This window comes from Gloeotrichia echinulata CP02, from assembly GCA_038087035.1.
GTDB classification, from domain to species: Bacteria; Cyanobacteriota; Cyanobacteriia; order Cyanobacteriales; family Nostocaceae; genus Gloeotrichia; species Gloeotrichia echinulata.
In genome coordinates this window covers 2,924,468-2,982,138 of record CP051187.1, presented here as the reverse complement: position 1 = coordinate 2,982,138, position 57,671 = coordinate 2,924,468, and the positions used below count along the sequence as shown (strand labels likewise).

The 57,671-nt window shown below is 40.9% G+C and carries 46 protein-coding genes and 2 pseudogenes (2 of these 48 running past the window's edge); 28 read left to right on the top strand and 20 right to left on the bottom strand.

All coding sequences use genetic code 11. From position 1 onward, the window contains the following. The 9 genes from HEQ19_13215 to HEQ19_13175 all read right to left on the bottom strand — a co-directional run. Positions 1 to 273 carry the 5' portion of a hypothetical protein gene (locus HEQ19_13215; protein ID WYM00340.1) on the bottom strand. 87 nt of this gene lie to the left of the window's left edge, so only the first 273 of its 360 coding nucleotides appear in the window; it begins with the start codon at positions 271 to 273; its stop codon lies off the left edge, out of view. An 82-nt stretch (positions 274 to 355) separates the two neighbouring features. Continuing rightward, positions 356 to 742, bottom strand: a complete 387-nt coding sequence (locus tag HEQ19_13210) for a hypothetical protein (protein ID WYM00339.1) — start codon at positions 740 to 742, stop codon at positions 356 to 358. A gap of 153 nt (positions 743 to 895) precedes the next feature. Then, entirely contained in the window at positions 896 to 2,446 is a 1,551-nt protein-coding gene (gene bchB / locus HEQ19_13205; GenBank protein WYM00338.1) for a ferredoxin:protochlorophyllide reductase (ATP-dependent) subunit B, read from the bottom strand. Between the two features lie 523 nt (positions 2,447 to 2,969). Then, positions 2,970 to 3,494 (bottom strand): tetratricopeptide repeat protein, encoded by a 525-nt coding sequence (locus HEQ19_13200; protein ID WYM00337.1) that lies wholly within the window; start codon positions 3,492 to 3,494, stop codon positions 2,970 to 2,972. A 190-nt stretch (positions 3,495 to 3,684) separates the two neighbouring features. Then, complete coding sequence (locus HEQ19_13195; GenBank protein ID WYM00336.1) at positions 3,685 to 4,494, bottom strand: transporter substrate-binding domain-containing protein; 810 nt, start codon at positions 4,492 to 4,494, stop codon at positions 3,685 to 3,687. A gap of 12 nt (positions 4,495 to 4,506) precedes the next feature. Further along, positions 4,507 to 4,863 carry a 50S ribosomal protein L20 gene (rplT, locus tag HEQ19_13190; GenBank protein ID WYM00335.1) on the bottom strand — a complete coding sequence of 119 codons (357 nt, stop codon included), beginning with the start codon at positions 4,861 to 4,863 and terminating at the stop codon, positions 4,507 to 4,509. A 31-nt stretch (positions 4,864 to 4,894) separates the two neighbouring features. Then, positions 4,895 to 5,092 (bottom strand): 50S ribosomal protein L35, encoded by a 198-nt coding sequence (gene rpmI / locus HEQ19_13185; GenBank protein ID WYM00334.1) that lies wholly within the window; start codon positions 5,090 to 5,092, stop codon positions 4,895 to 4,897. Between the two features lie 48 nt (positions 5,093 to 5,140). Further along, positions 5,141 to 5,779 (bottom strand): DUF4351 domain-containing protein, encoded by a 639-nt coding sequence (locus tag HEQ19_13180; GenBank protein WYM00333.2) that lies wholly within the window; start codon positions 5,777 to 5,779, stop codon positions 5,141 to 5,143. A 73-nt stretch (positions 5,780 to 5,852) separates the two neighbouring features. Continuing rightward, complete coding sequence (locus tag HEQ19_13175) at positions 5,853 to 6,020, bottom strand: hypothetical protein (protein WYM00332.1); 168 nt, start codon at positions 6,018 to 6,020, stop codon at positions 5,853 to 5,855. A 63-nt stretch (positions 6,021 to 6,083) separates the two neighbouring features. Between HEQ19_13175 and HEQ19_13170 the strand changes: the two genes are divergently transcribed. The 3 genes from HEQ19_13170 (at position 6,084) to HEQ19_13160 (ending at position 10,681) form a co-directional block, all read left to right on the top strand. Further along, complete coding sequence (locus HEQ19_13170) at positions 6,084 to 7,307, top strand: transposase (GenBank protein ID WYM00331.1); 1,224 nt, start codon at positions 6,084 to 6,086, stop codon at positions 7,305 to 7,307. A 155-nt stretch (positions 7,308 to 7,462) separates the two neighbouring features. Then, the gene (locus tag HEQ19_13165) at positions 7,463 to 9,451 is read left to right on the top strand and encodes a serine/threonine-protein kinase (GenBank protein WYM03389.1); all 1,989 of its coding nucleotides are present in this window, start codon (positions 7,463 to 7,465) and stop codon (positions 9,449 to 9,451) included. A gap of 483 nt (positions 9,452 to 9,934) precedes the next feature. Beyond that, positions 9,935 to 10,681: a DUF561 domain-containing protein gene (locus HEQ19_13160; protein WYM00330.1), complete on the top strand. Its 747-nt coding sequence runs from the start codon at positions 9,935 to 9,937 to the stop codon at positions 10,679 to 10,681. Between the two features lie 233 nt (positions 10,682 to 10,914). Here HEQ19_13160 and HEQ19_13155 read toward each other — a convergent pair whose 3' ends face one another. Beyond that, positions 10,915 to 12,072: a DegT/DnrJ/EryC1/StrS aminotransferase family protein gene (locus HEQ19_13155; GenBank protein WYM00329.1), complete on the bottom strand. Its 1,158-nt coding sequence runs from the start codon at positions 12,070 to 12,072 to the stop codon at positions 10,915 to 10,917. Between the two features lie 215 nt (positions 12,073 to 12,287). Between HEQ19_13155 and fetB the strand changes: the two genes are divergently transcribed. Continuing rightward, positions 12,288 to 13,064: an iron export ABC transporter permease subunit FetB gene (fetB, locus tag HEQ19_13150; GenBank protein WYM00328.1), complete on the top strand. Its 777-nt coding sequence runs from the start codon at positions 12,288 to 12,290 to the stop codon at positions 13,062 to 13,064. A 585-nt stretch (positions 13,065 to 13,649) separates the two neighbouring features. On the opposite strand, the gene HEQ19_13145 is transcribed toward fetB, so the two are convergent. Beyond that, entirely contained in the window at positions 13,650 to 15,473 is a 1,824-nt protein-coding gene (locus HEQ19_13145) for a hypothetical protein (GenBank protein WYM00327.1), read from the bottom strand. A gap of 723 nt (positions 15,474 to 16,196) precedes the next feature. Here HEQ19_13145 and HEQ19_13140 point away from each other — a divergent pair. From HEQ19_13140 to HEQ19_13130, 3 genes are all read left to right on the top strand, one after another. Then, a complete protein-coding gene (locus HEQ19_13140) occupies positions 16,197 to 17,429 on the top strand; it encodes a succinate--CoA ligase subunit beta (protein ID WYM00326.1) in 1,233 nt (410 codons plus the stop codon). 165 nt (positions 17,430 to 17,594) lie between these two features. Next, entirely contained in the window at positions 17,595 to 18,476 is an 882-nt protein-coding gene (locus tag HEQ19_13135; GenBank protein WYM00325.1) for a CoA-binding protein, read from the top strand. Between the two features lie 125 nt (positions 18,477 to 18,601). After that, on the top strand, positions 18,602 to 19,297 hold the full coding sequence (locus HEQ19_13130; GenBank protein WYM00324.1) for a hypothetical protein: 696 nt from the start codon (positions 18,602 to 18,604) through the stop codon (positions 19,295 to 19,297). Here the strand turns inward: HEQ19_13130 and HEQ19_13125 are convergent. Both HEQ19_13125 and HEQ19_13120 read right to left on the bottom strand, forming a co-directional pair. Then, the gene (locus tag HEQ19_13125) at positions 19,242 to 21,089 is read right to left on the bottom strand and encodes a tetratricopeptide repeat protein (protein WYM00323.1); all 1,848 of its coding nucleotides are present in this window, start codon (positions 21,087 to 21,089) and stop codon (positions 19,242 to 19,244) included. The genes HEQ19_13130 and HEQ19_13125 overlap by 56 nt on opposite strands. A gap of 148 nt (positions 21,090 to 21,237) precedes the next feature. Continuing rightward, entirely contained in the window at positions 21,238 to 21,477 is a 240-nt protein-coding gene (locus HEQ19_13120) for a DUF4118 domain-containing protein (protein ID WYM00322.1), read from the bottom strand. A gap of 212 nt (positions 21,478 to 21,689) precedes the next feature. On the opposite strand from HEQ19_13120, the gene HEQ19_13115 reads away from it, so the two are divergent. The 6 genes and pseudogenes from HEQ19_13115 (at position 21,690) to HEQ19_13090 (ending at position 27,017) form a co-directional block, all read left to right on the top strand. After that, complete coding sequence (locus HEQ19_13115) at positions 21,690 to 22,025, top strand: hypothetical protein (GenBank protein ID WYM00321.1); 336 nt, start codon at positions 21,690 to 21,692, stop codon at positions 22,023 to 22,025. 108 nt (positions 22,026 to 22,133) lie between these two features. Continuing rightward, entirely contained in the window at positions 22,134 to 23,486 is a 1,353-nt protein-coding gene (locus HEQ19_13110; protein ID WYM00320.1) for a histidine phosphatase family protein, read from the top strand. Between the two features lie 41 nt (positions 23,487 to 23,527). Next, positions 23,528 to 24,787, top strand: coding sequence for a dihydroorotase (locus HEQ19_13105; GenBank protein WYM00319.1), 1,260 nt, complete (start codon positions 23,528 to 23,530; stop codon positions 24,785 to 24,787). Next, positions 24,781 to 25,026, top strand: coding sequence for a hypothetical protein (locus HEQ19_13100; GenBank protein WYL98111.2), 246 nt, complete (start codon positions 24,781 to 24,783; stop codon positions 25,024 to 25,026). Before HEQ19_13105 ends, HEQ19_13100 begins: the two co-directional genes overlap by 7 nt. Before the next feature lie 4 nt (positions 25,027 to 25,030). Then, complete coding sequence (locus HEQ19_13095) at positions 25,031 to 25,666, top strand: restriction endonuclease subunit R (GenBank protein WYM00318.1); 636 nt, start codon at positions 25,031 to 25,033, stop codon at positions 25,664 to 25,666. A gap of 1,141 nt (positions 25,667 to 26,807) precedes the next feature. Next, positions 26,808 to 27,017, top strand: a pseudogene (locus HEQ19_13090) (septal ring lytic transglycosylase RlpA family protein). Positions 27,018 to 27,153: 136 nt separating this feature from the next. On the opposite strand, the gene glgA reads toward HEQ19_13090, so the two are convergent. From glgA to HEQ19_13060, 6 genes and pseudogenes are all read right to left on the bottom strand, one after another. After that, positions 27,154 to 28,584 carry a glycogen synthase GlgA gene (glgA, locus tag HEQ19_13085; protein WYM00317.1) on the bottom strand — a complete coding sequence of 477 codons (1,431 nt, stop codon included), beginning with the start codon at positions 28,582 to 28,584 and terminating at the stop codon, positions 27,154 to 27,156. 176 nt (positions 28,585 to 28,760) lie between these two features. Then, positions 28,761 to 29,732, bottom strand: coding sequence for a hydroxymethylbilane synthase (gene hemC / locus HEQ19_13080; GenBank protein WYM00316.1), 972 nt, complete (start codon positions 29,730 to 29,732; stop codon positions 28,761 to 28,763). Between the two features lie 254 nt (positions 29,733 to 29,986). Continuing rightward, positions 29,987 to 30,187: pseudogene (locus HEQ19_13075) on the bottom strand (transposase). 219 nt (positions 30,188 to 30,406) lie between these two features. Continuing rightward, positions 30,407 to 30,868 carry an ABA4-like family protein gene (locus HEQ19_13070; protein ID WYM00315.1) on the bottom strand — a complete coding sequence of 154 codons (462 nt, stop codon included), beginning with the start codon at positions 30,866 to 30,868 and terminating at the stop codon, positions 30,407 to 30,409. 98 nt (positions 30,869 to 30,966) lie between these two features. Continuing rightward, positions 30,967 to 32,013: a cobalamin biosynthesis protein CobW gene (cobW, locus tag HEQ19_13065; GenBank protein WYM00314.1), complete on the bottom strand. Its 1,047-nt coding sequence runs from the start codon at positions 32,011 to 32,013 to the stop codon at positions 30,967 to 30,969. A 195-nt stretch (positions 32,014 to 32,208) separates the two neighbouring features. After that, positions 32,209 to 32,925, bottom strand: a complete 717-nt coding sequence (locus HEQ19_13060; GenBank protein ID WYM00313.1) for a heme oxygenase (biliverdin-producing) — start codon at positions 32,923 to 32,925, stop codon at positions 32,209 to 32,211. A gap of 353 nt (positions 32,926 to 33,278) precedes the next feature. On the opposite strand from HEQ19_13060, the gene HEQ19_13055 reads away from it, so the two are divergent. From HEQ19_13055 to HEQ19_13020, 8 genes are all read left to right on the top strand, one after another. Further along, entirely contained in the window at positions 33,279 to 33,872 is a 594-nt protein-coding gene (locus HEQ19_13055; GenBank protein ID WYM00312.1) for an IS607 family transposase, read from the top strand. A gap of 240 nt (positions 33,873 to 34,112) precedes the next feature. Then, on the top strand, positions 34,113 to 35,585 hold the full coding sequence (glmM, locus tag HEQ19_13050) for a phosphoglucosamine mutase (protein ID WYM00311.1): 1,473 nt from the start codon (positions 34,113 to 34,115) through the stop codon (positions 35,583 to 35,585). 103 nt (positions 35,586 to 35,688) lie between these two features. Next, complete coding sequence (hpsL, locus tag HEQ19_13045; protein ID WYM00310.1) at positions 35,689 to 37,332, top strand: hormogonium polysaccharide biosynthesis protein HpsL; 1,644 nt, start codon at positions 35,689 to 35,691, stop codon at positions 37,330 to 37,332. 185 nt (positions 37,333 to 37,517) lie between these two features. Next, positions 37,518 to 38,642: an acyltransferase gene (locus HEQ19_13040; protein ID WYM00309.1), complete on the top strand. Its 1,125-nt coding sequence runs from the start codon at positions 37,518 to 37,520 to the stop codon at positions 38,640 to 38,642. 58 nt (positions 38,643 to 38,700) lie between these two features. Then, positions 38,701 to 39,714, top strand: a complete 1,014-nt coding sequence (hpsN, locus tag HEQ19_13035) for a hormogonium polysaccharide biosynthesis glycosyltransferase HpsN (GenBank protein WYM00308.1) — start codon at positions 38,701 to 38,703, stop codon at positions 39,712 to 39,714. Positions 39,715 to 39,972: 258 nt separating this feature from the next. Next, a complete protein-coding gene (gene hpsO, locus HEQ19_13030; protein WYM00307.1) occupies positions 39,973 to 41,142 on the top strand; it encodes a hormogonium polysaccharide biosynthesis glycosyltransferase HpsO in 1,170 nt (389 codons plus the stop codon). 49 nt (positions 41,143 to 41,191) lie between these two features. Beyond that, a complete protein-coding gene (gene hpsP, locus HEQ19_13025) occupies positions 41,192 to 42,376 on the top strand; it encodes a hormogonium polysaccharide biosynthesis glycosyltransferase HpsP (protein WYM00306.1) in 1,185 nt (394 codons plus the stop codon). A gap of 231 nt (positions 42,377 to 42,607) precedes the next feature. After that, positions 42,608 to 43,246 carry a peroxiredoxin gene (locus tag HEQ19_13020; GenBank protein ID WYM00305.1) on the top strand — a complete coding sequence of 213 codons (639 nt, stop codon included), beginning with the start codon at positions 42,608 to 42,610 and terminating at the stop codon, positions 43,244 to 43,246. 580 nt (positions 43,247 to 43,826) lie between these two features. On the opposite strand, the gene HEQ19_13015 is transcribed toward HEQ19_13020, so the two are convergent. Next, a complete protein-coding gene (locus HEQ19_13015) occupies positions 43,827 to 46,835 on the bottom strand; it encodes a calcium-binding protein (protein WYM00304.1) in 3,009 nt (1,002 codons plus the stop codon). 683 nt (positions 46,836 to 47,518) lie between these two features. On the opposite strand from HEQ19_13015, the gene HEQ19_13010 reads away from it, so the two are divergent. The 7 genes from HEQ19_13010 to HEQ19_12980 all read left to right on the top strand — a co-directional run. Continuing rightward, positions 47,519 to 48,103, top strand: coding sequence for a Uma2 family endonuclease (locus HEQ19_13010; protein ID WYM00303.1), 585 nt, complete (start codon positions 47,519 to 47,521; stop codon positions 48,101 to 48,103). A 362-nt stretch (positions 48,104 to 48,465) separates the two neighbouring features. Then, positions 48,466 to 49,692 carry a hypothetical protein gene (locus HEQ19_13005; GenBank protein ID WYM00302.1) on the top strand — a complete coding sequence of 409 codons (1,227 nt, stop codon included), beginning with the start codon at positions 48,466 to 48,468 and terminating at the stop codon, positions 49,690 to 49,692. Positions 49,693 to 49,699: 7 nt separating this feature from the next. Beyond that, positions 49,700 to 51,826, top strand: a complete 2,127-nt coding sequence (locus tag HEQ19_13000; GenBank protein WYM00301.1) for a hypothetical protein — start codon at positions 49,700 to 49,702, stop codon at positions 51,824 to 51,826. A 35-nt stretch (positions 51,827 to 51,861) separates the two neighbouring features. Beyond that, complete coding sequence (locus HEQ19_12995; GenBank protein WYM00300.1) at positions 51,862 to 52,998, top strand: MoxR family ATPase; 1,137 nt, start codon at positions 51,862 to 51,864, stop codon at positions 52,996 to 52,998. Positions 52,999 to 53,190: 192 nt separating this feature from the next. After that, positions 53,191 to 55,779 carry a formylglycine-generating enzyme family protein gene (locus HEQ19_30965; GenBank protein WZI67203.1) on the top strand — a complete coding sequence of 863 codons (2,589 nt, stop codon included), beginning with the start codon at positions 53,191 to 53,193 and terminating at the stop codon, positions 55,777 to 55,779. Between the two features lie 142 nt (positions 55,780 to 55,921). Continuing rightward, positions 55,922 to 56,896: a cysteine synthase A gene (locus HEQ19_12985; protein ID WYM00299.1), complete on the top strand. Its 975-nt coding sequence runs from the start codon at positions 55,922 to 55,924 to the stop codon at positions 56,894 to 56,896. Between the two features lie 452 nt (positions 56,897 to 57,348). After that, positions 57,349 to 57,671, top strand: partial view of a phycobiliprotein lyase gene (locus HEQ19_12980; GenBank protein ID WYM00298.1) — the 5' portion only. Its footprint extends 310 nt past the window's final position; 323 of the gene's 633 nt are visible here — the first part of the coding sequence; its start codon is at positions 57,349 to 57,351; its stop codon lies off the right edge, out of view.

The window sequence follows — 57,671 nt, the reverse complement described above, 5'->3', positions numbered from 1 at the left end:
ATTACCTGCAAGTTCTTTGTGCAGTTGCTTCCACAAGCTAATACCTTCTGCTTCAAAAGCGGCTTCAGCTGCTTCATTGAGGAACCCTGGCGAGTTAGCGGGATCTTGCCAATTTAAGGTTGCATTATAAGCAGATGCCCATTTTTGCAAGCGGCTAATGGTTTCTTGACTTAGGGGTAGTTTTCCTGGATCGATGTTACCCACTTTATCAGCATCTGCCCACCATAAAGGGTCGCATCCATAATCAGCCATCAGTTTAATCTTTATTGCCATAGCTATTCAAGTTGAATTATCTGACATCTTGCACCTTCTCATTAAGGGTAGGGTGGGCACTGCCCACCCTATTCAAGTTGAATTATGGTAATGAGGCAGGATTGGCTCCGACTATATAACCATTATCACCTACAGTTACGGCTATGTATTGTGTTTTTCCATTGAAAATTATTTGATAGATTTCCCTAGGAGGTTCTATCGTGCCTTGATAACCAAGAAATGTTCCTTCTGTCACAGCAGCTATTACAGCATCTGGTATTTCGTTTTCAGAAATTCCGCGTCTGGCAAAATCCTCTCGGTGTTGCTCTAATATATGTGCTAATCCACTGCCTCTTCTACCAGCTTTTCCTTCTTCTAAAAATATGATTTTGCCATCATCCTGCTTGGCAATCCGCACAACTTTTTCTGGACTGTGCTTAATGCCAGCCTGACAGAGTGCCGCAAGTAATGCCGCTTTGTCATTATTCATATTTAATATATTTTTTTTAATAAAGACTTTTTATATTAATTATGATTATATTTCAAATTTAAATCTTTGTCAAACTTTCTATGTAGACAAAAAATTAGGGTAAAGAGCATACACAACTCTTCACCCCTGAATCTTTTCAACTAACCCACTAACCTACGCCCCGACGGCTTCCTTGGCGGCGTACAAAACCTCAGCGTTGATTTCTTTAAACCCACGTTCACGAGCAAATTTCTCGGTATTACGCTTGACTTTACCCCGCACAAATCCGGGAATTTTGTTCAATTCTGCTTGACCATCCTTAGTCCAATTCAGGTCAGATTCAGCGGAAATTCCTTTAGTAATTACTTCCTTGGTATCGTGTCCACCGAAGATTTCTAACAGGTGATCTTCCATTCCTAAAGTGAAGGAATTGTAGATTAAATCTGTGACTTGATTTGTACCTTCGTAACCCAAAAATGGTTTGTAACCAATGGGGAAGTTTTGCACGTGGATGGGTGCAGCAATGACGCCGCAAGGGATATCTAAACGCTTACCAACGTGGCGCTCCATTTGGGTGCCGAAGATGGCGGAGGGTTCAACGCGGGCGATCGCATCCCCAATTTCACCATGATCGTCTGTAATCAAGACTTCATCGCAATACTCGCTTACCTGTTCGCGGAACCAGTCTGCATCATATTTGCAATAAGTCCCAGCCCAAACTACGTGTATCCCCATTTCCCGTGAGAGAATTTTGGTCATGGCTGCGGCGTGGGTGTTGTCGCCAAAGACTACGGCTTTTTTACCTGTTAAGTTCTGACAGTCGATAGAACGGGAGAACCAAGCAGCCTGAGATACATGCAGGGTTTGCTCGTTGATGAAGTCTTCGTATTCAACTTCTGCGCCTCTTGTAGTGAGCGAAGTCGAACTATGGGCGTTAATTACCTGCTGAATTTTGCGGATACATCTTGCCGTTTCAACTACACCCATTGGCGTAATATCTACGTAAGGCGTGCCGAATTGTTCTTCTAGGTAACGGGCTGTGGTTAAGCCGAGTTCACGGTAAGGAACCAGGTTAAACCAGGCTTGGGGCATTTTTTTCAATTCGTTAACCGCAGCGCCTTCAGGAATTACCGTATTCACTTCAATTCCCAAGTCAGCCATCAACCGTTTGAGTTCGGTACAGTCGTGTTGGTGATGGAAGCCTAGGGTAGAAATACCAATGATGTTAACTGAGGGCTTGGCGGTTTTGCCTGCTGGCAATTCACCGCGCTTGCGGGCTTTGTCGATGTAAAATTGGACAATTTGATGCAGAGTGCGATCTGCTGCTTGCAGTTCGTTGTAGCGGTAGTGGTTCACATCCGCTAACATGACATCTCCTTTGGCTTCCAGTTGGGCGCGTTCGACAAAGTTGTGCAAATCTTCTTGGAGAATGCTGGAAGTGCAGGTGGGAGTTAAGACAATCAAATCTGGATGTTCTTCAGCGTCTTTGCGGGTGATGTTGTCTACCACCTTTTCTTGGGAACCACGGGCTAAAACGTTGCGGTCAACGACACTGGTTGTCACTGGCGTAAAGTTCCTCTCCCGCGATAGCATGGAGCGCATGACGTTAAAATAGTCATCGCCAAGCGGGGCGTGCATGATGGCGTGGACATTTTTAAATGAACTGGCGATTCGCAATGTGCCAATGTGGGCGGGGCCTGCATACATCCAGTAAGCCAATTTCATGACTGTGTTCTCCCTTTTCAACTGAAATTACACCAAGTCCCATAAAAGCTGGACTACAAGTGCTTGAGATTAAATCGATTCTGATTTTCGCAAAACTTGTAGCCCTAATGAAGTGTAGATTTGTGTGGGTTTTTCATAGCGGGCGAATGCTGAAACCCTTTTGCTGATTGGGATTGAGACTGTGATTTAAACAACAATTCTGTTGTTTATTTAAAATAAATCTTAATTTTTCAGCAAAATCTGTTATCAAAACAGCCAAAGGGGAATTTCACAGTAGTAGGGGCGCAAGGCCTTGCGCCCCTAAAAATACTCCCGAACCGCTGGAAGATTACCGTTCGCGGAGCGTCCCGTAGGGAAATAATTTTTAGCTCACGCAAAGGCGCAAAGGCGCAAAGAAGGAAAATTATAGGTAATCTTAGAGCGGGAAGGGAGTAAACATCTGGGGAAATGAGGTAAGGGCGCAAGGCGTTGCGCCCCTACAAATGTAGACATAATTTGGGATAATTTATTTTTTGTCAGTCCCTTACGCAGATACCAAGCGTCGCAAAGATTCAGCACGGCGTTTCGCAGTGGCATTATTTGGCGCAAATTTCAGTGCTTCTTCGTAACTTTCTAGTGCTTGAGGAGTTAACTTTTTCTTCTCGTAGGCGTGACCAAGATTATTCAGCGCCGTCACATAGTCTGGTTTACTTTTGATGGCTTCTTTATACTGACGAATTGCCAAGTCATATTGTTCTTGAGAAAAGTAAGCATAACCCAGCCCATTGTAAATTGGTGCGATATCTTCTTCGCCCTCTTCTTCGGCCGCCTTCAGAGCTTTTTGAAACAGCGATATTCCCTGAGTAAACAATTTTTTCTCGGAATAAATACTGCCCAATTCATAATATTCTTGAGCCGTCCCCTTTTCTTTAGCTAACTTTTTGTTCAACCTAGATAAGGCACTTTCACGCTTACGAGTTTTGAAAATTTGGCGAAAAACACTCACAACCGTAAAACTGAGCAACCCTACGAAAATTGAGAGATAAACAACTGGGAGACTATTATCCATTGTCTGCAAATACAACTATTAAAGGTTCTTCTTTATTATCAGCTTTTTGTCATTTGTCATTTGTCATTTGTCATTTGTCACTCCTAACTCCTAACTCCTCACTCCTAACTCCTAACTCCTCATTCCTCACTCCTCACTCCTCACTCCCAACTCCTCACTCCTCACTCCTCACTCCTCACTCTTGACTCAATTATGGTAAGCCCCAATATTGAATCCGTTGCTTGAGCCAACCTTCAGCAAGATAACGAGCGATCGCTTCGTTTACTTGTCGTCTTAAATCATCGTACTGCAATCCTTTGGGCATAACTACAGACAGGGGTTCTGTTGATAGTTGGGTTGGCAGTAACCGATATTGAGGATATTCTTGCACCCAACCGGTCAAAACACTAGCATCGGCGGCGAAGGCTGCGACTGTATTGCTTTCTATTTGCTTTTGTGCTTCTTGATAGGAATTTACTCCTACCAACTCGGCTTTAGGTAAAATATATTGCACTTGGGCGATAGTACTGGAATTATTTAGTACAGCAATTTTCCGCTTTGCCAAATCTCGCTGCTGCTGGACTTTGGTATCTTTAGCTACGAATACAGTACGATCAAAGTAGTAGGGAACACTTAAACTTACCAAACGAGCGCGGGACTCGGTTGCTGTTACCCTAGCTATGGCGAGATCTACTTTATGATTGAAGACTACAGACAGGCGATCGCGATTGGTTACGGGTTGCAATTTGACAGCATCTGCTTTCCCTAGCAAGTCAGATGCCAAATGCTTTGCTAAATCAATTTCCAAGCCTTGTAAATTACCGTTAGCATCTCTAAATCCCAAGGGACGTAAGTTATCTTTAACGGCGATATTTAAATAGCCCCGCTGTTGTATTTCTGGGATTTGGGCGGCTGATGCGATGTTTCCCATCCCCAGCCAACAGAAAATACACACAAATATCGCGGATAATAGCAGATGTAACCGACTATTTGCTTGCCATTTGTTACATCCGTTATTCATCCGTAATCACCTTTACCCTTTAGTTTGAGTTGCTAATTCAGCGACTTTGGCAAAGCTAGCTGGATCGAGAACTGCTAACTGTGCCAACATTTTGCGATTTAGTTGCACATCGGCTTTTTTCAGATTACCAATCAACTGGCTGTAACTCAAACCATGTTGGCGAGATGCAGCGTTGATGCGGGCGATCCACAGGCGGCGGAAATCGCGTTTCTTCTTTTTGCGATCGCGGTAAGCACTCCGTAGCGCCTTCATCACCTGTTGGTTGGCGGTTCTAAACAGGGTTGAGTGGGAACCGCGAAAACCTTTAGCCAGTTTGAGAATTTTATTGCGGCGTTTACGAGCTACGTTACCGCGTTTTACCCGAGTCATAACTTAATATTCCTGAATATTCCTGAAAAATTTACAAATATGGAAGCATCAAGCGCACATTATCCTCATCACGCTCATGTACAAGTGTTGTCTTGGACAGTCCACGTTTTTTGTTAGAGGTTTTGTGTTCTAGGAGGTGGTTTTTGAAAGCCTTGCGACGCACGATTTTACCTGAGCCGGTGGCACGGAATCGCTTCGCTGCTGCTTTACGGGTCTTGAGTTTAGGCATGGTCTAGCATTGATTCGACACAATCCCTCATTATATACTAAGCGCATCTTATTTTCCCTGCTGTTCCAACCAGATAATTAAGTCGCTCACCTGGGAAAAATCTAACAGCACCTCTGCTAAATCCTCCAATTGGGGACTAGATAATAATTGCAGTCGTTGAGCCAACTGGGGATCGATGATACCAAACCGACGAGTCAACTGGCGGATAATCAAAGCCAACTCGCCTTCCTTGATTCCTTCTTGGCGCCCTTCCTTGATTCCTTCTTGGCGACCTTCACGAAGAATTTGTTGATAAGTCACAGATTCGCGCATAATATCCGTTGTTAGCAATTGGTTAATTAAAGGTTCCTCAAACCGCAACCCAGCTAGGACAAATGTACAAGCGGCGATATTCTCAAGTTGTTCTATATTTTCAATCCTAGCTACTTGAGATGCAACTTGGGTTAAAAGATTGTTGGGAGCATCGCTAGCTGCTAGAGTAGCTAAAGGTAACAGTGCTGGATTAGCAAGTAATGGTGTTGGATCTTGCTCCCACATGCGAATGACTCGATATTGATGAGTGGTGTAGGCACTGGTGTAAGTGTCAACAAAGACAGCATCCGAGTTAGTCCGTTTGAGAAAAATCACTACTTGTTCAATGATTTTATCTGGGTATTGGGCTTGCAGTCGCACTAAATATTGCAGCATCCGAAATGGCATTGGGCGTCGGTAGTCTGGCAGGGTTTGAAACTGTAATCTAAATTCTGGACAAACCTACCCATTATTGCTCATTTTTGGGTAGGTTCTCTCTTGCCATGCGCTCTATAACATCACTAAGGCTTGATGCTTTCATGTCTATTTGCTTTTGCTCTAACCATTCAATAGCTGTTTGAGTCAAAGTCATCGTAAATCTTCTTTTTTCTTCTGCGTAAATTTTCTTTCTAGCCATGTTGTTATTTTTAAACTCCTCATATATAATATGAGTATAACAACATTTGAGAGGTCGAGTAAAATGCAATTAGTTGAAAAGCACATTATTAGCCGACAGCATAAGTTTTGGAAAGAATGTGATTACCTAGCTTTACAATCCAAGCATCTTTACAATGCTGCTACCTATATTCAACGTCAATACTTTTTTGAAACTAAAAAGTATTACAACTCAATTGATATTTACCACCAAACCAAGAATTTAGAAGCATACCGATATCTACCAACGAAGGTTAGTAAACAAATAGTGCGTAGAGTTTCAGAAGCTTGGAACAGTTGGTTGGCAGCGTTAAAAGATTGGTCAAAACATCAGGGTAAATATCTTGGTCAACCCAAAATGCCAGGATACAAACATAAAGAACGTGGCAGAAATGTTGTGATTTACCCAATAGATGCAATATCAAAACCAGCGTTAACTAAGGGTATTGTTAAACTTTCACAGTCAAACATTCAATTACCAACAAAGGCTAAAGATGTAGACCAAATAAGGATTGTACCTAAGCTAAATCATTATGTTATTGAAGTTGTTTACACAGTCAATGAGTCTGTTAAGTCAACAGGTAAGTACAGTGCTGGTGTAGACCTTGGCTTAAATAATTTGATGGCTGCAACTTCCAATCATCCCGGTGTCAAGCCGTTATTGATTAATGGTAGACCATTGAAAAGTATTAACCAATTCTTCAATAAAAGAGTGCGATTAGCGCAATCAATAGAAGCTTGGAGACAGGTTAAAGAATTAAATAGCAAGCGTGATAGAAGGATTGATAACTATCTCCATACTGTTAGCCGTAGGGTGATCGATTGGTGTCAGTTAAATGATATCGGTCAATTAATTATTGGCAATAATTCAGGATGGAAACAAGATATTAATATTGGCAAAAAGAACAATCAACAATTTACCAAAATACCTCACGCTAAATTAATAAATCTACTAACTTATAAAACCAATTTAGCTGGTATTGATGTTGTAATTACTGAAGAAAGCTACACTTCAAAAGCCAGTGCATTAGACGGTGATAAATTACCTGTTTACAAAGAAAAATCAGATAATAAACCCGTTTTTAGTGGCAAGCGTATTCAAAGAGGTTTATACAAAACTTCCAGTGGTAAAACAATTAATGCTGATACCAATGGAAGCTTAAATATAGCCAGGAAAGTAATCCCAAACTTTATGAATGGGCTAGAGGGATTGCCGTTTATCCCTGTAGTTTTAGGACTTTGGACTAAAATTACAAACGTAGTTGTCTAGTATTGTCTATCCTTGGGTAGCTTTGTACAGATTCCTATGAGCGGTTAGCACTGTTGAGAATTGATGAGCAAAAATTCACAAAATAGCGATCAGGAATACGAATAAATGCACAGAAATTCTTTATTATGATTACAACTGCTGATAGATACCTCACTATGAGCTACTGCCTCAATCCCAGATGCAATAGGCCCCTCAATCCTGATGGCATAAATTTATGCCAAACTTGCGGTACAAAAATCACACCATTGTTAAGAAACCGTTACCATATTATTCAACCACTCGGAGGCGGAGGATTTGGCAGAACTTTTTTGGCAGAGGATCAAGACAAGCTCAAAGAGTACTGTGTAGTTAAGCAGCTAGCACCGCAAGTCCAAGGGAGTAAAGCCTTACGCAAGGCCACGGAGTTATTTCAAGAAGAAGCGCGGCGTTTGCAACAGCTAGGAGAACATCCCCAAATTCCCACTTTGTATGCTTACTTTGAGCAGGATCACTACCTGTATTTGGTGCAGCAGTTCATTCAAGGGCAAACTTTAGGACAGGAGTTAAAACAGCAGGGGACTTTCAGTGAAGAAAAGATTTGGGAAGTTTTAAGTGAATTATTACCCATTCTCCAGTTTGTCCACGAAAATCATGTAATTCATCGCGACATTAAGCCAGAAAATATTATCCGTCGCCAAAGCGATCACAAGTTAGTTTTGATTGATTTTGGTGTCGCCAAGCAGTTAACAGAAAATTCTTTAAATAATCAAGGTACGAGCATAGGTTCCTATGGCTATGCTCCAATTGAACAAATGAAGCTGCGCCAGGCATATCCAGCTAGTGACTTATTTAGTTTGGGTGTGACTTGCTTTTATTTATTAACATCAATTCACCCATCTGAACTTTGGACTGAACAAGGTTATGCCTGGGTAACAAACTGGCGGCAATATTTGCAGTCTCGAATAACTGTATCTTTAACACTAGAAAATGTCCTAGATAAGTTATTACAAAAAGATATTGAGACGCGCTATCAATCATGTAATGAAGTCCTCGTGGACTTGAATTTAAATTCACAATTAATACCACATTTACCCGCCAGAATACAAACAATACAATTCGCCACAGTACCACCATCAACAATGGGAGTACCTACCTTATTACCACCAACAATTCAGTTAAATACAAAACTTCTATTATGGCTTGATAAAACAAGAAATAAAAGTCTTTTAGCGGCATTAATACTGCTATCTGCATCAGGTTTAATCTGGTATCTAATTACATATATTTTTATTGATTCTCCAAACATAACTGGTCATTCAGGTGCGGTTAATTCTCTCGCATTCGATACTCAAGGTAATAGATTAGCCAGTGGTAGTGATGACAAAAGTGTCAAAATTTGGGACTTTTGGAATCGCCAGAAAATCCATACCGTGACTGGACATTCTGACTGGGTTTATGCTGTTGCTATCAGTCGTGATAGTAAAATCCTTGTCAGTGGCAGTAAGGATAAAACTATCAAAGTATGGAATTTCTATACTGGCAAGGAAATTCGGACACTAACTGGTCATAAATACTTTGTTAATTCTGTCGCGATCAGCCGCGATGGAGAGACTCTCGTCAGTGGTAGTTATGACAAAACTATTAAGGTTTGGAACTTAAAAACGGGACAGGAAATACGCACCCTTACAGGGCATTCAGGTGTGGTTTTATCCGTTGCTATTACCCCAGATGGTGAGACTATTGTCAGTGGTAGTAAGGACAAAACTATTAAAATTTGGAACTTGAAGACGGGACAAGAAATACGCACTATTTCGGCGCATTCAGGTGATGTTAATGCCGTTGCTATTAGCCAAGATGGAGAGATGCTAGCTAGTGCTAGCGATGATAGAACTGTCAAAGTTTGGAAACTCAAAAACGGCATGGAAATACGCACAATGACAGGACATACTGCTGATGTGAATTCTGTCGCATTCAGTCCAAATGGTAAATATATCGCTACTGGTAGTGATGATAAAACTGTCAAACTGTGGAATCTAATAACGGGAGGGGACAAGACTTTTACTGGCCATTCAACCGAGGTTTTTGCCGTGGCTTTCAGTCCCGATGGTAAAACTTTGGTTAGTGGTAGTGCAGACAAGACTATCAGAATTTGGCAATTACCGTAGGAATTTTGGCTTGATTTCTACCATCTAACAACTAAGGAGCTTGACTAAATAGCCAAATACTTTTCTAAAGTTACTCATAGTTATTCAGTGTGAGGATATTGACAGAGTTGTAACTTTCTGATAATTTTTCTTTAATGCCGAAAACCAAGGCCAAAAATTATCTGGTTTGTAAACCACAGTCGCTTTCATTACTAGCCAGCCTGTCAAAAGGTTGAACAGGATGCCATGATTCGTTAAATAGGTGAAAAATGTTGAAAAACGTCTAAAAGCTTCAAAACAATAATTGACAGGCAAAAAAAATAGGCTCGGCTAGAGCCGAATTTACGCTTGTGGACAAGAAGGAGCCGACTCCCTTGGTGGAAGCAAGAAGCAGACCCTCTAGAAATTACTTCTAGTTGAATGGCGAAGCTTAGATAAGTTTAGCCAAGTTTTGTATAGCAGCGGTAGAATATACCTTACTTTCGTAGCTACAAAAGACGAACAATGACAATGCATTCTTCACTCCAACGTGCATTTACTGCCCGCCGTGTCCTGAAAGTGATCAGCGGTTTGAATAACTTTGACGCCCATAGCGTTGCTGCTACCGTCAAAGCCGCTGAACTTGGCGGTGCTACTTTTGTTGATATCGCCGCCGATCCTGCTTTAGTTCAGTTGGTAAAAACATTGACTAAATTACCAATCTGTGTATCAGCAGTAGAACCAGAGAAATTTGTGTCAGCTGTAGCAGCTGGCGCCGATTTGATAGAAATTGGGAATTTTGATTCCTTCTACGTCCTTGGACGTAGATTTGAAGCGGAGGAAGTGCTAGCGCTAACTCACCAAACCCGTGCCCTGCTACCGGAAATTACCCTCTCGGTGACTGTTCCCCACATTCTGGAACTAGATCAACAAGTGCAACTGGCTGAAGAACTAGTCAAAGCTGGTGCAGACATGATTCAAACCGAAGGTGGCATCAGTAGCAAACCTGCTCACCCTGGCACCCTAGGATTAATTGAAAAAGCTGCCCCCACCTTAGCTGCAGCTTTTGAGATTTCCCGTGCAGTCTCCGTACCAGTATTATGTGCTTCCGGCATTTCTAGCGTGACCGCACCCCTAGCGATCGCCGCTGGTGCTGCTGGTGTTGGCGTCGGTTCTGCTATCAACCAACTCAACAGCGAAGTAGCAATGATTGCCGCTGTACGTAGTTTAGTCGAAGCCTTAGCAACTGCTAGCAATCGTGCGATCGCCTAGTTGGTAATCATGGGGATGAGGATGTTACCCCTCCCTCATCTCCCCCACTCCTTCATCCCTAGTCCCGCGATTTCAAAGTCTTATACAATACCACTAAAACGCTGACACATGTAGATTTAGCGTAGGGGCACGGCATTGCCGTGCCCCTACAGCTGGTATCATATCGTGTGGATTTAGGGGTATCTAAAAATTTATCCGGCTAAACAAATAGTTTGAAATCGCGGGACTAGCCCCTAGCCCCTAGCCCCTAGACTATCTTTGAACGCATCAATCACTTTGTCTTGCTGTTCTTGTGTCAATTCTGGGAACATGGGTAAGGATAAAACCTGATGGCTGGCTTGCTCTGCTAGTGGCAATTGTCCTGGCTGATATCCCAGACTTTCATAAATCGGTTGTAAATGTAAAGGGCGGGGATAGTAAACCATTGTACTTACGCCCTGTGCTTGTAATTGATTACGCAGTGAGTCCCGATATTGGCAACTAGAACCATTTCGCTCCTCAGCTTTGATGCGAATGGTGTATTGATTCCATACCCCAAGGCCCCCAGGTAATTCTTGAGGTGTGATAACACCAGGGATTTGACTGAGAAACAGGTCGTAATAAGCAGCGATCGCTCGTCGTCGTTCATTCCATTTATCCAGATAACGCAACTTAATCCCTAAAATAGCTGCTTGTATGGCATCCAAGCGGCTATTTACACCAATTTCTTCATGGATATAGCGGATTTTACTGCCGTGTTCTCGTAATACCCGCAATTTGGTAGCAATAGCTGGGTCATTAGTTGTAATTGCCCCGCCATCACCGCAACCACCCAGATTTTTGGTAGGGTAGAAACTAAAGCAACCAATATGCCCAATGCTGCCGACTATTTTACCACCCCAGCTTGCTCCTGTAGACTGAGCGCAATCTTCAATTACTGCCAAATTGTGAGTTTGGGCGATCGCCATCAACGCTGTCATATCCACAGGTTGTCCAAATAGGTGAACCGGGATAATCGCCTTGGTTTTGGCTGTAATTGCTGCTGCTACTTGCTGTAAATCAATATTAAATGTAGTCGCGTCTATATCAACGAAAATCGGCTTTGCACCCACAGCGCTGATAACTTCAGCTGTGGCGATAAAGGTAAACGGTGTGGTAATTACTTCATCACCTGCACCAATTTCTAAGGCTCGTAACGCTAAAAATAGCGCATCAGTACCTGAGTTACAAGCTACACATTCTGTTACACCATTATAGGCGGCAAACTGTTTTTCAAAGTCTTCAACCAACGGACCGCCAATATAACGACCAGAAGCCAGAACCTCTAAAACGGCTGTACTGACTTCTGCTTCGATACTGGTGTATTGTTGCTTGATATCAAAGGCAGGAACGGGATTTACACTTTGGATCATGAGTTTTCATTTTATCTGAACATACAAAGGATGCACGTTAACGGTCTATTTTCACTTATTGAATTGTTAATCAAGAAGGCCAAAAAAGACTGTCGTCTAGTATACGCATAGAAAATGTATATTACTTAAGCACTGCTGCCTGCGAGATTGTAGATTGAACAAGGGACATGGAGGAGTGGGGGATTAATGACAAATGACAAGGAGCTAAAAACCCAATGTCAGATCTGATCAAGTTGGATTTAGTTGATTTAGCCGCTGCTGTGGGATTGATGGCGATCGCCATTGGTTTATCTGCATGGGAAAAATTAGGACTAGAGTTAAACTTAGCCCTGGCTACGGGAAGGACTATTTTACAACTACTCGTACTGGGATACATTTTCGACTTCATCTTTGCTGTGGACAATCCTTGGGCAGTTGTGGCGATTTTAGCAGTAATGCTGACCATTGCCGCAATTGTTGCCCGAAACCGGATTAGCCAAAAAATTCCCTATGTTTTAGCGAGTGTGTGGGGGTCAATTTTAGTTAGTACGGCGCTGACACTGATTTACACCAACTTCCTGATTATTCAACCAGAGAGATGGTATGATCCCCGGTACGTAATTCCTCTAGCAGGAATAGTGATAGGTAATGCCATGAATGCAGCTGCGATCGCCGGGGAACGTCTTGTCAGCACCATGAACTCCCAGGGTTTAGAAATCGAAACCCACTTAAGTTTAGGCGCTACCCCCCAACAAGCTGTTATCCAGTACCGCAAAGACGCCATTAAAGCTGGATTGATTCCCACCCTCAATCAAATGATGCTGATCGGTATGGCTACACTACCAGCACTCACCAGCGGACAGTTACTAGGTGGAGTTAAACCCCTCGAAGCTGTATCCTACGAAATTTTGATTATGTTCATGGTTGCTTTTGCTAACTTGCTAACCACGCTCTTAGTTACTAGGAGATTGTGTCGTCAGTTTTTTAACTCCACCGCGCAGTTGGTGAGGTGAGGCTGCGTGTTATATTTTTTTCGTAGGGAATGTCAAAAGCGGAAAATACGGCAAATTATTCTGTAATAAATTACAATTTACAAGTCTCGATGCGAGAGAAGAGAACCCCAAGAGAGGGTACCCCCCAGATACAGGGTACTCCCGGAGGTGAATTGGGAGGTATCGGGAGGTGTGGCTCTTGCGTGTATAGCGTGCTTAATTATTAATGAAAGTCGATTAAATTGCTTTAATAACAAGGCTTATAGGCGTTTATGATTTGATTTTTAGTAACAGTAGCTCAAATACAAAAAATAATGGCTTTTATCGGAGCCAGGCAAGGGTTTCAAACTTATTTTTTAACAAATTCAGCACGCTAAGTACGGAAGAGCCGCGCTTACTGTTGATAAGTAGGCCCAATGGGCTAAAACATAAGAAATTAGGGACAATTGAGTAGCTGATACCAATTTGAAAAAAGAATGGGACAGATAGGGTAGGGGATCTAGGCTTTGCACCCCTACAGATTATCAATGTGTTGCCAAGATTTTTTGAATTGGTATGACTTGAAAATAAGACCCCACCCCTAACCCAATACTGCGTAGGTTTACCCTACTGTGCTGTAAGCGATCGCGTGTAAATTGGTTGTCCTTGAGAATCATAAACAGCTAGAGGTAAATTAGCATTATCACTAATTACTCCTAGAGCTTCTTGTAAGATTTGCAAATGATGGCTTCCGTCAATATTACTTGGGTTGGTCGGATTAGCATTAGGTAAGTTACTTTGCCGTGCTTGGTCATACTCAGGAGTTAACTGCACAGTAATTCCTTGACTATCTATGGTAAATGTGCAAATCCGAATTAGATTAGTACAAGTATTTGTCAAATCCCTATGGGTTTGTTGCAGACTATTAAAAACATCAAGTTTTTCTTGTGCTTGCTTGAGGGCAGCTGAATAGGGTTGAATTAGGGTCTGAGCCTGATTGTAGTACAGGCTATCACGGCTAATCTGTTTAATACGTTGCACAGCTTGACCCCAATATGTTACAGCCGCTTGCCATTGTTTTTTTTGCTCAAAGGCTTTGGCTTGCTTGGCTGTGGTCATAGCCTGTTGGTAAGTTTTGGCGCTTAATTGTTCTTGAGTAACGCGATTGCGTGCTATTGCCAGTTTCGGTTTATATTCTACTAACAAATTTTGAGCTTCTTGGTATCCTGAGCTAGTCTGGGGAATGACATTCAAGGCATTAATTACTACCTGCCAAGTAGATTTTACCTTTTGCCAGTCATTTAAGGATTTTGCCGTGGCTTCTTGCTTGGTGGCTGCATTAGCTACATCTTTGGCTGCGCTTAATTTTTTTAGCCATTTTTCGGCTGCGTGTACTTGCTGATTAGTCCCTTGTAATTTTATGCGGTAATACAGTAATTTTCCCTGCACTAACTTATAGACTTCGCTATTGGGGGCGATCGCTTCTAGTGGTGCGATGGTCTGTCGCCAGAGTTTTTGCCTGGCTTGTAATTCTTGTAAGCTATTTGCAGGTGTCTGAGTTTTCTGCACCGCCAAGGAGGCTGCTTGCAAAGCTTTGATTACCTGGTTAATTTTTTCTGCCTGTCGAGATAAACTGGCCTGGAGTTCCTCTCCTGGTTGGTGATGGGGCGACCAAGGGGGAATGGTTGTTAAAGCCAGGCTGGTTGTCTCTAGTTGTTCTTGCACTGCTAGCAATTCTTTTTCCGACTTAGCCTGACGCATCAGTTGTCTGGATTGGGTTTTTAACTGCTGGGCAGCTTGTATTTCTTTACACTCTGACAGCACACAAGGGCGAGTTGCTAAGTAAGCACCAATAGCCAACACCACAATTCCCGCCAAACCTACACCCAACACAATCGGTTTGAGTGGGCGTAATGACTTAACAGTCAACAAATCTGGCGTACCAGCTAAAGGGTCAAACCCTTGTTCTTGGGCTGTTTCATCGATAGACGCAGAATAGTTAAGCGGCGGAAAGGATATTTCTCCCTCATCTGGCTCATTTGGTCTATCATCTTGATAATTTTCCCTGACGCGGGAATTTAGATCCTGTGTGGTATGGAAGGATATTTCTTCCTCATCTGGGTTATCTAACCTAGCTTGATCATTTTCTCTGGTGCTGCAATTGAGATCCTGTTTAGCATAAGGGAGTTTCTCGCCAGAGATTCGCACAAAACATTGCACCCGCCCATAACCGGGGGTTGGTAGCATCTGCAGTGCTTCTTCGAGAACTTGAAAAATGATTTGGGTGTCCACCGTCACGGCAACTGAATGTTGAGTTAAAATCATTAACTCGTCATTGTTGAGGGCACACTTGACTTGCAAGAATTCACCAGAGGGAACTTCTGCTCGCAGTTGTTCGTGCAAAGTTTTGCCTAAAACCTGTAAATCTTGCTGTTTGACTGCTACTTTCATAGAGCGTTGTCGCTGAACTTCTATATTGTTTTTTTTATTTTCGCCAAAATCAAATTAAGGTCTTTTGTTTGTTGAATTGTAGATGCACAGTTCAACCAACCACAGCCTGAAAATCAGATTGACCAACTTTCTAACACAAATTCCGAGTTTTCAGCAAAAATCAACAATTTAAGTCACAGAATTTTTATATTACTAGATGTCACATTCCGCAATCTGACTGAAAGTAGAAATTACACATCGAAAAATGGGAATAATAATATTTTTGGGCATTTTCACTGCTGTGAACGCCACGATTAAATACCTTCCTGCTACCAAGCCTCATCTCAACCGTGGCAGTACCTTAGTTACAAACTTATCCTCAGCAGACAGGGATGGGGCATTGGGCATTGGGCATGGGGCATTGGTTAATTTTTCGGTCTCCATGCCCCATGCCCCATATCCCATGCCCTAGTCCTACAGTGTTATGTTAGTAGTTACTTAGGAGGATGGTAGTTGCTTTACAAGTTAGAAAAATTACTGATGTGATTAATCACGTATTGTTAATTACTGACAGTGAGTTGGCTGGATAAATTAATTTATCTACCCTACCAAATTCGATAAAATTGATCAGTGAAAAATAAATTTTTATAGTCGTGTAAAACTTGATTATGGAATCAAGGTGTTGCGAAAAAACAAAGACAGTACCAAAAAAAAGCTTTGGAAGTGTCAATAAAAGGTGTGTACATGGATTTATTGGAATACCAGGTTAAAGAATGGTTTGGGAAAATAGGCATTCCCGTATTGCCTTCCCAACGAATTGACCATCCCACAGATCTCAAACGGTTAAAAATTCGCTATCCGATTGTATTAAAATCTCAAGTCCATGCAGCAGAACGAGCAAAAGCTGGTGGAGTAAGGATTGTAGAAACAACCATCGATGCGATCGCCGCCGCGCAAAATATCTTTAATTTGCCGATTTGGGGTGAATTACCAGAGGTTTTGCTAGCAGAATCTAAGTATGATGTCAAGCAGGAATTTTATCTAGCGGTGGCTTTAGATACCGCTGTCTGCCGACCAGTCATTTTAGGTTGTCAAGAAGCCAACATAGACTGGGAATCAGCAGGAGAAAAAATGCAGTATGTTGTGGTTGAACAGGAATTTTCACCATTTTATGCCAGAAGACTGGCGTTGAAAATGGGTTTGCAAGGTACACTTATGCAGTCGATCAGCACTGTTGTCCAGAAAATGTACGAGTTATTTGTGCAAAAAGACCTAGACCTCGTAGAAATCAATCCCTTGGGTGTCAGTACCTCTGGTCAAGTGATGGCTCTTAATGGTAAAGTCAGAATTAATGAGCGGGCGATTGGTCGTCATCCAGAACTCGCCGAAATGGCGGCAAAACTGGTTCCATCTTATCCCAGTCAGAAACTTGACAATTTGGCCGACTGGGATGGGTTAGAAATGCCGGGTAAGATTGGCATTTTGGGCAATGGGACTGGTTCAGTAATGGCAACTTTAGATTTAGTGGCCAATGCTGGCGGTAAGCCTGGTATTTCTCTGAATTTGCGTCATAATTTGTTGACTGATACTACTCCTACTACCTTCTGCAATCGCCTAGATAAAAGTTTGCAAATTATGGCTACTGACAAAAGTATTCAGGTCATACTGATTAACCTCGTAGGTAGCATTCCCCAATCGGCACAATTTGCTCAAGTGATAGGCAAATTTCTGCAACAAGACAAAAACGAACTCAAATCACAGGTTGTACGGTCTAACGGTACTAACGGTAACAAAAGCCGTCGCGAAAACGGTTTTGTCCGCGTGGTTGTTCGTCTTGTTGGTTCTGAGTTCACCGCAGCTAAAAAATATTTAGCTTCACTCAAAACCAACGGCGATGGGCTGATAGTGGTAGAAAATTTAGATGAGGCGGTGGAAGAAGCAGTCCGTCTTAGCAAAACAATCGCTTACAAAAGGTAGATGATTGGGGATTGGGGATTGGGGATTGGGAATAAGGAAAATGATTTGGTCAATACAAGTGTTCTCGATTTTATGTAACAATAAAATCAGCGGACACTCAGCCTGTATCATCTTTATTCCCACTAGCTTCGAGCCTCTAGGTTTGTGAAATTATCGTTTTTTTTTATGAACTTAACGCCAGACAGCAAAGTGTTAATCCAAGGTTTCTGTGAATTTATATCAGCAACTCATATTGCTCAAATGAAAGCTTATGGCACAAATTTAGTTGCTGGTGTCAATCCAGGATTTGGTGGACAACAACTGTATGATCTCCCCGTATTCGATTTGGTTGAGGAGGTAGTCAGGGAATTTGGACCGATTGACACAACAATTATCTGTGTAAACCCCTACCAAGTGCTAGATGCAGCATTGGAAGCGATCGCATCTCATATCCGCCAGATTATTATCATTAGCGCTGGGGTGCCACCTTTGGATATGGTGCAATTACTTCGCAAAACAGAGTGCTGTGAAACTCTGGTGGTAGGGCCAAATAGTCCGGGGATCATTGTCCCAGGGAAAATTCTCTTGGGTACTCACCCTGCTGAATTTTATACCCCTGGTCAGGTGGGAATTGTCAGCCGCAGCACCACCCTCACCTACGAAGTCGCCTGGGAATTAACTAAAGCTGGTTTGGGGCAGTCAATTAGTGTGAGTATTGGTAGTGATGCGATTATCGGTTCGTCGTTTCTCCAATGGCTGCAAATTCTGGATGAGGATGAAACTACACAGGCGATCGTCCTAGTAGGTCAACCTGGTGGTGGTAGTGAAGAAGTCGCGGCGCGTTACATTGCTGAGGCCATTGATAAACCAGTAATTGCCTATATTGCAGGTACACATGCACCACCAGGCAAACATTGGCGTCAAACCGGCACTTTAGCAACCATTATCGGACGCGATCCTAATTTTGGTACAGCCCAAAATAAATTAACTGCTTTTAAACAAGCACAAGTTCCAGTAGCTGAACGTCCTTCGCAAATTCCCGAATTGGTAAGGAAGGGTATTACATAAACTACCTCTAATTCCATTTGATTTGCGTTCTCTCATAATGAGGAATGAGTAAGGAGTAAGGAGTAAGGAGTAAGGAGTAAGGAGTAAGGAGTAAGGAGTGGATTATTTTTTATTTTTCTTTCAACTTGTTGATTGAAGTTGTTTATATCTTAATAATTCTTTCATTACTCATTACTCCTTACTCATTACTCATTACTCATTTGTCATTACTCATTACTCATTACTCATTACTCATTACTCATTACTCATTACTCATTACTCATTACTCATTACTCATTACTCATTACTCATTACTCATTACTCATTACTCATTACTCATTACTCATTACTCATTACTCATTACTCATTACTCATTACTCATTACTCATTACTCATTACTCATTTGTCATTACTCATTACTCATTACTCATTACTCATTACTCATTACTCATTACTCATTACTCATTACTCATTACTCATTACTCATTACTCATTACTCATTACTCATTACTCATTACTCATTACTCATTACTCATTACTCATTACTCATTACTCATTACTCATTACTCATTACTCATTACTCATTACTCATTACTCATTACTCATTACTCATTTGTCATTACTCATTACTCATTACTCATTACTCATTACTCATTACTCATTACTCATTACTCATTACTCATTACTCATTACTCATTTGTCATTACTCATTACTCATTACTCATTACTCATTACTCATTACTCATTACTCATTCTTGGTAGCGATTGCTCAGTTAGATTTACTTTTTACCTATATTCTTCCAACAATTTGGGAAGATAATCATAGCCATCAACGCCAATAATGGCGATGAATTTAGGGCGATTTTGCTGTAACGCATTGCTAAAAGCTTCGTCCCCGATTTGATTTTGCAAAAGCTTGAGTAATTTCGCTGGTTTACGCCATTCTTCCGAAGCAATTTGATGCAATAAATACATTCCTAGGCTACCTGCATAAATTGCTCTGGTAAAATTTGCCAGACTATAATTTACCTCGGCTAGGTTAGCTAAATTTAACCCTTGCAAATACAAATCACCAGAAAGCTGTGCAGCTTGAAAGCCTGCTTCTAAATTTTTGATGGCGTTTTCTGGTTGTTTAATAATTTGGTAAGCAATACCAATACTGCTTAAACACAAAGCTTTACTTTGAACATCGCCTAATTTTTCTGATAAATTTAAACCTTGTTGCAGATAGTTAATTGCCATTTCATAGGTTTCAGGTTCTACGTCTGTTAGCTGTTGGGCTTGCATGACTTCGCTATAGCCTAAATTTACCAGTGCATTGGCTTCACCGGTGCGATCGCCTGCTTGGCGACTTAAAATTAATGCGCGTTGACTATGGTTTATGGCCTCAGCATAATTTTGCTCTTGGACGTAGGTCCGACTGAGGTGGTTAAGATTAGCAATTTCACAGGGGCGATCGCCTGCAAATCTTGCTATTTCTAATGCTTGCTGATGAAAATTGATTGAACGCCCATACTGTCCTAAAGCCCGCTGGGAATAACCTAAAAGTGTCAATATCCGCGCTTTTTCTTGGGTTCCCTCAACTCGGCGCAAAGGTTCATCTAAATAATCTAGCGCATTGCGTAAATAACTGCCAGAAAAAGAGGCGAAAATCCCGCCATAAAGCGGAAAATAGTCACGCTGGGCAAAATTTCGCAGAATTTGCAGCATGATTTGTGAAGCACCATTGCTGTAGATTTCCCCAATATTTTGAACCCCATTTTGAAAACCACTTGCTAACTGACTCCAAATTACAGCAAAGGTCAAGAAAGTGGAAATAGACAACTTTGAGCCGGCTTGGATATTATAAGTTTGTTGGTCGAACCAGTTAACTAATCCTCGTTGTAAATACTGTAAAATGAACGCTAATTCTACCCATTCACTGAGGGTAAAACTACGTTGCTGTTCAGCAAATTGAATTGCAGATTGTTCCATTGCTAAAGCGCGAAACAGTCCTTGGGGTAGCTCACCATTCACTTGTTTTGCCCAAGTTGCCCAAGGACCCCGTTCTCCTGGTACACCACCAAATCCTAGTTCCCGATTTTGCTCGTACATCCAGCTAACTAAGTGGTCTTTTAACCGCTGCCAAGACGCTAAACCATTGGTAATTCCAGTTGATATTTGCTGTAAATCAGAATCAGGTTGAGCAAATTGCTGTAAAGATTTTGACAATTGCTGTAACTGTTGGACAGTGAGCGGATACTTTTGATTGGGATCAGTAAAGCGTAAGAACGTGGCGAGACGCTCATCGCCAACAGCTGTGGTAATTTCTTTAACAGCATAGACAATCGCTTCCGTGGCTTTGTTGTTTTCTTGCCAGCGTTGCCATTGACTTTGAATTGTCTTAATTGCCCTTAAAATTCGGTTAGCCCTGGCTTTTTTGAGTTCATCCTGCTGATTGTCCACTTGTTGCTGAGTGGTATTCAGGCGATCGCTCAATGCTAACTCAAACACTTCCCCCGTACCAGGAGTCAACTCTTTCAGCAAGATTTGATACACCTGCTCAACAGAGCTAATCTTGCCCTTGAGGGTGGTTTCGACAATTTCATCGATTATAGCCAGGTAGCGATCGCGCAATGAAAGAGATTCTGACACTTTAGCTACTAGAGAACGTCACGTCAATTCTAATTCTAATGTGCAGAGTGAGGAGTTTTCCCCAATCCCCAATCCCCAATCCCCAATCCCCAATCCCCAATCCCCAATCCCCATTCAAATTCGTAATTATCCATTGTTTGAGAACATTCTATGCAATAATTGAGCGCCGAATTAGGAAAAAGTAGTTTATGGCTAGACTACATAAAGCAGTAGCAACCAGCCCTGATTTGATACCACCATACCAGGCACTAATTGCCACAGCAGCAAAAAATAGCAGGAAAATGGTTTGATTCAGCATTGGGTGTAGTAATAGCGTTAACAGCAATGCGCTAGCTACAGATAACACGGCTACAGTGTAAGGTACAATTCCAGGAAATATTCCTTTCAAGGCGGCTTCTCCTTTGCATCGGCTAGCTGACGATTAGCTAAACAGGGGATTCTTTTAACACTATTTTCACCTGTACAAATACACAACTAACAGTTAATTGCTATCAATCTACCTAAAGTAGTAAAAATTTATGGTTCGAGTCGGTAGGGGCGCAAGGCCTTGCGCCCCTACAGATAATCATCCATTGCTTTGTTCGTAGTTGCGCTTAGGGATTGGGGATTGCACTTCTGGTGCGGACGCTACGCGAACGGCTCCGCTCTGTTACCAGGGATTGGGGATTGGGGATTGCACTTCTGGTGCGGACGCTACGCGAACGGCTCCGCTCTGTTACCAGGGATTGGGGATTGGGGATTGCACTTCTGGTGCGGACGCTACGCGAACGGCTCCGCTCTGTTACCAGGGATTGGGGATTGCACTTCTGGTGCGGACGCTACGCGAACGGCTCCGCTCTGTTACCAGGGATTGGGGATTGCACTTCTGGTGCGGACGCTACGCGAACGGCTCCGCTCTGTTACCAGGGATTGGGGACGATAACAAATGACAAATGACAAATGACAAATGACAAATGACAATTGCTATACCAAATCCATCTAATAGACTATTCTGCAAATAGTGTGCAGTAGAATTAGTCCTTTAGATAGAGGAGGGTAAGACAGATGACTCGTGTCATCATAGTGCGCCACGGACAAAGCACCTATAACACCGAGAAACGTATCCAAGGACGCACTGATGCGTCAGAATTAACCGAAAAAGGTCGTAATGATGCCCAAAAAGTGGGCATAGCCCTGAGCAATATTTCCTTTAATGCAATTTACAACAGTCCGCTCAAACGCGCCAAACACACAGCAGATATCATCCGCAATGAGTTGGTTATATCGGACCGACAGTCTCCTGTCACCGAAATTTCTGATAAACTCATAGAAATAGACTTGCCTTTGTGGGCAGAAATGCTCAGTACTGAAGTAAAGGAAAAATTTGCCGAAGACTACCGCATCTGGAAAGAACAACCCGACGAGCTGCGAATGTTAGTTAATGATGCAGAGGGAAGCAGAGAACATTTTCCTGTATTAGCTTTGTATGCACAGGCGCGACAGTTTTGGCAAGAAATTTTGCCTCGCCATCAAGGCGAAACTATTTTGATCGTAGGGCATAACGGTATTAATCGCGCTCTGATTAGTACGGCGCTAGGTATTCCCCCAAGTCGCTACCATTCCATACAGCAGTCTAACTGTAACATTACTGTCCTCAACTTTTCTGGTAGCTTGGGGCAACCAGTCCAACTAGAATCGTTGAATCAGACGCAACACATGGGCGAATCTTTACCCACTTTGCGACCAAATCATCAAGGGGTACGATTATTGCTTGTCCGTCACGGGGAAACGGAATGGAATCGCCAAACCAGATTTCAAGGTCAAATTGACGTACCCCTCAACGATAATGGTAGACAACAGGCACAAAAAGCCGGGGAATTTCTCTGTGATGTCGCCTTTGACTTTGCTGTTAGTAGTTCCATGCTACGGCCCAAAGAAACAGCTGAGATAATTTTGGGGCACCATCCTAGTGTACAGTTGGAATTAGTTGACGGTTTAAGAGAAATCAGCCACGGACTCTGGGAAGGAAAATTAGAACCAGAAATCGAGCAAGAGTTTCCCGGAGAATTGCAAAAGTGGCGACAAGTACCAGCCGAAGTCCAAATGCCAGAAGGGGAAAATTTGCAACAAGTGTGGGAACGTAGTGTCACTGCTTGGCAATCAATTGTGCAAGCAGCATCAACAAATCAACTCAAAATTGGATTAGTAGTAGCTCACGACGCCACTAATAAAACCTTATTATGTCATATCCTTGGTTTATCACCAGAAAATTTCTGGAATTTCCGCCAAGGTAATGGTGCAGTCAGTGTTATCGATTACCCCTTTGGTCTCAATGGTTTGCCAGTATTACAAGCAATGAACATTACCAGTCACCTAAGTGGAGGTGTGCTAGATAAAACAGCAGCCGGCGCATTGTAGAAAAGTTAGGAGTTAGGAGTTAAGAAAAATAACAGACTTTTATGACTGAACTGTTGCAACAAGTACGGGTGATTGACCCAGTTTCGGGAACTGAGCAAATAGCTGATGTTTTAATTGTTGATGGTTATATCCAAGCCGTCGCTGTACAAATTGCTGATATCAGTTCTGATACTCAAATCATAGATGGTCGGGGGTTGGTTCTGGGACCTGGGTTGGTGGATTTGTATAGCCACTCCGGCGAACCGGGGTTTGAAGAACGAGAAACCCTCTCGTCTCTGTTACAAGCTGCTGCTGCTGGCGGCTTTACCAGAGTCACTATTTTACCAGATACATCTCCACCCATCGATAACCCGTCTCTTGTGGCACAGTTGCAAAAGAAGAGAGGTCGGGGGACTACTTTTCCCCATCTCAACTTCTGGGGTGCAATTACTTTAGATGTTGCTGGGAAGCAATTGACAGAATTGGCAGATTTAGCAGATGCTGGCGTTGTGGGTTTTACTGATGGTAGACCTTGGGAAAATTTGGGTCTGGTGCGGCGAGTTTTGGAATATGTGATACCTTTACGCAAACCGATAGCTTTTTGGCCTTGTGAGCGTCAATTGATGGCTAATGGGGTGATGCGAGAAGGTTCTGATGCGATTCGTCTGGGTTTACCCCCTATCCCTGTGAGTGCTGAAACTGCGGCGATCGCTGCTTTGATCGAATTGGTAGCCGCTACGGGTAATTCCTATGTGCATATTATGCGCGTCTCTACCGCTCGTAGTGTGGATTTAATCGCCACAGCCAAAGCGGCTGGTTTACCAATCACCGCCAGCACGACTTGGATGCATCTTTTACTTGACACAAAATCAATTAAGAGTTATAATACTAGCCTAAATTTAGCTCCACCATTAGGCAATGGCAGTGATGTAGCTGCGTTAAGACAAGGATTACGCACAGGTGTGATAGATGCGATCGCCGTTGACCATAACCCCTACACTTACGAAGAAAAAGTCCAGGCGTTTGCAGAAGCGCCTCCTGGAGCTATTGGTTTGGAGTTAGCATTGCCGCTGTTATGGCAGTATCTTGTAGAAACTGGGGAATTGACAGCTTTAGAATTATGGCGTGCTTTGAGTAGTCGTCCTGCAGAATGTTTAAAACAGAAGGTGAGTGCGATCGCTCCTGGTCAAAAAGCTGAACTCACTCTATTTGATCCACAAAAAAATTGGCAAGTCAACAGACAAAATCTTTATACTCTTTCGAGTAATACACCTTGGTTAGGACAGCAGATTTCGGGTAAGGTTTTACAAATTTGGTGTTAAGTATTTGTCATTTGTCATTTGTCATTGGTCATTACTCATTACTCATTACTCATTACTCATTACTCATTACTCATTACTCATTACTCATTACTCATTACTCATTACTCATTACTCATTACTCATTACTCATTACTCATTACTCATTACTCATTACTCATTACTCTTTGTCATTTGTCATTTGTCATTTGTCATTTGTCCCCAGTTCCCAATCCCCAATCCCCAATCCCCTAATTACCTAAGATTATGACAATTCTTAATGCTCGTAATTTATCGCTACAAGATTTACAGCGTCTTTTCGGCTTTCAAGAACAATACAGCGACTCGTTTACCCAATATTTATCTTTAGAACCACTTACAGAAACTCAACAGGAAGAAGTTGCAGAAATACGTAATGACTTTCGCCGTTATCTCTCAACTGGTAAAGTTTCCGAAGGACAGGTGAAGTTTCTTGTGCTTGCTCCTTTGCTGCGATTAGCTGGTTTTTATCGTTATCCTATCGAGATTATTTTAGAAGAGGATATAGCAGATATTGAAATTGAAGATGAAGATACAACAGTTAAAGGTAGGATGGATATCTTAGCTGTTACTAAAGCTAAAATCAACAAAAATAATGTTTATTTTTGGGTACTTTTGATTGAATCCAGAAATAGTCAAATTGATGTTTTAACAGGTTTACCCCAATTATTAACATACGCTCATAAAAGCTTAGAGCATCAGCAATCAGTTTGGGGTTTGACGACAAATGGTAGAAGTTATCAGTTTGTATATATGCAACAAGGTAATACCCCTATTTATCAATTGATGCCAGAATTAAATTTAATGGAATCTCTGCGTGCTGTTGAATTGTTACAAATACTCAAAGCTATTTGTCAGCTATAAGATAAAGAACCACCAAAAAATAAATTACCTAATATTTAACTACTCCCTTCCCGCTGGAAGATTACCGTTCGCGGAGCGTCCCGTAGGGAAATAATTTTTATCTCACGCAAAGGCGCAAAGGCGCATTCGCGCAGCGTCTCGCAGAGAAGAAGGAAAATTATAGGTAATCTTAGACCGAGAAGGGAGTAATGACGAGCAAAGCCTGTAGGGTTAATTTGCGCCGACTTATTTAGTATACATGCTCTTATGTAATACAGTAGTATTTAAAATACAAAACTTAAAAAAGCATGATTTGTAAAAATTTTGCCTATTGACTACGCATTGAAATGTGATACATTGACTAATGTCAATTGAATAAATCTGTGTACGCAATTCATTCAACCGCCTAGAGAATATCGCAAAAATTTGTGGGTTTTATAGGTAATAAATGCTTGAATTTGTGTTGCTTTATTTTTGCAATTGATAAAAAACTAATTCCGCTGGGCCCAATTACAGCATCTTCCTGTAAATAGACCATGCTTTTGGGGTGAAAAGCCTTACGCCCCTAAGAGGATCTGTGGTTATTGCGTGAAAATTGCTGTAAGAGTTCAAACTGTGTTTGTAGTTGCATAACAATTTTCTCTTGGGTATGGTTAATCTATTTCTGCGTTTGGGTTACTAACCTAAAACTCTCTGGACTTAGTTTCCAAGTTTGTGTTTGTCTGTTATAGCTACTAACAAAAAGTAAATGTAGACCGAGTTCGAGTTTTCGCAGAAGTGTGGCTGACTTTAGAGGTTTCAAATTCTAGGAATGCTGAAATCTCAGTTGTTCAATTACTTTTAATTCGGAAACATGAATCAAAGACATTTGTTGACTGTTATCACCCTATGTAGTGGTGTGTTGGGAATATCTTTAATTAGTCCAATTCTAATTAATTCTGAAGCAGCTTTAGCTTCTTCGCGCCAACAAAATGGTGATGTAGTCAAGGTGGGAGAATACCAATCTCCTATAGATGCGGTAGACTCTAATGATGTGATTTCTCCGACCGATATTAACGATTCGGTGAGTGCTAATCGCCAGAAGCGTATTGCGTATAAACGGGGAACAAGACAACGACGAAGATCCTCCCAGGGGATAGCTTCCTACTATGGTAGTCATAATTCATTGACTGCGGCTCATCGCTCTTTACCATTTGGTACAAGAGTACGTGTAACTAATGCTAACAATGGTCGTTCTGTGATTGTGCGAATTAATGACCGAGGCCCATTCATTCGTGGTCGAATTATTGATCTTTCTGTTGCTGCTGCTAGCAGGTTGGGAATGATTGGTAGTGGTATTGCGCCGGTCAGTCTGGAAGTTTTAGGAAGGTAATTTTTGTTGCGCCGCAATTGTGAAAATCTCCGTGAGGCTGGGTAATAACCAGCCTCACTTGAAAATAAGACCACACCCCTAACCCCTCCACCACGAGATGGAGGGGAATAGGAAGTTTTTTCAAGTTTCCTGATGCTTACTTAGGGGTTGCTGAAATTAGTTCTGGTTGTGGTGTTGGTTCTTCGTCTTCATCAGGTAAACCGTAAATGGATCTGTAAAGATTGACATACTGTTTAGCAGATCGATACCAACTAAAGTCCTCACTCATACCACGTTTTTGTAATTCTTGCCATTGGGGTTTGAAGCGGAAGCCTTCCCAAGCGCGGATCATACAGGTGAATAGGTCTAAGGGTTCATAGCGGTCAAAGCAATAGCCAGTACCACATACATTAATTGGGTCGTAGTGTGATACGGTGTCAACTAATCCACCTGTGCGGCGGACAATGGGTACGGAACCGTAACGCAAAGCCATCATTTGGCTAATACCGCAAGGTTCAAAACGACTCGGCATTAAAAAGGCGTCAGTACCAGCGTAGATGCGACGAGATAGGGCATCATTATACAGTAGGTAGGTTGCCATGCGTCCAGGATAGCGGGATGCTAATTGCCACATTTGAGTTTCATAGTAGCGATCGCCTGTTCCCAGCAAGACAAACTGAGCATCTGTATAAGCCATAAAGCGATCCAGGATTTGCAATACCAAATCCAAGCCTTTTTGCTCGACTAACCTTGTCACCATCCCAATTAAAAAGGCATTGGAATTAACTTCTAATCCCACTTCTTCTTGCAAGGCTATTTTATTAGCTTTGCGTTTATCTAGGGTATCAATACTAAAGGGTTGAGCGATATATTTATCATTTTCTGGCTCATATACTTCCGTATCGATACCGTTGACAATTCCAGATAACTTACCGCTGATAAAAGATAGCAACCCTTCTATTTTTTCACCGTAAGTAGGTGTTTTAATTTGCTCGGCATAAGTCGGCGAAACCGTATTTACCCTGTCAGCAAATTGCACTGCAGCCGCCATTGTGTTATGTCCTTGCATATACCAAGGACACCAAGTAATTTTATCTAAATACCAACGCCACGGCCCTTGATAAGCCAGGTTATGAATGGTAAATACGCTGGTAATATCTGGGTCTTGATTCATCCACACAGGAATCATCCCTGTGTGCCAATCGTGACAATGGACAATTTGTGGCTTCCAATAATTCCAGCAAAATTCTGCAGCACCATTAGCAAACAAGGTGAACCGCCAATCTTCATCATCTCCCGAATAAATGCGCCGGGGCGTAAAGGCGGGATGTCCAAACAGGTACAAGGGAACATCAGTACCAGGTAGAATACTTTCGTAAACAGCAAAATTCTGGAACATAGCATATCCCGACCAGATGGGATCTGAGGGAATTTGCATTTTATCTGGGAGAAAGCCGTAGTAAGGCAAGAATATCCGCACATCATGGCCCATTTTTCTCAATATTTTGGGTAATGCTCCCACAACATCACCCATTCCCCCGACTTTCGCAACGGGAGCCGCTTCTGCTGCTACAAATAGAATCCGCATGGTAGTTTTAGTTTCCCCGGTTCTGTCAATATGATTTTGCCATCATTTTTGATCTAATCACAGAACGTAGCGGGATGTGGGAAACTGCGTCAGATATCACAAATCTGTTGCTTATCACCAATTTATGAAATCTGGCGCACCCTGACTTGAAAATAACACCCCACCCCTAACCGAATTTAAGAACCCCGCTTAATTTCGGTAAAGATTTGCTCTAATATTTCTTGCGCTCCTTTTTGGCGTAAAATGGTTGCGAGTTCATTGCCTAGCTTTTCGGCGTCACTAGTTTTTCCGGTGACGGTATCTTGAACCAGATTTTGACCGTCTACGCTGGCAACTATCCCTGTCAATGTTAATTCGTGACCATTGATTTCTGTATTAACACCGATAGGAACTTGGCAACCGCCTTCGAGGTCGCGCAAGAAAGATCTTTCAGCCAGACAGCGATCGCGTGTTTGGGGATGTTCAATAGCTTTGAGTAGGGAGATCAATTCTATATCATCAGTACGGCATTCTATACCCAATGCGCCTTGACCAACGGCGTGGAGAGAAATTTCTTTGGGGATAATTTGGTGAATGCGATCGCCCATTCCCAAGCGTTCTAATCCTGCTACTGCCAAAATTAAAGCATCATACTCTCCATCATCCAGTTTCGCCATGCGTGTATTCAAATTTCCCCGCACATCTTTAAAGCTAAAATGGGGGAAATAATGGCGTAACTGTGCTAGTCTTCTGAGGGAAGATGTACCGATGACCGCACCCTCTGGTAAGGTATCGATTTGCTGGCCTCTGTGCTTTTCATGGAGTACCAGCGCATCTGCGGGATTTTCCCGTTCAGTAATTGCTGCCAATGTTAACCCAACTGGTAAATTAGTTGGCAGATCCTTGAGGGAATGAACCGCAAAGTCAATCTCGTTGTTGATCATCCCCAGTTCTAGCTCTTTGGTAAATAGTCCTTTATCACCAATTTTGGCTAACGCTACATCCAGGATTTTGTCGCCTTGGGTAGACATGGTGTGGACTTCAAAAGTAAGATCAGGAAAGCTTTTCTGGAGTTGCTCTTGTACCCAGTAGGTCTGAACCAGAGCGAGTTGGCTTTTACGAGAACCGATGCGAATCGTACGTGGGGGACTAGAAACAGATGAAGTCATAAAACAATATGTCAAACCAGGCGATAAATTCACTCTGAATCTAGACTACCGCAGTGAGTGACCCATCGGATTATAATTCGGTTGATCTGGCTAAAAACCAGATTCACTCTAGGGATTGGGGATTGGGGATTGGGGATTGGGGGCACAATGTGCGCTCCGACGCCTGAAAAGTGCGCTAAAAAAATATCGGATACCCTTAATGCTGGTGCAATTCCAGCCTTTGCTCATTACTGTGAAAGACGGTTCTTGCGTACTTAGCGTGCTAAATTAATATTATAATGCCAAGAAAGTAAAGCTCTAATTTCAAAATTGCGAAAATTTCTCAAACCAAATCCACTTCTTTTTATCAATTTTAATTTATTATTTATTCCTTCTACTACTCCATTAGTAGTTTTTCTTTCAAAATATCCTATTATCTCTCCAAACCATCGCTTAATTGTCTTAACACTTTTGGTTCTTGCGTACTTAACGTGCTAAATTTTTAATTACAGTCGATAACTTTGTTTTAAAATCAAGGCTTACAGGCGCTTATAGCCAAAATTTTAATCATCAGACCTAAAAGGCAGTAAATAATGGCTGTCATCTTATCCCAGCAAGGATTTCAAGCTTATTTTTCAACATATTTAGCACGCTAAGTACGCAAGAACCGATTTTTCGCCCCGTGGGGATTCAACTTACTCGACAGCTACTGTCGTCGCCTCAGATTGTTGAAATTTCGGGATAAATGTCGTAGCAATCCAGTAAGTCAAGATGTGAGACAGGACTCCTAAAGGACCTGCAAACAAACATAGGGACAGGGAATGAAATGTCCAAATGCCTGTTTTTTGCCCTTCCCAATAAATCCAGCGACCGGCAAGCAAATCCATCACCAAAAAATGAATCCAACCTGTTGCAGCAGCTGTTTCATTGGCAAAAAATCGAGCAATATCAGCTAATTGAGGGTTGGATAAAGCTTGGGCATTTTCAGGCGTAATGCTGCTGACAAACAAATATAAATACGCCCCAGCTAACGGTACAAAGGGTAGATATGATTCCATTACCCGCTTGGTCACTTTCCAATTTGGCAGGAAAATAATTAATGCCCAAAATGGTATTACGAACAAATTTGCAATGTTAAATAGTTGAGTAATTGTCATCGATCTAAATATAAAACTCGGTCTGATTTCCTAGATACTCTTGACACGGCAATGCCGTGCTGGCTATTTTAGCACTATTGGTCATTCGATACAATTAATTAATCACAAAAATTATCAACCATTGACTCGATTTCTGAGGCTTTCAAATCACGACCGATAAATACTAAGCGGGTTTGTCTGGCTTCTTCTGGTTGCCAAAGGCGATCGTAAAATTGATCAAATCTGGTGCCTACGCCTTGAATCACAAGACGCATGGGTTTATTCGGTACGGCGACAAAGCCTTTAATTCGGTAAATTTCTTGTTGGTTTACCAGTGCTTGCAACTGTTTTTGCAGCTTATCTGGGTCGAAGGCACGATCTAAAATGAGGTGGGTTGAGGTGATTTCGTCGTCGTGGTCGTGGTCTTCTTCGGTGTCGTGATGACTGGGACGGCTATCTAAATCGTCTTCGACTGCGGCTTGGAATCCTAATAAAATAGATGCATCGAGTTGACCGCGATCGCTCTCGACTATCTTCACCACTCTGGGCAATTCTTGTTTAATTAATTCCTCAACCTGTGCTTTGGTCTGGATATCTACTAAATCAGTTTTATTTAATACCACCAAATCTGCACAAGCTAGTTGGTCTTCAAATAGTTCTTGTAAGGGTGTTTCGTGTTCTAGGCTATCATCTGCTTGCCGTTGGATGGCGATCGCTTCTGGATTGCTGGCAAATGTTCCCGCTGCTACCGCTGCACAATCTACTACGGTAATTACTGCATCCACTGTTGCACCGGCGCGAATTTCTTGCCAGCGAAAGGCCTTGACTAGGGGTTTTGGTAAGGCTAACCCAGAGGTTTCAATCAATATACAGTCGATGCTATCTCGCCGTTTGAGTAACTGTTGCATCGTCGGTAAAAATTCTTCCTGGACGGTGCAACATAAGCAGCCGTTAGTTAATTCAAATATATTACTTCCTTCATTGCCATCTTCGGGGCAAATCTGACAGGATTTTAACAATTCGCCATCAATACCGAGTTCGCCAAATTCGTTGACTAAAACTGCAATGCGGCGTCCTTGGTTGTTTTGTAGCAAATGACGAATTAGGCTGGTTTTACCACTGCCTAAAAAGCCTGTGATAACAGTGACAGGAATTTTGGTAGCCATTGTTTAATTGAACTGGGGATTGGGGATTGGGGAAGAATGAATAAGAGGCTGTTTGCATTTTCTCTTATTGCTGCGCGATTGGGAATCAAAAACCCAAAAAAAGCATTAGGGGCAGCTTTACTGCGATCGCCTAATATACTTAGATGGCCCCAGCTAAGCTGCCCCAATAATTTGCGAAAATTAATTTGCGAAAATTCACTCAGCGGTGGCGAGTTCAGTGCTACCACGTGTCCGGCGACGTGTCAAGCTGTTGAACAGCATCTGACCAATGGCTTTGATCAAGTTTCCTTCCAATTCTTGAAACATTTTCATGTTGATCCCAAAGGCGGCGTTAGCTTCATCAACTATGCGATCGGCTGTAGCTTCATCAATGGGCATTTCATCCAAATTTTGACGATATTTGGCTTTGAATGCCTTCTCGTCGGTAATTTCGGCAAATTCATAGAAGGCTGTACCTTGCCCATCATTAAGATTCATCGCTGTTACAGCAATGTTTTTCAGAATTTGTCCTCCTGATAAGTCACCCAAGTAACGGGTGTAGGAATGGGCAATTAACAATTCCGGTTCTGTTGCAGATATTTCTCGGATACGCTGTACATAGGCTTCCCCCGCCGGCGATAATTTAACTTGCTCGCGCCAGTTAAAACCGTAGTGATAACTCAGGTCTTGCTCTAGGGTCTGCTTGCGGTTAAGCTCTGGAAAGTTAATTTTGGCAACAATCGGATGGTTACTGTGCTTTGCCATCTCCTCTTCCATCGCCGAGTAGATGAAATAGAAGTTGCCGACAAGCTTTCGGTAAGAATTTTTTTCTACCACCCCTTTTAAAAAGCACTTGACAAAACCAACGTTTTCTGCCATAGTGTGGGCTTTTTTCGTACCTACACGCAATTTGCTTGATAAATTGCTACTCATGCTAAATTTCTCTACTTTAAAAGGTCAACTGCCGGAGTATTGATTGACTAATGGCTAAAAAATGCCATTAAAAGGTTACATTAGAACTATTTGATGAGAATTTATATTAAAATTTCTTAAGCTGTCCACTGCACTTGGTTCTGTGGAGGCAAGGGTCAAGGGTCAAGAGTCAAGGGTCAACAGTAGTTACGAATGACCAATGACAAATAATCTTTACAATTTGTTGTAAAAGTTTAGGAATATTTTCACAGAGAAAATACTCAAAAAACAAATAGTAGCCCTATATTATAAAATATTCTTAAATGTATAGACATTGATAGTCATTAGAGTAATTGTATTGCTATAGTCATGACATGAAGTTAAGCGATTATGCTAAATATCAGGGCGTCAGCTATAAAACAGCGTGGAGATGGTGGAAATCTGGCAAGCTTCCACATCCAGCCAGACAAGTAGAATCAGGGACAGTTATTGTAGACTTTCAGCCAGAAGTGAAAAGTCTTGATCACAGAGAGCTAAGAGTTGCAATTTATGCAAGAGTTTCATCTAAAAAAAATAAAGATAATCTTGACAGACAAGCAGAGAAATTAACTCAATATGCAACTTTTAGAGGTTACTCTATTGTCAAAGTGGTGAAAGAAATTGGTAACGGATTAAATGATAATCGTGAAAAATTAAATGATTTACTGTCTTCAGATGGTTATGACATTTTGATTGTTGAGCATAGAGAAAGATTAGCCAGATTTGAAAGTCAGTGTATTGATGTGTTATTAAAACGATTAAACGTAAGGTTGGAAATAGTTAATGAGTCTGACAATGGCACAGATGAATTAATGGAAGATTTAATTATAATCATCAAAAGTTTTTCAGCAAGATTATATGGGCAGCGTAGGTCTAAACGGAAAATCGAAAAAATTATTGAGGAATTAAATAACAATGAAGACGCTTGAAAAACAGCTAAGTAAGTAGCCATTATGAACTGCTTACACCAGGAAACATGAAAATGGGCATGGGGCATAGGGCATGAAAAGGATTTCCTAGTGCCTAAGCCTTAATCCCCAATCCCCAATCCCCAGGAGAAATTTACATACTTAATTGCTCAAAAATTGCTCAAAAGGTATTAAGTCGTAATTGTTGAAGAAAGTATAAAGTGTTATTCTCCAGTTTGACTGTGTGGAGTGTTTAAACTTATGATTTCATCTATAACTCGGACTAATGGTACTATTCATGGTGGGTCGGCTTCCGAATCGGAGGGATTGGCAAAGCATCTTGAGCGTGATTTTACATATAGCCTCATAGCATTACCAGCAAGTCCGCTGTTTGGTACAGATGGTATTCGTGGACGAGTGGGAGAATTATTGAGCGCGCCTTTAGCGTTGCAAATAGGTTTTTGGGCGGGGATTGTTTTACGTACCCATGCTACTGTTCCAGGACCTGTGATTCTTGGACAGGATTCGAGAAACTCCAGTGATATGCTGGCAATGGCCTTGAGTGCTGGGTTAACAGCAGCAGGGATAGAGGTTTGGTATTTGGGGTTATGTCCTACTCCCTGCGTCGCCTATCTGACGAGTACCACTGATGCGATTGGCGGAGTAATGATTTCTGCTAGCCATAATCCCCCAGAGGACAATGGGATTAAAATTTTTGGTGGGAATGGTGGAAAGTTACCACAGACATTGCAGGCGGAAATTGAGGCGGGACTGCGTGGGAATAAATCACTTACTGGTGGCGTGAGTAATTGCGGACGCCATTATTTGCGTCATGATTTAATTAAGCATTATAGCGAAGGGTTGAAAACACCATTAGAGGGTGCGTTAGATATTCAGGGAATGAAGATTGTTTTGGATTTGGCTTGGGGGGCTGCAGTTGGGTTGGCGCCATCAGTATTTAGAGAAATGGGAGCAGAAGTTATTTGCTTGCATAATGAAGCAGATGGCGATCGCATCAATGTTAACTGTGGTTCAACTCACCTAGAAATTCTCCAAGCTGCAGTCAAGCAGCATCATGCTGACGCAGGTTTTGGCTTTGATGGCGATGCTGATCGCGTTTTAGCTGTAGACAATACAGGACGACCAGTCAATGGTGATTATATTCTCTATCTATGGGGACGCCATCTCCAACAACAGCAACAGCTACCAGACAACTTGATTGTTTCTACTGTCATGGCCAATTTAGGCTTTGAAAGGGCTTGGAAACAACAGGGTGGTAAATTGATTCGGACAGCCGTCGGCGACCAGTACGTCCAAGCCGAAATGCAACGCACTGGAGGAATGCTAGGTGGGGAACAATCAGGTCATATACTTTGCCGTCATTATGGCATTACCGGAGATGGTTTATTAACCGCCTTACATATAGCAGCCTTGGTGAAACAGGCGGGTGTATCCTTTGGCGAAATGATCGACCAAAGCTTTGGGACTTATCCCCAATTATTGCGGAACGTGCGAGTATTAGACCGCGAGCGCCGTTTGGGATGGCAAAATTGTGAAGCTGTACAACAAGCGATCGCCCTTGCAGAAGCAGCAATGGGTGATACTGGCAGAATTTTAGTCCGCGCCTCTGGCACAGAACCAGTTATCAGAGTTATGGTGGAAGCGGCTAACGCGGAACTTGCCAATCACTGGACAGATGAATTAGTGTCACAAGTCCAGCAACACCTAGCATAAAAAGTGCTGAAGTGCTGAGTGAAATCTACTCAAAACTCAGCAACGCCAGTCCGCTCAAGTCGCGAAACCCGCCCACGCGGCTGGCTCCTCAGGACTCATACTCATGCCGAAATTGAAGCAAAAATCCAAATCATCAAAAAAGCAAGCAAAACCAGAAACTCCCACCCTTAGCCTCCAAGAAAGATTAGCCCAAAAGCGTAAAGCCACCTTAGCAAGGAAAGAATTCACTAGCTTGCTGACTACCGCCACTTCAGGCGGTTTATTCTTGGGTATGATTTTGTTTGCTGTCGGTGGGATTAAGGCGGCGATTCCAGGTGTCTTGGCAATTCTCATGTTCTCGCTGTCTTATAAATATCCCCGTCAAGCGATGTTTGCTTTCATTATTTACGTGCCCTTTGGCGGGACTATTACTTATTACATTGGCAATAGCCCCGTACTCCAATTAGCTAAAGACGCTTTTTATATTCCAGCATTAATCGGGCTTTGGCAAACTTGTCGTAGGCAAGGGATACCTTTAATTCCTGTCAAATCCATTAAAACCCCACTGTTTATTTTATTGGGCTTGTGTTTACTAACGCTAGTGTTTATTAATGGTGGACAGCAACTAAATCCACCCAGCCAGGGACTCATGGAAGCAGCAGCCAAAGAAATACCTATAGGCATGGGTATTTTAGGACTGAAAGTATTTTTAGGCTATGTCCCTCTGATTGGTTGTGCTTACTATCTAATTCGCAATAAGCAGGATTTTCTATTCTTATCGCGCTTACAAATTGTCCTGATACTTATCTGCTGTGTACTAGGATTTGTTCAATACTTTTTTTTATTAACCGGGATATGTCAAGGTACAAGAGATGCTGTAGGAGGCGCTTTATTTAAAGCAACATTGGAAGCCAGATGCTATTTTGGTGGCGCCTTAGTTTATAGTCCTAGTCAGGGGATGATTCGCCTACCAGGAACCTTTGTTGCCCCTTGGCAATGGGCTTGGTTTTTAATTTCCAGCACCTTTTTTACCTTTGGCACTGGTTTTTCTGACCCTTCTATTATTTGGCGATTAATAAGTTTAGGTTCTTTGGCATCAGTCTTTGTCAATGCTGTAATTTCAGGACAGAGAATAGCCTTAGCCTTAGTACCCACCTGTTTCGTGATTTTATTATTTCTCACTGGTCAAATTGCCAACCTCAAACGGTTTATTCCCATCGGGGTGGGACTCGCCTTAATTCTGGGAATTGCAATGGTGAGTAACCCTGTTGTTGTGCAAGAGAGATTGGAGAGTTTTACAGGACGCTGGGAAGCTTCACCGCCACAGCAGTTTATTGTCGATCAATTTGAAGAGAACTGGAAAAATGTAGATGGACCGATAGGAAGTGGCTTAGGTAGAGCCACTAACTCTGCCCGTGCTTTGGGTTCAGGTAAACTAGTGGAAACCTACTACCCCAAAGTGCTTTATGAAGTCGGAATTTTGGGATTACTTGGGTTCATAGCGTTTGTCACCACCCTGACAATTACTGCCTTTAAAACATATCGTTCGATAAAAAACCGTAATTTCCGCAGTTACGGAGGGGCGTTGTGGGTGTTTATATTGTTTATTAGCTATAACACTTACTATTATCCTCTAGATGTTGATCCAGTGGCTGTATATTACTGGTTTTTTGCAGGAATTCTTTTCAAATTGCCAGTAATTGATAAACAAGAAAAGGAAAATATAGACCCAAATCAAAAAGATAAGAAAACAGGTCTCAAAGGCTGACAGAATAACGTAAATTTTAGACACAAATACAATAATTATGCGGACTCCAGGAGGGCATATACTTAATTGTGCATTAAGCTGGATTGATAGTTCAATCATCCTCTTATTGCCTAAGTGTGATATAGCAACCGCCATGAGCAAATTTATTGATATCAACCTACATCCAAATACCCATATTACGGTACATGAATACTCACACTCAAGCACAAAAGACCAGATTTCATTGGATTGATTGGTCAAAAGGTTTAGCAATTTTAGCAATTGTTATATTCCATTTTTTTCAAAATTATCCAGAACGAATTACCCTGATTTCTGTCTTAGATAGAAACACAGCTAAACTGGGATATGCTGCTGTCGATATATTCTTTGTTATCGCGGGTTTTACCACAAGTTATACCCTGGCGTCTAAATTTAAAAATAATCGGATAGAGTCAATAAAAATTAACTGGAAATCATGGATATCTAAAAGATTAATGAGAATATATCCAGCTTATTTTCTAGCTGTTATATGTAGTATTTTACTATATTATTTATTTTCTATTTTTCCGATAAAATCTCCTGTAAATTTTGTTTTATCTTGTCTAGGTATAGCTGGAATTAGATTACAAGCAATCAACCCTGGTTTTTGGTTCTTCACCGTAATTTTACAGGCTTATCTATTTACGCCTTTGATATTTTGGATTTGTCAAAACCAGCCTAAGAAAGTATTAATATTAGGAATTATTGGGGGGATTTTCAGTAAAATTATTGCATTTTATTTTTTGGTTATCAATGATAAATCAACTTACATAATTTTATTGCAAAACAATTTTTTATGTAGCTATTTATCTCAGCTATGTATTGGTATATATTGGGGGTTTATTTATGCTGAACATCAAAGGTTTAGAAAAATAGATTTTATCGTAGCAACTAGTATTTTTAGTATCGGTTTTGTTATTTATGCTGTTTTGGGTTTCACCAAGATAAACATTATATATATGCTAGGTTTCGATATGCTATTTACTCCTTTCTTCTTTTTGGGTATGCAATCATTATTAAACCGTCTAGAGCAAAGCGCAAAATTTGATTTATTTCTAGGTTGTCTTTCAATATTAGGAATATATTCTTATCAAATTTATCTCATCCATCAACCTTTGTATTTTGTTTTATTACCGATAATAAATCGCAATATTCAAATAAATGACTATTTAAAAATAGTGGTGACTTTCATGATGATAATCTTAATTTTGACAAGCTATGTATTTTTATTTACTAAATTAGAACAACTCGTGATAAAAAATCTGGGAGGTGTCATGACTAAGCAAAATTAAAGCTGGATGAAAAGCCCAAAAAAGTTAATGACTAAGAATCTAAAATAGTAGAATAATCATGAATACTTTGCCTTTAATTAGTGTCATAATCCCCACATATTGCCGAGAAGAAACACTGCAAGATAGTTTGGAAGATGTCCTGAAACAAGATTATCCAAACTTTGAAATTTTGGTAGTAGATCAAACCCCAAAACATCAACCAGAAATTCACACTTACCTAGAACAATTGGCAAAAGACGGTAAAATTAAATGGTTGCGTCTAGATTGGGCGAGTTTACCAGGGGCGCGTAATTATGGTGTGCGGCGATCAGAAGGAGAAATAATTTTATTTATTGATGATGATGTGAAATTAAATCCAGGATTTTTAGCAGCCCATGCAAAAAACTATTTGCAAAATCCAGAAGTAGGAGCTGTAGCTGGAAGAGTATTTGATCGAATGAAATTAGTTGATTCTGCTGAAGGAAGAACCCAAGGCGAGGGAAATTATAAAGTAATTGAATATCTTCCACCCCAAGCAATGGACCCTGGAATTGCTTGGTACTATATTGATTTAGTGCATACAATTAAACCCCAGCAAGTGCTAACAGCAAGGGGTTGTAATATGTCCTTTCGTCGCGAAATTTTCACCAAGCATGGACTGAGGTTTGATGAAAGATTTCGTGGTAGTGCAATCCGCGAAGAATCTGATTTTTGTTTGCGCGTAAGAAAAACAGGATATAAGATTTGGTATGACCCAGAAGCGGCTTTAGACCATTTAGGTGAAGAGACAGGAGGTTGTCATGATATTAGTATGCGATCGCTCAAATATCAACTCACCTTCTATCACAATCATTTCTTGCTGGGGCTAAAAAATCTCACCGTGACCCAAGCTTTACACCTATACGCCCGTTTGTTTGATTGTCACGTTTTAGGAAGACCACCTTGTCATAAAAGTGGTTCTCCCATCAAAATTTTGGCTCGCGGACTTTTTTATAGTTTAGGCTTTTTCAAAGCTGTAGGGACTGTGATTCAGTCAATTTGGAATGACGGTCAAATTTATAGCCACTTAGATAAACAAGTTGAAATTTTGTAACCCCCAATGGACACAGATAAATTATTTCAGTTCAAAAAATATTTGCAACACATCAATCATCTGTAAGGGCGCAAGGCCTTGCGCCCCCTACCCCATCTATCTGTCGCATTCTTTTTTCAAATCTGTGTTTATCTTTGGTTTATTTTAGAAAATTAAGGGGCGCAAGGCCTTGCGCCCCTACCCCATCTACCTGTCGCATTCTTTTTTCAAATCTGTGTTTATCTTTGGTTTATTTTAGAACAAGTATCAGAAAATTATATGAAAATTTTAGTCGCCAGCCATACTTATATTGTCGATTTAAACTGTGAAAAATTACGCGCATTATCTCAACTAGAACCAGGAATCGAAGTAACCGTTGTTGTCCCCAAACGCTGGAAACCTGGTGGTGTTCAAAACAAAATTATCGAAACTGAATACCGGGATGAAGGCGCATTTAAAATAGTTCCTATTTCTAATTTTAGCCAAAATCATCAGGGACTCCTCACATTTGGTGCCGATTTAGTCTCTTTATTGCAGAAGTTTCGCCCCCAAATTATCCAGGTAGAACAAGGTTCTAGAAGCTTGGCTTATACCCAAATGATAGCCTTGAATCAGTTATTAGGACTAAAAGCAAAAAATATATTTTTTACCTGGTGGAATCTCCCCTACGAACTGAAATTTCCCATCGCTGTATTAGAAAAATATAACCTCAATCAAAGCCACGGTATTATTTGCGGTAATCAGGATGGGACAGAAATATTACAGCAACGTGGTTATCAAGGTAAGATCAAAGTGATGCCACAATTAGGTGTAGATGAAAGCCTATTTACTCCTCAACATCAGCCAGAATTAGCAACTGAATTGGGGATAAATCCCGGTGAATTTGTAGTGGGATTTGTTGGCAGATTTGTGCAAGAAAAAGGTTTGTTAACCCTGTTACAGGCATTACTAAATTTATCAGACAAACCTTGGAAACTACTACTACTGGGACGTGGAGATTTGAAATCTGAATTACTCAAAATAGCAACAGAAAAAAATATTATAGAACGCATAATTATAGTAGAAAGTGTCCCCCATGATCAAGTTACAAAATATATTAATCTAATGAGTACCTTGGTACTACCTTCAGAAACAACTTACAAATTTAAAACATTAACTGCTATTGGCTGGAAAGAACAATTTGGGCATGTAATAATTGAAGCAATGGCTTGCCAAGTACCTGTGATAGGTTCCAACTCTGGTGAAATTCCCCATGTCATTGGTGATGCAGGTTTAGTCTTTCCCGAAGGCGATCCTCAAGCCCTTGCTAATTGTTTACTGCAATTAATAGAAAATCCAGAACTTACCCAAAATCTAGGTGAAATGGGTTATCAAAAAGCAATGGCTAAATATACAAATAAAGTTTTAGCAAAACAGCAACTGGAATTTTATCAACAACTAGTTAATTGATGTTATTAGTCATTTGTCATTTGTTAACTCCTAACTCCTAACTATCAAAATGAAAATTCTCCATATTGTCCCCTCAATATCTCTGATTTATGGTGGTCCTAGTCAAATGGTATTAGGACTAGCCCCTGCTTTGGTAAATCAAGGTGTAGAAGTTACAATTCTCACCACTGATAGTAATGGTGATATTGGTCAAAAGCCACTAGATGTGCCCTTAAATTGTCATGTAAAACAAGATGGCTATGAAATAATTTATTTTCATTGCGCCCCATTTCGGAGGTACAAATTTTCCCTTGATTTATTAAAGTGGCTAAAACGTTATGCAAAGGAATTTGACATCGCGCATATTCATGCTTTATTTTCTCCAGTAAGTAGTGCAGCTGCAATGGTGTGTCGTCAGCAAAAGCTACCTTATATTTTGCGTCCTTTAGGAACTCTTGACCCGGCTGATTTACGCAAAAAGAAGCGGTTAAAACAGCTTTATATTGCATTACTAGAACGTGGAAATATAGCTGCTGCATCAGCAATTCATTTTACCAGTGATCAAGAAGCCAAAATATCAGAACGTTTTGGTGTATTTACAAAAGATTTGGTGATTCCTTTGGGTGTTATCCCCCCTCAGTCACCCCTTCAACAGCAGGGAAGTTTAGTACGAAGTCAATTGGGAATTGCAGAAGGTGTACCTTTGATATTATTTATGTCGCGAATTGACCCAAAAAAGGGGTTAAATTTGTTGATTCCAGCATTAGAAAAGTTGTTGGACGATGGGTTAAAATTTCATTTTGTTTTGGCTGGAACCAATCCTCAAGACCCAGCTTATGAACAAAATATCAAATCTCAGATCAAAAATTCACCTTTGCGATCGCACACCACTATAACAGGCTTTGTCACGGGTGACGCCAAAGCTACTTTACTCCAAGCTGCTGATTTATTCGTCTTGCCTTCTTATTATGAAAATTTCGGTATTGCTGTAGCTGAGGCGATGGTAGCAGGTACACCTGTAGTAATTTCTGACCAGGTGCATATTTGTCATCAAGTGCGCGAGAGTCAGTCAGGTTGGGTAGGTGCCACTGATGTTACAGAACTTGTAGAGTTATTACAAGAGGCTTTGCAAAATCCTACAGAATGTCAACAACGGGGATTAAATGCCCAAGAATATGCATTGAAAAATTATAGCTGGAGTGCGATCGCTCGCCAAACCATCCAAGCTTATGAGAAAATATTGCTCAAGCATTAAAGGCATACGAATTACAGCCATTTTCAGGTAAATAGACCACGCTTTTGGGGCGCAAGGCCTTGCGCCCCTACGAAGATCTGTGGTTATTGGGTGAAAATTGCTGTAAGATAACTAAAATTAAAAACTGCTAAATTTTATTGCAAATCTCTTAATCCGATTGGCGAACCGGAGTTTTATGTCATGATGAAGTAGTAGAATAGAAAATGCCTTTCTAACTCCAGGGAATCTCAAATGACTCTCCGCCTAGGTGATACAGTACCAAATTTTACGCAAGCTTCGACACATGGCGACATAGATTTTTACGCATGGGCAGGTGACAGCTGGGTAGTGCTGTTTTCTCACCCTGCAGACTTTACACCTGTTTGCACAACTGAATTAGGCACAGTTGCAAAACTGAAACCAGAATTTGACAAGCGCAATGTTAAGGCGATCGCCCTCAGCGTTGACGATGTAGAATCCCACAAAGGATGGGTGGGAGATATCGAAGAGACTCAAAGCACCACTCTTAACTACCCAATTTTGGCAGATGGCGATCGTAAAGTTTCTGACCTTTATGATATGATCCACCCCAATGCTGCGGCAACCGTAACCGTGCGATCTGTGTTTGTTATTGACCCCAGTAAGAAACTCCGTCTCACTTTCACCTATCCCCCCAGCACTGGACGCAACTTTGATGAACTGTTGCGAGTAATTGATTCTCTGCAATTGACAGATAATTACAGCGTAGCAACACCAGCAGACTGGAAAGATGGGGAAGATGTCGTAATTGTCCCCTCGCTCAAAGATCCAGAAGTCCTTAAAGAAAAATTCCCCAAAGGTTATCAAGAAGTCAAACCCTACTTGCGCTTGACTCCTCAACCTAACAAGTAAGTCCCTAAGATTATTTCACCCAAAGACTCCCCAGGCGCAGAGAGTAAGATTTTGAGATAATTCACCAAAGCCAAAAATTGCTCTTACATCTCCTCTCTGCGACTCTGCGACTCCGCGTGAAATTACTTTTCAACTCTGTTCACGACTTACAGCAATTTTCATGCAATAACCACAGATCCTCTCCGGGGCGCAAGGCCTTGCGCCCCTACCGCGTTGACTATTTACCTGAAAACTGCTGTAAATAAACTACAGCAGTCGTGACGTACTCCACACACTCCCTTTCAGGTGAGTGTGGGCTTCTGTGCGACTCTTCTATCAAGACATTGACTGAGCTTTAAGACTGTGCTAACCACGGTTCTTTGGTTAAGCCAAACAATTAGCTTTTATTTTAATAGGCTGCTTTTCAGCATTTAATTGGATTACACCTACTTGTTAAAATTATATCAAATATTTTGTTCATTCCTCACCGACCAACATTTCTGATTTCGCTATGCTCAATTTCGCTCGTTGGTCAATTCGTCACTCACGCGCCATTCATCCCACGCTCATTCGAGTGAGCGTGGGGCTTCTGTCGGGAAAGCTAAACAATCACAAAATTGTTTTCGGTTAGTGACGGCACTCCAGATAGTTGTGCAAATTGTACCTGACTAAATCCATCAGCACTACCATCTTGATCAAAATACAGCGCACCTGTGGTGAAGTCATAGATAAATCGCTGATCGCTTGTCGTTGCCGATGCTCCTAGGGTAAACTGACTAGCAAAGAGCGAACCTGCTAATAACCCGCCACCAAAACCAGTAGCCGATACCTGAATGCTTTCATTAGTCGCGTCGAAGTCATAAAGACTATCAACACCTTCAGTGAAACTATTGAAGACAAAGGTATCATTACCGCCATATCCATAGATGATATCATTACCACTGCCACCTGTGAGAATATCATCGCTATTGCCACCAGAAAGGGTGTCATCTCCATTACCACCATTGAGGGTATTATTACCAGAGGCATCATTGGCACTGAGAGAATCATTACCATCACCACCATCAAGCAGGTTATTGCCACTGGAATAGTCCACAATTAAGGAATCATCACCAGCACCACCGTTGAGGGTGTTATTACCAAAGGTACTTTCGGCAGACAGAATATCATTACCATCGCCACCATCCAGTAGGTTATCGCCACTTGAATAGTCCACACCTAAGACATCATCACCAGCACCACCATTGAGGGTATTATTACCAGAGGCCTTGTCGGCAAAAAGAATATCATTGCCCTCGCCACCATCCAGTAAGTTATCGCCTGTTGAATAGTCTACAATTAACGAATCATCACCAGCACCACCACTTAGAGTGTTGTTACCTGCGGCTGAGACATAGACAGTTACATCTTGACCGGATATATAGTCGTAGTAGCTGTAGCTACCGTAGCCAGAAGCACTCAGAGAATCATTGCCATCGCCACCATCAAGCAGGTTATTACCTGTGGAATAGTCCATATTCAACGTATCGTTACCAGCGCCACCATTGAGGGTGTTATTGCCTGAAGTGGAGAAATAAACGGTTTCACCGAAAGACCAATCGTAGTAGCTACCGTAGCCAGAAGCACTCAGAGAATCATTACCATCGCCACCATCAAGGAGGTTATTGCCTGTTGAATAGTCTACAATTAATGAATCATCACCAGCACCACCATTGAGGGTATTATTACCTGATGTGTAGTAAGCGCGCTCTTCATCAAGGTAGTTTTGGTAGTATTCGTAGCCAGAGGCACTCAGAGAATCATTGCCATCGCCACCATCCAACAGGTTATCGCCCGTTGAAACGTTAACATTCAAGATATCGTCACCAGTACCACCATTGAGAGTGTTATTTCCTGAGTTAGAGTAAGTGAGATTACCATCATATCGGTCTGTGTTGTATATGCCAGAAGCACTCAGAGAATCATTGCCATCGCCACCAGAGAGCAAATTATTGCCTAATGAGTAGTTAGCACTCAAATTATCGTTACCATCGCCACCATCAAGGGTATTATTACCTGTTGAAAGGTAAGCATTCAAATTATCATTACCATCGCCACCATTGAGGGTGTTCTTACCGCTTGAAGAACTAGCATTCAAGATATCGTCACCAGAACCACCATCTAGGGTGTTATTACGGCTTGAAGAATTAGCACTTAAGATATCGTTACCATCACCACCAGAGAGCAAGTTGTTCCCTGATGAATAGTTAGCACTCAAATCATCGTTACCAGCGCCACCATCTAGGGTGTTATTTCCTGAACCCCCAAAAACCAGATAACTTCTGAAAACTGTTATGTAATAACCAGAGGCACTCAGAGAATCATTACCATCGCCCCCATCGAGTAAGTTATTCCCTGTTGAACCCTGAACATTCAAATTATCGTCCCCAGCACCACCGTTGAGGGTGTTATTCCCTGATGAGGGAAAAGCATACTGCTCCTCCTCATAATAACCAATAGAGGAGTCAGCATAGAAGTAGCCAGAGGAACTCAAAGAATCATTACCATCGCCACCATCAAGCAGGTTATTCCCTGTGGAATAGTCAATATTCAACGTATCGTCACCGGCACCACCGTTGAGGGTATTATTGCCGGATGAGGGATAACCATAATTATTATAGCTAAAGATGAGGCTGTAGTAAAACTCGCCAGAGGCGCTCAGAGAATCATTGCCATCGCCACCATCCAATAGGTTATTCCCTGTGGAATAATTAGCAGTCAAATTATCGTTACCAGCACCACCATTGAGGGTGTTGTTCCCTAATGAGGCATAACCATCGCTCTGATATTCGTATTTCTCCTCGTCGAAGTAGTTGTTGTAGTAGCCGGAAACTGTGATATTATCATCGTAGGCTGTACCTGTAACCTCTAAGCTCTCGATATTCTTGTAGCTAACTTGATTTGTGCCTGCGGTGAGCGAGCCTTGCTGATTAGTCGCATCGAAGGTCGAGGTGATTCCGGTGCTAGCATTGCTATAATCGACTGACAAGTAATCGTTACCTGCTCCTCCATCTACCGTTTGAGTCACTAAGGAAGAGGGGGGAGTGATTGGGGCGCCGATGTAGAACGAATCATCATCAGCACCACCGTTGAGGGTGTTTGTACCACTGACTGCATAAGCGTAAAAGTTATCAGCCCCACTTCCGCCGGAAAGTGTATTGTTGCCTGTAGAGTAACTAATATCAAGAGTGTCATTCCCTGCATCCCCACTGAGGCTATTATTGCCACTAGATGAAGAGGTATTTAGATAATCGTCCCCACTTCCACCCTTGACGGTGTTATTTCCACTCGAAAAAAAGGCGTTAAGATTATCAGCTTCCGAACCGCCTTCTAAAGTGTTATTCCCCGAAGAATAGGTAATATCTAAATTATCATTGCCACTGCCGCCCCTAAGAGTATTGTTTCCACCAGCAGAGGCTGCATTGAGAGTATCATTCCCTGAGCCACCATCTAGGATGTCGTTACCTCCGTTACCATAGAGGACATCATTTGCTCCTAAGCCTTTAATTACATCATCCCCAGTTGTGCCATTGAGGATATCATTAACGTTGGTTCCATTTATAATTGCCATAATTATTGCCTAAGTGAATTGACTGTGTACATGCCACATTCTGCACCATCAACTCACAGACAACGAATTTTGGAAGTTTGAAGATTTGGGGTTAAATACGGCACTTTCAAGCGCAGCCATCGCCTGCCAAGACTCCTCAATTCTGGTATAAAATAGCGCCTAAATTTTGGATGAAAATCCGAAAGTGCCGATTGTGATATCGGTGGTTGCAGAATGTTGGATGTAGTCACACTATAAAGTATATTTACCCAGGAAATACGTAATTCCAACTACAATTTTACATAAATTTATTTATGCGATCGCGACCCATCTAAAGGCAATACTGGTATGTTTTGGAAATCAAGTCGGCTGAAACCCTTGAAATATCGTTATCTATGATGCCCAAAAAGGGCTTACAGCAATTTTCACGCAATAACCACAGATCTTCGTAGGGGCGCAAGGCCTTGCGCCCCTACCCTGTGGTCTATTTACCTGAAAATGGCTGTAACCGAACAGTATTGCATCTAAAGGTTATGTTCAAAAGCCTAAAGCTACAAAATTTCCTTCACACGCAGATATTTGCTGGTACGATGACGCCCCAGAACCGCTACATGAGCGTATATTCGCCATATGCTTCATGGAATAGTCTCACCAAAAAAGCAGGTTGCGCGAGAATAAAAATAAGAGACAGTCGGGTAGGTATTATGTTTTCATCGCCTATTGTGTTACGAATTCCACCTTCAATGGATATGACAGACGAGCAGTTTTTTGAATTCTGTCAGGTCAATCGTGACTTACGCATTGAGAAGAACAGATTTGGAGAGATATCAATTATGCCGCCTACAGGTTCAGAAACAGGCAATCGTAACTTTAATGTAGCAGTACAGGTAGGAGTTTGGGCAGAAAAAAATGGTACGGGTATTTGCTTTGACTCCAGTACAGGATTTAAGCTATCAACTGGTGCAGATAGATCGCCGGATGTATCTTGGATGACACTGGAAAGGTGGAATGGTTTGTCTTTAGAACAACAGCAGAAATTTGCTCCCATCTGTCCAGATTTTGTCATAGAACTGAGATCACCTTCTGACAACCTGAAAACTTTGCAAGAAAAAATGGCAGAATATATGCGGGAGCCTGGAATACAGCTAGGCTGGCTAATTGACCGCAAAGAACGCAAAGTTTATATTTATCGTCCTGGTGTACCAGAGGAATGTTTGGAAAATCCGGCGACTATTAGCGACGAGTTAGTTTTACCTGGGTTTGTTCTGGATATGACCAAAGTTTGGTAAGTAGGTCGGCGCAAATAAACCGTACTGGCTTTGGTCGTCATTTGTCATTGTTCATCCTCCCAAAGAAGTAAGCTTGGCAAAAATCTGGTTTAATAAAAACAGCTACGTTGAGCAAACTGGCACGTCGAGGACAGATGTGGTTGTCAGTGCCTTAGCGATAGCTGACTGTAGGTATCGCTCAGTAAAATTGCTGTATTGAAAGTTTACTATATGTTTACTATATTACAGCGGTTTTCACCCAATAACCACAGATCTTCGTAGGGGCGCAAGGCCTTGCGCCCCTACCCTGTGGTCTATTTACCTGAAAATGGCTGTAAGTACAAGCTAGGGAAATATTTAATAGTTTCAATCAAAAATAAATTATGACAACCATAATATTTATTCATGGAATCTCAGTTAGAGAACCTGTACTTTCACAAACATTTACACAAATTAAAGGAAAACTTCTGGAAGAACTACCAAACTTAACAGTAGTTTCTTGTGCATGGGGGGATTCTCTAGGAGCTAAATTAAATGCCGATGGAGCTTCTATTCCCCTCTATGATTCTACTCGAAAGGATAATCAAGCAACTCAAGCTGATGAAAATATTATCCGTTGGCAGCAATTATATCAAGATCCTTTGTATGAATTGCGGTTGCTTTCGCTGAAAACACCAGAAAAACAGCCTTTTACTCCGCGTCAAGAAACGCCAAGCGAAAAACTAGATAATAAAGTAAAAAATTTTCAACCTTCAGATAATTTAAAAGCTGAATTACAAAAATGTGGAATTGCAGATATTTTTGCAGATGCTTGTAAAAATGTTGTTAATTCACTAGCGTATAAAGATGCTCTAAAAACTATTTCAGATAATACTTTAATAGAATATCGTAATGCGATCGCTAGAGCCATTATCGCTACATCAATTACTATTTGCGAAGAAAACAAAATATTTGCACCGATTTTGACAGATTCGACATTAAGAGATAACTTAATCAATTCTCTTAGTAGTCAAATTATAGATTCAGAGCGTGGTATTGGAGATTGGTTAAAAGAGCAAATTTTAAAATTGGGTAAACCACTAGCAACAAATCATCTCAAACGCAAAAGAGGAGTTATTTCAGATATAACCTATCCAGCAGTTGGTGATATATTACTTTATCAAGGACGTGGTATAAAAATTAGGGATTTAATTTATAAATATATTCAAGAAGCTGAACCTCCAGTGGTTTTACTTGCTCATAGTTTAGGAGGAATTGCTTGTGTTGATTTATTGGTTGAAAAAATAAAAATCTTGAATCAAGAAGAAGCAATAAAAAAAGTTAAATTATTAATAACCGTTGGTTCACAAGCTCCTTATTTTTATGAACTTAATGCCCTGCAAAGTTTAGAATTTAATAGTGATATTAATCAACGATTACCTGAAAAATTTCCTGAATGGCTAAATATTTATGATCTACAAGATTTTCTTAGTTATATTGGCGGAAATATTTTCCCTAGGGTACAAGATATCCTAGTAGATAATCAACAACCTTTTCCCCAATCTCATAGTGCTTATTGGAGTAATAAAGCTACATGGAAAGCAATTTTACCAAGAATTAGAGGATTATAAAAGCAAGATGAGTAATTCTGATCCTCAAAAAACTTATGCAGTAGTTGTTGGTATAGAAAAATATGATCCTGGTTCAAGTTGGGACTTACCTGGAGCGGCTGTAAATGCTTTAGATTTTGCAAAGTGGTTGCTTGATAGATGTGTTCCTCTTGATAATATTATGCTTTATATTTCTGAATTAGCTGAACCAGATAAACTAAAAAATAATCAGAACTTCAAATCTCTATGGGATAAAAGACAAAAAGCTACTCGTGAAAATATTTATAACGCAATTAATGAAAAAATTCCTGAAAAAAAACAAGAAGGTAATTTACTGTATATATATTGGGGTGGACATGGTATTAGCAATGGTTATGAAGATCGTCGGTTGTTCTATGACGATGGAAAACAAAATCTGAATTTACAATCTTTATTACAATCGTTAAAGTCAGATATTTTTGGAGAATTTAATCAACAAATATTGATAATTGATGCCTGTGCTGATTATAATGATCAAGCATCATTATTCCCCAAAGAGGAATATCCTAACACAACTCCTTTAATAAAAGAACGTCAACAGGTTATTTTATTTGCAACAAAAGAAGGATATAGAGCTAAAAATCTTGATGCTGAGAAAACAGGATTATTTTCTAAGGTGTTGTTAGAAAAGTTAAACAATATAAATATAATTTCTAAAGATCAATTATTGCTTCATGAAAATATAGAGCCAATAATACAAAAAATACAAGAAACTTTTAAGGAGAATTATCAAAATGAATCAATTCCTATTTTTGTGTCTCCTACATACGCATCTGGTAATCAACCAGGAAAATTATGGTTAACTAAATCAGCCAATGATTATAAAATTTTAGAACAGCAATGGGATAGGTTACGACAAATAATAGAAAATTATAATTGGGATATTATAAAAAATTGTTGCTATGATATATTAAAACAGTTTAGCAACGATCCTAAAAGTAATTATATTAAATTATCAACAGCAGGGGATTTTGATTATTTAAAAGATATTTTATTAAAAATAGAACACAAGCAGAATAATGATTACCAAATTAATATATTAATACTACAATTTGCTAATTATCTTTATCATACTGATAACCCAAAGAATTCAGATTTAGAGAATTGGATTAATGAAACACTTGTAAGTCTAAATATAGACCCAAGTTTTTGGAATCAATTAAAACAAGTTAAACCTAAAGATTGCAATCCAGATAATAACATTTATCAAGACAAATATCCTTATTTACTTATTACGTGCGAACCTTGTAATTCTTCTGAAGGTTTGAATAGATGTAAATTACAATCAGAATTAATTTTTCAGCAAGATGACCAGGAACCATTAACAAAATATCCTATTATTTTTGACGAAATTGATACTGATTACGGTGATATTTGTCAAAGGATTTATGATTTAATTAATAAGGTAAGGAAAATTCTGAATCGTGATTGCAATAACAGTCATGAGTTAACAATTGAGTTATTTTTACCTAATCAATATTTAATCAAATTTGCTCTTGAGATTGAAAAAATTCCTCCTCTTCCAAATGAAACAGAACCGCCCTGGTTTGGTTATGAATACAAATTAGTTACTCGTTCTTATAATCGCTTTCAAGATTATAGTTTACATGATAAAATTTTAAGAAAATGGGATGAACTGCATCAATTAACCGAAATTAATCAAAAAATAGTCTGTTTTAATAAAAACAACCTAAACCAAGGGTATAACTGGAAAACATTTAGAAAAGCAGTAACCACAACTATTAGTATTAATATGAATGTTCCTTTGCTTAATCCAGAGTATAATTGTCATATTGATGATTTTTTGATTACTATTTTACGTTGTGGTTTTCCCTTTAGTTTTTGGTTGAGAAATGGCTCACTAGAAAGCCTAAAACTTAAGGAGGATACAACGATAAATCAATTTGAAGATATTTTCACAATTGATGATTTAAAAAAATCTAGCAATTTATTTAAATTAATTCAAGATGTTCGACGAGACGCTTATATAGAGGATAAAACAAAACACGAACAATATTTAGGATATCATCTTGGTTTTTTGTTTGATAATCCCCGTCGCTTACCCTCTAAATTTGATTTAGCGAAAGGTAGTGATATCTTAACTTTTGGCGTTTAACTAACATTTAATCAATATACACAAGGAGGAGAATTATGACAGAATGGTATTTATTTCATGGTAAAGGTGAACGCAAGCCAAAATTAGAAGATACCGAAATTACAGAATTACGAGAAAAAATTAAAAATATTAAATCTCCTCCTTGGCGACAGTTTGGTAAAGAGGAAGATTTTGTCAAAAATAAAAATAATATACAATCATCATCAGAATCAGAAAACCAGATTCCTGAAACTGTAGATAAAAGCCGCTTTTATGAATTAATTGAATTAGCGAAAAAGAAAGAAAGAGAAATCAAAAAAGGGCAAAACTTTAGACTTTCTGAATCTAAACAAGCAACTGATGTGAGAGATGCTGTGAATGCGGCCATTTATTTAAGACGACCTTTATTAGTAACCGGAAATCCTGGTTCAGGAAAAACATCTTTAGCTTATGCGATCGCCTATGAATTAAACTTAGGGCCAGTACTATCTTGGTCAATTACAGCCAGATCCACCCTCCAAGAAGGATTATATCGCTATGATGCGATCGCTCGCCTCCAAGATGCCAATAACAAAGAAAGTGAAGAACAACCCATTGGACAATATATTAAATTAGGACCATTAGGAACAGCTTTTTTACCATCCTATCTACCCAGAGTATTATTAATTGACGAAATTGATAAAAGTGATATTAACCTACCGAATGATTTATTGAATCTGCTCGAAGAGGGACAGTTTGAAATTCCTGAATTAGTTAGACGTTCTAAAGATAAAAATCAAGATAACATATTTGAAGTACAAACTCAAGATGAAGATATTGATGTCAGCATTAAAAGCGGACGAGTAAAATGCTATGCTTTTCCTATTATTGTCATGACCAGTAATGGAGAAAGAGACTTTCCTCAAGCCTTTAAACGTCGATGTTTACGAGTGAGAATGCCTGATCCTAACACAGATGAATTAGAAATAATCGTTAAAGCCCATTTTGGCGAAGAATTATTTAATCAAGAAACTGAAAAAATTAATCAATTAATTGAACACTTTCTTCCCAAGTCAGGAGAAGCCAGGGATAAAGCCACAGATCAGTTATTAAATGCAATTTACGTCATTACCCATGAAGATAGTCCTCAAGATGAAGAGAAAAAAGAAGCAATTCGAGATTTATTAATGAAATCACTTACTGAAATTGAGTGATAATAAGTAAGAATTCACCCAGATTTCTCACCAGATTGTTTAAACCGAAGTTTTTCCTTAGTCCCTTCTCGGTCTTTGATTACCTATAATTTTCCTTCTTTGCGCCTACTCTTCGAGAACGCTTCGCGAATGCGCCTTCTCTACGAGACGCTCCGCGAATGCGTGAGCTAAAAATTATTTCGTTATGAAAAAATGGCTAAACCAATCTTAAAGAACAACAAACTCAAACAATTAATATCCCGTTTAAATGTCCATTGTGACCTGACGGGAGAAGATATCGCAGATGTTCTTTGGTTAGCTTTAAAACAACAAGAATATTCAGCCAAAACCAAAATACCAGAAGAAGCACCTCCAGAAAAAGAGAAACCAAAAGAAGATGATTATCAGCGAAATCGATCAAATGTTGACCAACGTCAACGCTCAGTACGAGATAAACGAGGAGTTGAAATTTCTCCCCCATCTCCTAGAAAGAATTTTGATGATAAGATTAAAGGAAAAACCTTACCCATTAGACATACAGATCCCCGTTCATTAAGGGAACCATTAGAATTTGTTAAAGCATTACGTCCTTTAATGCGTCGGGTAGATTCAGGAAGACAAACAATACTCGATGAAATAGAAACAGTCAAACTGATAGCTGAACAAAGTACAGTTGAACAAAGCATCTGTATTCCTGTCCTTAAAAGTGAACCTGAACCTTGGTTGGATTTAGCTTTAATTATAGATGATAATTCATCAATGATAATTTGGCGTAAGCTGATTGAAGAATTAAAAGAACTATTAGAACATTACGGAATTTTTCGAGAAGTTCGGACATGGGGATTAACTAAAGATAACGACAAGATTATTATTAAGGCTAAAGTTGGTAAACAACAAGCGAAAAATGTTCAAATTAAAAATATTAAAGAATTAATTGATCCCACCGGACGCTGTTTAATATTAATTGTTAGTGATTGTGTTGCACCAATGTGGTTTGATGGAACTATTCTTTCTGCTTTACAATATTGGACAAAACATCAACCCCTAGCAATTTTACAAATGTTACCTAACACTCTCTGGTTAAGAAGTGGATTAAGAGTAGGTGCTGCGGTCAGATTAGTTAATCGAAATGGCGGTTCAACATCAGAAGTCGCTAATAGCAATTTACGTATTGATGAACTTCTACTCTGGAAAGATTTTGACTTAGAAAATAGGTCAAAAATTCCTGTTTTAACTGTTGAAGCAGAAATTGCTAGTAATTGGGCGGAGTTCTTAGTGGGAAAATATAATAAAATCAACGGTGGTTTTATCTTCCCTCACAATTCAGATTTTACTCCACCACCTCATTTACCTCAAACTCAAATTAGTAACTTAAATGCAGCAGAAAGGATTGAACGTTTCCGGCGCATTTCATCCCCTTTAGGACGGAAATTAGCAGGATTATTAATGGCTGCACCTTTAATTACTTTACCTGTAATTCGCTTAGTTCAAGAAACTTTATTACCTGAATCTGGACCTGTGCATACGGCTGAAGTCTTGTTAGGAGGAATACTTAAACCTTTAACTGAGATTACCACAGATATCAATCCTGATGGAGTAGTATTTGATGAGGTAGTACCAGAAATTAGGACTACTTTATTAGGAGACGCGCCATTTAGTGATTCTCAATTTATTTATCATACCATATCAGATTATATAGAAAAGCAAATAGGCAAGTCTTTAAAAGAATGTGTTGCTTTATTAAAACAACCACCATCAGCGGACGATGGAGAGCAAGAAAATTTAGAAAAAGCTTATGCTACCATTTCTTTAAAAGTTCTCAACGCATTAGGTGGAGAATATGCTGAATTTGCAAAACAAGTTGAACAAGAGGAACATCCACCATTACAGAAATGTAACTTTAAAGTTAAAAATATCATTTTTATAGATAATTCTATCAACCCACAAACAGTTATAATCCAAACACAGAAGACAGCCCAATACTATGTAGAAGACTTGGGTAATGAGATTGGGCTAGAAATGATGCTGATTCCAGAGGGGAGTTTTATGATGGGTTCGCCAGAAGATGAACTACAACGTAGTAGGTCAGAAAGCCCTCAGCATTTAGTAAACATTCAGCAATTCTTCATGGGTAAGTATCCAGTCACTCAAGAACAGTGGAGAGCAGTAGCAGCACTACCGCAAGTAAACCGCCAACTTGAACCCCACCTATCTAGCTTTAAAGGTGATAATCGCCCTGTAGAGCAAGTTTGCTGGTACGATGCGGTTGAGTTTTGCGATCGCCTTACCTCCCACACAAAAAGACAATACCGCCTACCCAGTGAAGCGGAATGGGAATATGCCTGTAGAGCAGGAACTACGACCCCATTCCACTTTGGCGAAACAATTACATCAGAATTGGCAAACTATAATGCTGACTACACTTATGGCGCAGGTGTGAAAGGAACATATCGAGGAGAAACTACAGTTGTAGGCAGCTTTGGCGTAGCTAATAATTTTGGGTTATACGATATGCATGGGAACGTGTGGGAATGGTGTCTTGATGATTGGCACAGTCACTATAAGGGAGCGACTACAGATGGTAGTCCTTGGTTTGACGAGATGGTTACTGAGCGCAGCCTAAGTAATCAGAATCTTTACCAAAAGGGACAAGGAGCCATGCTGCGGGGCGGTTCCTGGATCAGCAATCCTGAACGCTGCCGTTCCGCGTCCCGCGACCTCAACAATAGGGCGGAGCGCGACTTCCGCCTCAACTATAATGGTTTTCGTGTTGTCTGCGCGTTCGGGAGGATTATCCGGTAGCTCTTTATACTTTACACCTTTTACGCTTTACACTTGTTCTTTTTTTCTCTCCTTTTGTCGCCTCATGGGGACTCGATTTTTTTTTGCCCAAAAATCGCAAATAATAGCCAAAATTTTTATATAGAACTTAGATACAGAAAAAATGACCATCACAAATGGCTTTGTCGGCACAATTGGTAATACACCCCTGATTCGCTTAAATAGCTTTAGCTCAGAAACAGGGTGCGAAATTCTCGCTAAAGCAGAATTTCTGAATCCTGGCGGTTCCGTCAAAGACCGCGCCGCACTTTACATCATAGAAGATGCGGAAAAAAAAGGTTTACTCAAACCTGGTGGCACCGTTGTCGAAGGAACCGCTGGTAATACTGGGATTGGATTGGCGCATATTTGCAACGCCAAAGGCTACAAATGCCTAATTATCATTCCTAATACCCAATCCCAAGAAAAGATAGACGCACTGACAACACTGGGCGCAGAAGTCCGTCCCGTCCCCGCAGTACCTTACAAAGACCCCAACAACTACGTCAAACTATCTGGTAGAATTGCCGCTGAGTTAGAAAACGCCATTTGGGCAAATCAATTTGATAACTTAGCCAATCGCCAAGCCCACTACGAAACCACAGGCCCAGAAATTTGGACACAGACAAATGGTAAAATAGATGGTTGGGTAGCCGCGACTGGTACCGGCGGTACATTTGCTGGTGTCTCACTGTACCTGAAAGAAAAAAATCCGGCGGTTAAATGTGTTGTCGCCGACCCCTTGGGTAGCGGAATTTACAGCTACATCAAAACCGGTGAAATCAAAATGGAAGGCAATTCCATTACTGAAGGCATTGGTAACAGTCGCATTACAGCCAATATGCAAGGCGTACCCACGGATGATGCCATCCAAATTGATGATACAGAAGCTTTGCGAGTAGTTTACCAGCTGCTCAGAAAAGACGGACTATTAATGGGTGGTTCAACTGGTATTAATGTAGCCGCAGCAGTTGCTTTAGCCCAGCAGTTGGGGCCAGGACACACCATTGTCACCATCTTATGTGATAGCGGTTCCCGTTATCAATCGCGAATATTCAACCGCGAATGGCTAGCCTCCAAAGGACTTTCTGTGGATTAAGAGATTTCCCGTAAGGGCACGGCATTGCCGTGCCCCTACCAAAAGAAAATCGTAGGTTGACTGGTTCCCAGGCTCTAGACTGGGAAACCATTCTGGGAGGCTCCGCCTCCAGTAGCTTGACAAAAGGCAGAGCCTATGAGATTACATTCCCAGCCTGGAGGCTGGGAACGAGACGAATGCCGTGCCCCTACCAAAAGAAAATCGTAGGTTGACTGGTTCCCAGGCTCTAGACTGGGAAACCATTCTGGGAGGCTCCGCCTCCAGTAGCTTGACAAAAGGCAGAGCCTATGAGATTACATTCCCAGCCTGGAGGCTGGGAACGAGACGAAATATGTGGCGACAAAAAACCGGAGATGTCGTAGGGGTTTAGCAATGCTAAACCCCGAAAACGCGGGGAGGTTTTATAATTGATCAGCATAGGGGTTTGCCAATTTTTGTTTGGAGTTAGCTTTATGGATGCAATGGAGTTTTTTGAACTGAGTACAGGTAAATGGCGATCGCAACGAACAACGCATCACCTAGCTTTCAAGCGATCTGAAGCTGGCGAATCTGAGATTCTAGTTGAAGCCCTTGCAGCGGATCATCCCCAAGTGATTGAGATCTGCAAACTCCATGAGGTTGACCCTAACTTGGCGATTGGTGGTGCGTTTGTCTCTTGGGAAGGTGCAATGGGATGGGATAGAGATGAGGAAAACCATCAAGGTTCCACAGTATTCTCTTTGATCCCTGATGCAGATAACCCCCGCCAAGGATCATTATTGCGAGAACGGGGCTA

Coding starts and splice junctions, on each gene's coding strand:
- HEQ19_13135 (WYM00325.1), top strand. CDS start 17,595: ATGAACTTAACGCCAGACAGCAAAGTGTTAATCCAAGGTTTCTGTGAA.
- HEQ19_13000 (WYM00301.1), top strand. CDS start 49,700: ATGAGTAATTCTGATCCTCAAAAAACTTATGCAGTAGTTGTTGGTATA.
- HEQ19_12985 (WYM00299.1), top strand. CDS start 55,922: ATGACCATCACAAATGGCTTTGTCGGCACAATTGGTAATACACCCCTG.
- HEQ19_13160 (WYM00330.1), top strand. CDS start 9,935: ATGACAATGCATTCTTCACTCCAACGTGCATTTACTGCCCGCCGTGTC.
- hpsL (WYM00310.1), top strand. CDS start 35,689: ATGCCGAAATTGAAGCAAAAATCCAAATCATCAAAAAAGCAAGCAAAA.
- bchB (WYM00338.1), bottom strand. CDS start 2,446: ATGAAATTGGCTTACTGGATGTATGCAGGCCCCGCCCACATTGGCACA.
- HEQ19_13055 (WYM00312.1), top strand. CDS start 33,279: ATGAAGTTAAGCGATTATGCTAAATATCAGGGCGTCAGCTATAAAACA.
- HEQ19_13105 (WYM00319.1), top strand. CDS start 23,528: ATGACTGAACTGTTGCAACAAGTACGGGTGATTGACCCAGTTTCGGGA.
- hpsN (WYM00308.1), top strand. CDS start 38,701: ATGAATACTTTGCCTTTAATTAGTGTCATAATCCCCACATATTGCCGA.
- HEQ19_13195 (WYM00336.1), bottom strand. CDS start 4,494: ATGAATAACGGATGTAACAAATGGCAAGCAAATAGTCGGTTACATCTG.
- HEQ19_13200 (WYM00337.1), bottom strand. CDS start 3,494: ATGGATAATAGTCTCCCAGTTGTTTATCTCTCAATTTTCGTAGGGTTG.
- HEQ19_13020 (WYM00305.1), top strand. CDS start 42,608: ATGACTCTCCGCCTAGGTGATACAGTACCAAATTTTACGCAAGCTTCG.
- HEQ19_13180 (WYM00333.2), bottom strand. CDS start 5,779: ATGCTGCAATATTTAGTGCGACTGCAAGCCCAATACCCAGATAAAATC.
- HEQ19_13210 (WYM00339.1), bottom strand. CDS start 742: ATGAATAATGACAAAGCGGCATTACTTGCGGCACTCTGTCAGGCTGGC.
- HEQ19_13040 (WYM00309.1), top strand. CDS start 37,518: ATGAATACTCACACTCAAGCACAAAAGACCAGATTTCATTGGATTGAT.
- rplT (WYM00335.1), bottom strand. CDS start 4,863: ATGACTCGGGTAAAACGCGGTAACGTAGCTCGTAAACGCCGCAATAAA.
- HEQ19_13005 (WYM00302.1), top strand. CDS start 48,466: ATGACAACCATAATATTTATTCATGGAATCTCAGTTAGAGAACCTGTA.
- HEQ19_13010 (WYM00303.1), top strand. CDS start 47,519: ATGTTTTCATCGCCTATTGTGTTACGAATTCCACCTTCAATGGATATG.
- HEQ19_13155 (WYM00329.1), bottom strand. CDS start 12,072: ATGATCCAAAGTGTAAATCCCGTTCCTGCCTTTGATATCAAGCAACAA.
- HEQ19_13175 (WYM00332.1), bottom strand. CDS start 6,020: ATGGCTAGAAAGAAAATTTACGCAGAAGAAAAAAGAAGATTTACGATG.
- rpmI (WYM00334.1), bottom strand. CDS start 5,092: ATGCCTAAACTCAAGACCCGTAAAGCAGCAGCGAAGCGATTCCGTGCC.
- HEQ19_13170 (WYM00331.1), top strand. CDS start 6,084: ATGCAATTAGTTGAAAAGCACATTATTAGCCGACAGCATAAGTTTTGG.
- hpsP (WYM00306.1), top strand. CDS start 41,192: ATGAAAATTCTCCATATTGTCCCCTCAATATCTCTGATTTATGGTGGT.
- HEQ19_13095 (WYM00318.1), top strand. CDS start 25,031: ATGACAATTCTTAATGCTCGTAATTTATCGCTACAAGATTTACAGCGT.
- HEQ19_12995 (WYM00300.1), top strand. CDS start 51,862: ATGACAGAATGGTATTTATTTCATGGTAAAGGTGAACGCAAGCCAAAA.
- HEQ19_30965 (WZI67203.1), top strand. CDS start 53,191: ATGGCTAAACCAATCTTAAAGAACAACAAACTCAAACAATTAATATCC.
- HEQ19_13015 (WYM00304.1), bottom strand. CDS start 46,835: ATGGCAATTATAAATGGAACCAACGTTAATGATATCCTCAATGGCACA.
- hpsO (WYM00307.1), top strand. CDS start 39,973: ATGAAAATTTTAGTCGCCAGCCATACTTATATTGTCGATTTAAACTGT.
- HEQ19_13165 (WYM03389.1), top strand. CDS start 7,463: ATGAGCTACTGCCTCAATCCCAGATGCAATAGGCCCCTCAATCCTGAT.
- hemC (WYM00316.1), bottom strand. CDS start 29,732: ATGACTTCATCTGTTTCTAGTCCCCCACGTACGATTCGCATCGGTTCT.
- HEQ19_13070 (WYM00315.1), bottom strand. CDS start 30,868: ATGACAATTACTCAACTATTTAACATTGCAAATTTGTTCGTAATACCA.
- glmM (WYM00311.1), top strand. CDS start 34,113: ATGATTTCATCTATAACTCGGACTAATGGTACTATTCATGGTGGGTCG.
- glgA (WYM00317.1), bottom strand. CDS start 28,584: ATGCGGATTCTATTTGTAGCAGCAGAAGCGGCTCCCGTTGCGAAAGTC.
- HEQ19_13060 (WYM00313.1), bottom strand. CDS start 32,925: ATGAGTAGCAATTTATCAAGCAAATTGCGTGTAGGTACGAAAAAAGCC.
- HEQ19_13140 (WYM00326.1), top strand. CDS start 16,197: ATGGATTTATTGGAATACCAGGTTAAAGAATGGTTTGGGAAAATAGGC.
- HEQ19_13145 (WYM00327.1), bottom strand. CDS start 15,473: ATGAAAGTAGCAGTCAAACAGCAAGATTTACAGGTTTTAGGCAAAACT.
- HEQ19_13110 (WYM00320.1), top strand. CDS start 22,134: ATGACTCGTGTCATCATAGTGCGCCACGGACAAAGCACCTATAACACC.
- fetB (WYM00328.1), top strand. CDS start 12,288: ATGTCAGATCTGATCAAGTTGGATTTAGTTGATTTAGCCGCTGCTGTG.
- cobW (WYM00314.1), bottom strand. CDS start 32,013: ATGGCTACCAAAATTCCTGTCACTGTTATCACAGGCTTTTTAGGCAGT.